This is a genomic window from Streptomyces sp. T39 (genome assembly GCF_008042045.1).
Classification (GTDB): Bacteria; Actinomycetota; Actinomycetes; order Streptomycetales; family Streptomycetaceae; genus Streptomyces.
Window position 1 is genome coordinate 1,184,525 of sequence record NZ_RDBP01000012.1, and the last position, 50,422, is coordinate 1,234,946.

At 73.3% G+C, this 50,422-nt stretch carries 37 protein-coding genes, 2 tRNA genes, 3 pseudogenes, 1 riboswitch and 1 other annotated feature; of the genes and pseudogenes, 22 read left to right on the forward strand and 20 right to left on the reverse strand.

Annotated elements, in window-relative coordinates; translation table 11 throughout:
• Positions 1 to 182 (reverse strand): FAD-binding protein (locus tag EAO77_RS06260; protein WP_410088283.1); only part of this gene is annotated, 182 nt, incomplete at its 3' end.
• 73 nt (positions 183 to 255) lie between these two features.
• Between EAO77_RS06260 and EAO77_RS06265 the strand changes: the two are divergent.
• Positions 256 to 1,659, forward strand: a pseudogene (locus EAO77_RS06265) (FAD-binding oxidoreductase); the annotation flags it as partial.
• A gap of 75 nt (positions 1,660 to 1,734) precedes the next feature.
• Here the strand turns inward: EAO77_RS06265 and EAO77_RS06270 are convergent.
• Together EAO77_RS06270 and EAO77_RS06275 are read right to left on the reverse strand one after the other, a co-directional pair.
• Positions 1,735 to 2,475 carry a phosphatase PAP2 family protein gene (locus EAO77_RS06270; protein WP_147987084.1) on the reverse strand — a complete coding sequence of 247 codons (741 nt, stop codon included), beginning with the start codon at positions 2,473 to 2,475 and terminating at the stop codon, positions 1,735 to 1,737.
• Positions 2,476 to 2,732: 257 nt separating this feature from the next.
• The gene (locus EAO77_RS06275; RefSeq protein WP_187283133.1) at positions 2,733 to 3,746 is read right to left on the reverse strand and encodes an NlpC/P60 family protein; all 1,014 of its coding nucleotides are present in this window, start codon (positions 3,744 to 3,746) and stop codon (positions 2,733 to 2,735) included.
• Between the two features lie 254 nt (positions 3,747 to 4,000).
• Here EAO77_RS06275 and EAO77_RS06280 point away from each other — a divergent pair, with 254 nt between their 5' ends.
• The 6 genes from EAO77_RS06280 (at position 4,001) to EAO77_RS06305 (ending at position 9,101) form a co-directional block, all read left to right on the forward strand.
• Entirely contained in the window at positions 4,001 to 4,273 is a 273-nt protein-coding gene (locus EAO77_RS06280) for a response regulator transcription factor (protein ID WP_147987085.1), read from the forward strand.
• A 259-nt stretch (positions 4,274 to 4,532) separates the two neighbouring features.
• Positions 4,533 to 4,883 carry a hypothetical protein gene (locus EAO77_RS06285; protein WP_147987086.1) on the forward strand — a complete coding sequence of 117 codons (351 nt, stop codon included), beginning with the start codon at positions 4,533 to 4,535 and terminating at the stop codon, positions 4,881 to 4,883.
• 7 nt (positions 4,884 to 4,890) lie between these two features.
• Positions 4,891 to 5,532 (forward strand): DUF5819 family protein, encoded by a 642-nt coding sequence (locus EAO77_RS06290; protein ID WP_147987087.1) that lies wholly within the window; start codon positions 4,891 to 4,893, stop codon positions 5,530 to 5,532.
• Entirely contained in the window at positions 5,529 to 6,563 is a 1,035-nt protein-coding gene (locus EAO77_RS06295) for an HTTM domain-containing protein (protein ID WP_147987088.1), read from the forward strand. Before EAO77_RS06290 ends, EAO77_RS06295 begins: the two co-directional genes overlap by 4 nt.
• Before the next feature lie 37 nt (positions 6,564 to 6,600).
• Positions 6,601 to 7,464: a serine hydrolase domain-containing protein gene (locus EAO77_RS06300; RefSeq protein ID WP_147987089.1), complete on the forward strand. Its 864-nt coding sequence runs from the start codon at positions 6,601 to 6,603 to the stop codon at positions 7,462 to 7,464.
• Between the two features lie 221 nt (positions 7,465 to 7,685).
• Positions 7,686 to 9,101, forward strand: a complete 1,416-nt coding sequence (locus tag EAO77_RS06305) for a phytoene desaturase family protein (RefSeq protein WP_147987090.1) — start codon at positions 7,686 to 7,688, stop codon at positions 9,099 to 9,101.
• Here the strand turns inward: EAO77_RS06305 and EAO77_RS06310 are convergent.
• Positions 9,077 to 9,366, reverse strand: a pseudogene (locus EAO77_RS06310) (SAM-dependent methyltransferase); the annotation flags it as partial. The gene EAO77_RS06305 and the pseudogene EAO77_RS06310 sit on opposite strands and share 25 nt — an antisense overlap.
• Before the next feature lie 313 nt (positions 9,367 to 9,679).
• On the opposite strand from EAO77_RS06310, the gene EAO77_RS06315 reads away from it, so the two are divergent.
• Both EAO77_RS06315 and EAO77_RS06320 read left to right on the forward strand, forming a co-directional pair.
• Positions 9,680 to 9,886 (forward strand): hypothetical protein, encoded by a 207-nt coding sequence (locus tag EAO77_RS06315; protein WP_147987091.1) that lies wholly within the window; start codon positions 9,680 to 9,682, stop codon positions 9,884 to 9,886.
• Positions 9,887 to 10,028: 142 nt separating this feature from the next.
• Positions 10,029 to 10,832, forward strand: a complete 804-nt coding sequence (locus tag EAO77_RS06320; protein ID WP_147987092.1) for a thioesterase family protein — start codon at positions 10,029 to 10,031, stop codon at positions 10,830 to 10,832.
• A 271-nt stretch (positions 10,833 to 11,103) separates the two neighbouring features.
• Here the strand turns inward: EAO77_RS06320 and EAO77_RS06325 are convergent, their stop codons facing one another.
• Positions 11,104 to 13,194 carry a pectinesterase family protein gene (locus tag EAO77_RS06325; protein ID WP_410088285.1) on the reverse strand — a complete coding sequence of 697 codons (2,091 nt, stop codon included), beginning with the start codon at positions 13,192 to 13,194 and terminating at the stop codon, positions 11,104 to 11,106.
• Between the two features lie 400 nt (positions 13,195 to 13,594).
• Between EAO77_RS06325 and EAO77_RS06330 the strand changes: the two genes are divergently transcribed.
• The 5 genes from EAO77_RS06330 (at position 13,595) to EAO77_RS06350 (ending at position 19,147) form a co-directional block, all read left to right on the forward strand.
• Positions 13,595 to 13,903, forward strand: a complete 309-nt coding sequence (locus EAO77_RS06330; RefSeq protein WP_147987093.1) for a hypothetical protein — start codon at positions 13,595 to 13,597, stop codon at positions 13,901 to 13,903.
• 129 nt (positions 13,904 to 14,032) lie between these two features.
• The gene (locus EAO77_RS06335; protein ID WP_147987094.1) at positions 14,033 to 14,872 is read left to right on the forward strand and encodes a hypothetical protein; all 840 of its coding nucleotides are present in this window, start codon (positions 14,033 to 14,035) and stop codon (positions 14,870 to 14,872) included.
• Positions 14,862 to 16,166, forward strand: a complete 1,305-nt coding sequence (locus tag EAO77_RS06340; RefSeq protein ID WP_147987095.1) for a hypothetical protein — start codon at positions 14,862 to 14,864, stop codon at positions 16,164 to 16,166. Before EAO77_RS06335 ends, EAO77_RS06340 begins: the two co-directional genes overlap by 11 nt.
• A complete protein-coding gene (locus EAO77_RS06345; RefSeq protein ID WP_147987096.1) occupies positions 16,163 to 17,716 on the forward strand; it encodes an SCO6880 family protein in 1,554 nt (517 codons plus the stop codon). Before EAO77_RS06340 ends, EAO77_RS06345 begins: the two co-directional genes overlap by 4 nt.
• Before the next feature lie 12 nt (positions 17,717 to 17,728).
• The gene (locus EAO77_RS06350) at positions 17,729 to 19,147 is read left to right on the forward strand and encodes an ATP-binding protein (protein ID WP_147987097.1); all 1,419 of its coding nucleotides are present in this window, start codon (positions 17,729 to 17,731) and stop codon (positions 19,145 to 19,147) included.
• Positions 19,148 to 19,865: 718 nt separating this feature from the next.
• Positions 19,866 to 20,141, reverse strand: a sequence feature (16S ribosomal RNA rRNA prediction is too short).
• A 739-nt stretch (positions 20,142 to 20,880) separates the two neighbouring features.
• Here the strand turns inward: EAO77_RS06350 and EAO77_RS06365 are convergent.
• Positions 20,881 to 21,447: a MarR family winged helix-turn-helix transcriptional regulator gene (locus tag EAO77_RS06365; RefSeq protein WP_147987099.1), complete on the reverse strand. Its 567-nt coding sequence runs from the start codon at positions 21,445 to 21,447 to the stop codon at positions 20,881 to 20,883.
• Between the two features lie 153 nt (positions 21,448 to 21,600).
• On the opposite strand from EAO77_RS06365, the gene EAO77_RS06370 reads away from it, so the two are divergent.
• On the forward strand, positions 21,601 to 22,902 hold the full coding sequence (locus EAO77_RS06370) for an MFS transporter (RefSeq protein WP_147987100.1): 1,302 nt from the start codon (positions 21,601 to 21,603) through the stop codon (positions 22,900 to 22,902).
• A gap of 43 nt (positions 22,903 to 22,945) precedes the next feature.
• Here EAO77_RS06370 and EAO77_RS06375 read toward each other — a convergent pair whose 3' ends face one another.
• Together EAO77_RS06375 and EAO77_RS06380 are read right to left on the reverse strand one after the other, a co-directional pair.
• A complete protein-coding gene (locus tag EAO77_RS06375; RefSeq protein ID WP_147987101.1) occupies positions 22,946 to 24,625 on the reverse strand; it encodes a SpoIIE family protein phosphatase in 1,680 nt (559 codons plus the stop codon).
• 153 nt (positions 24,626 to 24,778) lie between these two features.
• Entirely contained in the window at positions 24,779 to 26,230 is a 1,452-nt protein-coding gene (locus tag EAO77_RS06380; RefSeq protein WP_410088519.1) for an NAD(P)/FAD-dependent oxidoreductase, read from the reverse strand.
• Between the two features lie 412 nt (positions 26,231 to 26,642).
• On the opposite strand from EAO77_RS06380, the gene EAO77_RS06385 reads away from it, so the two are divergent.
• Positions 26,643 to 27,449: a TetR/AcrR family transcriptional regulator gene (locus EAO77_RS06385; protein ID WP_147987103.1), complete on the forward strand. Its 807-nt coding sequence runs from the start codon at positions 26,643 to 26,645 to the stop codon at positions 27,447 to 27,449.
• Positions 27,450 to 27,913: 464 nt separating this feature from the next.
• Positions 27,914 to 29,775, forward strand: a pseudogene (locus tag EAO77_RS06390) (sigma-70 family RNA polymerase sigma factor).
• Positions 29,776 to 29,903: 128 nt separating this feature from the next.
• On the opposite strand, the gene EAO77_RS06395 reads toward EAO77_RS06390, so the two are convergent.
• The gene (locus EAO77_RS06395) at positions 29,904 to 32,069 is read right to left on the reverse strand and encodes an asparagine synthase-related protein (protein ID WP_147988986.1); all 2,166 of its coding nucleotides are present in this window, start codon (positions 32,067 to 32,069) and stop codon (positions 29,904 to 29,906) included.
• Positions 32,070 to 32,741: 672 nt separating this feature from the next.
• On the opposite strand from EAO77_RS06395, the gene EAO77_RS06400 reads away from it, so the two are divergent.
• From EAO77_RS06400 to EAO77_RS06415, 4 genes are all read left to right on the forward strand, one after another.
• Positions 32,742 to 34,211, forward strand: coding sequence for an MFS transporter (locus tag EAO77_RS06400; RefSeq protein WP_147987104.1), 1,470 nt, complete (start codon positions 32,742 to 32,744; stop codon positions 34,209 to 34,211).
• A gap of 71 nt (positions 34,212 to 34,282) precedes the next feature.
• Complete coding sequence (gene lhgO, locus EAO77_RS06405) at positions 34,283 to 35,512, forward strand: L-2-hydroxyglutarate oxidase (protein WP_147987105.1); 1,230 nt, start codon at positions 34,283 to 34,285, stop codon at positions 35,510 to 35,512.
• 92 nt (positions 35,513 to 35,604) lie between these two features.
• Positions 35,605 to 36,354 carry a tRNA (guanosine(46)-N7)-methyltransferase TrmB gene (gene trmB / locus EAO77_RS06410; protein ID WP_261993965.1) on the forward strand — a complete coding sequence of 250 codons (750 nt, stop codon included), beginning with the start codon at positions 35,605 to 35,607 and terminating at the stop codon, positions 36,352 to 36,354.
• A gap of 243 nt (positions 36,355 to 36,597) precedes the next feature.
• Complete coding sequence (locus EAO77_RS06415; RefSeq protein WP_410088521.1) at positions 36,598 to 37,890, forward strand: PrsW family intramembrane metalloprotease; 1,293 nt, start codon at positions 36,598 to 36,600, stop codon at positions 37,888 to 37,890.
• A gap of 90 nt (positions 37,891 to 37,980) precedes the next feature.
• Here the strand turns inward: EAO77_RS06415 and EAO77_RS06420 are convergent, their stop codons facing one another.
• From EAO77_RS06420 to EAO77_RS06470, 11 genes are all read right to left on the reverse strand, one after another.
• Complete coding sequence (locus EAO77_RS06420) at positions 37,981 to 38,925, reverse strand: aldo/keto reductase (RefSeq protein WP_147987107.1); 945 nt, start codon at positions 38,923 to 38,925, stop codon at positions 37,981 to 37,983.
• Between the two features lie 159 nt (positions 38,926 to 39,084).
• Entirely contained in the window at positions 39,085 to 40,137 is a 1,053-nt protein-coding gene (locus EAO77_RS06425; RefSeq protein WP_147987108.1) for a M23 family metallopeptidase, read from the reverse strand.
• Between the two features lie 11 nt (positions 40,138 to 40,148).
• Positions 40,149 to 40,305, reverse strand: a riboswitch (cyclic di-AMP (ydaO/yuaA leader).
• A gap of 323 nt (positions 40,306 to 40,628) precedes the next feature.
• Complete coding sequence (locus EAO77_RS06430) at positions 40,629 to 41,792, reverse strand: PP2C family protein-serine/threonine phosphatase (protein WP_147987109.1); 1,164 nt, start codon at positions 41,790 to 41,792, stop codon at positions 40,629 to 40,631.
• A gap of 209 nt (positions 41,793 to 42,001) precedes the next feature.
• Positions 42,002 to 42,075, reverse strand: a tRNA-Met gene (locus EAO77_RS06435).
• Positions 42,076 to 42,139: 64 nt separating this feature from the next.
• Positions 42,140 to 43,444, reverse strand: coding sequence for a globin domain-containing protein (locus EAO77_RS06440; RefSeq protein WP_147988988.1), 1,305 nt, complete (start codon positions 43,442 to 43,444; stop codon positions 42,140 to 42,142).
• A 76-nt stretch (positions 43,445 to 43,520) separates the two neighbouring features.
• On the reverse strand, positions 43,521 to 43,973 hold the full coding sequence (locus EAO77_RS06445; RefSeq protein ID WP_147987110.1) for an RrF2 family transcriptional regulator: 453 nt from the start codon (positions 43,971 to 43,973) through the stop codon (positions 43,521 to 43,523).
• A gap of 123 nt (positions 43,974 to 44,096) precedes the next feature.
• A tRNA-Lys gene (locus EAO77_RS06450) sits at positions 44,097 to 44,169 on the reverse strand.
• Between the two features lie 386 nt (positions 44,170 to 44,555).
• Positions 44,556 to 46,745: a DEAD/DEAH box helicase gene (locus tag EAO77_RS06455; protein WP_147987111.1), complete on the reverse strand. Its 2,190-nt coding sequence runs from the start codon at positions 46,743 to 46,745 to the stop codon at positions 44,556 to 44,558.
• A gap of 852 nt (positions 46,746 to 47,597) precedes the next feature.
• Positions 47,598 to 47,960, reverse strand: a complete 363-nt coding sequence (locus tag EAO77_RS06460) for a fluoride efflux transporter FluC (protein WP_147987112.1) — start codon at positions 47,958 to 47,960, stop codon at positions 47,598 to 47,600.
• A gap of 37 nt (positions 47,961 to 47,997) precedes the next feature.
• A complete protein-coding gene (locus EAO77_RS06465) occupies positions 47,998 to 48,465 on the reverse strand; it encodes a fluoride efflux transporter FluC (RefSeq protein ID WP_147987113.1) in 468 nt (155 codons plus the stop codon).
• Complete coding sequence (locus tag EAO77_RS06470; protein WP_187283134.1) at positions 48,462 to 48,812, reverse strand: metallopeptidase family protein; 351 nt, start codon at positions 48,810 to 48,812, stop codon at positions 48,462 to 48,464. Before EAO77_RS06470 ends, EAO77_RS06465 begins: the two co-directional genes overlap by 4 nt.
• A 43-nt stretch (positions 48,813 to 48,855) precedes the next feature.
• On the opposite strand from EAO77_RS06470, the gene EAO77_RS06475 reads away from it, so the two are divergent.
• Positions 48,856 to 50,422 (forward strand): metallophosphoesterase (locus EAO77_RS06475; RefSeq protein ID WP_187283249.1); only part of this gene is annotated, 1,567 nt, incomplete at its 3' end.

Sequence of the window (50,422 nt, forward strand, 5' to 3'; positions counted from 1 at the left end):
CGGTACACGCCGGAGAGTTTCGCCCCCGCGCCGATCGTGCCGTCGGCGCGCACCTCGTCGAGCGAGGACACGTCGACGACGAGCCGCCCGGTCCCCGACGACCAGCCGCCGTAGGAGTGGCCGCCGTTGCGGACCGCCACGGGGACGGAGCGGGCCCGCGCGTACGCCAGGCACTCCCGCACGTCGTCCTCGCCCGCGACGTAGGCGACGGCCGCGGGCCTCAGGCCGTCGAAGCGGGTGTTGTAGAGCTGCCGGGCCCTCGCCCGGGGACTGGACGGCCTGCTGGTCCTGCCCGGCGACGCCGACTGGGCGAGCGCCCGGCAGCTCTACAACACCCGCTTCGACGGCCTGAGGCCCGCGGCCGTCGCCTACGTCGCGGGCGAGGACGACGTGCGGGAGTGCCTGGCGTACGCGCGGGCCCGCTCCGTCCCCGTGGCGGTCCGCAACGGCGGCCACTCCTACGGCGGCTGGTCGTCGGGGACCGGGCGGCTCGTCGTCGACGTGTCCTCGCTCGACGAGGTGCGCGCCGACGGCACGATCGGCGCGGGGGCGAAACTCTCCGGCGTGTACCGCGGGCTGGCCCGCACCGGACGCACGGTGCCCGGCGGTTCCTGTCCGACGGTCGGCATCTCCGGGCTCGCCCTCGGCGGCGGCCACGGGGTGGTCTCCCGTGCCTACGGCCTGACCTGCGACAGCATGACGGAGGCCACGGTCGTCACCGCCGACGGCGCGATCAGGACCGCGGGCGCCGACGGCGACCGGGACCTGCACTGGGCCCTGCGCGGCGGCGGCACCGCCGGCTTCGGGGTGGTCACCCGCTTCCGGTTCCGCACCCACCCGGCGCCGCCCACCGTGGCCGCCTACCTGAACTGGCCCTGGTCGAAGGCCGAGGCGGTCCTGACGGCCTGGCAGCGGTGGGGGCCCGCGCAGCCGGACGAGATCTGGTCGTCGGCGACGGTGAACGCGGGACCCGGCGGCGTCCCCCCGACGCTCTCGGTCATGGCCCTCACGCTCGGCGACGAGGCCGGTCTGCGCAACGCGGTCGACCGGCTCGCGGACGCGGCGGGCTCCTCGGCGGCGTCCGTCGCCCTGCGACCCCGTCCGTACCTCGACGCCATGCTCGCCGCCGCCGGGTGCCTCGGGCTCGACGAGGAGCAGTGCCGGCTGCCCGGTGGCACACCGGGGCGCGGGCCCGAGGGCACGCTCCCGCGCGAGACCTACGCGTCCGCCTCCGACTTCTTCGACCGGGACCTGACGGGTGGTGGGGTGCGGGCCCTGATCGCGGCGGCCGAGGCGTTCACCCGCATCCCGGCCGCCCGGGGCGCGGCCGACGGCAGCGTGCTGCTGACCGCGCTCGGCGGCGCGGTGAACCGGGTCGACCGGCTGGCGACGTCGTTCGTCCACCGCCGCTCACGGATCCTGGCCCAGTACATCGGCGCGTGGCGGCCCGGCACCCGGGGGACCGACGCCCTGTCATGGCTCGCGGACACCCGCGCCGCGATGCGGCGCCACGCCTCGGGCGCCGCGTACCAGAACTACGCCGACCCGCAGCTGACGAACTGGCGCGAGGCGTACTACGGCCCGGCGGCCGACCGTCTCACCCGCCTCAGGCACCGCTACGACCCCGACGGGCTCTTCGACCACCCCCAGGCCCTCTGACCGTCCCCGCGGAGGGCTGCGGGCCGGGGCCGGAGGTCCTCGGCGCCGGTGGGCGCGCCGCCGCCCTCCGGGCGGCTACGCCGCCAATCCGTTGGCGCCCGGGCCGGTGTCCTCGGTGCGGGGCTCGGGGATGTCCAGCGGCTCGACCAGGCGGGCGCTGCCCGCGCGGCGCGAGCGCACCAGCCGCCCCAGCACCCGGGACCCGGCGACGGCGGACACCAGCGGAGTGAGCAGCGCCAGCGCGACCGGGGCGAGCAGCAGGGCCACGGCGGTGCCGAGGGCGAACCCGCCGATGACGTCGGTCGGATAGTGGACGCCCATGTAGACGCGGCAGAAGCCCTCGGCGAAGGCGAGCCCGAGCGCGGCCGTCCCGAAGCGGCGGTGGGCGACGAAGAGCGCGGCGGCGACCGCCATGGCCATCGTCGAGTGGTCGCTGACGAAGGAGAAGTCGGTCTTCCCCTCGACCAGGACCTCCAGGCCCTCGTGGTCGTTGAAGGGCCGGGGCCGTTCCACGAAGCCGCGGATGGGGATGTTGATCAGCAGGGCGATCCCCGCGGCCAGCGGCGCCCAGACGAGCCCGGCCACCGCGACCACCGAATCCTCCGCGGTGCCGCGACGGCGGACGCTCCACCAGCACCAGAGCGCCACCAGGACCAGCCCCAGCATGATCCCGTACTCGCCGACGAACTCCATGGTCCGGTCGAACCAGCCGGGGGCGTCCTTCGCCAGACCGTTGATGTCGTAGAGCAGGCTGACGTCGGGATTCATCGAATCCCTCGACTCCGTCAGGGGGAACCCGATTGCGAGTCCAGCCATCTGCCGCGGCCCCTTGCCTTGTTGCCTGCCGGCGCGCGTCCTGCGCGCCGTTCTCCCAACCCCCGTGGTCGGTCGGGTGTGTGCTGCATGGTCAGTGCGGCGGCCTCCCTGACCAGGGAACGACATGGACCCCGGCCTCGTTCCACCCTCCACCGAACGATCACCATGACGTTATCGAAGAGTGACACGTCATCGCAGCTCAGAGCCCTGCGGTAAAGGGCACTTTCCAGCCACCCGGCCGGTGGACCGGGGTGCGGTCAGGCCGCCGGGAGCGCCGTCGGCAGGGCCGCGGCGCCGTCCTTGGTGACCCTGGTGGCGCCGAAGTAGTCGGGGGTGTCGATCTTGTCGAAGCGGATCACCGCGCCGGTGTACGGGGCGTTGATCATGTATCCGCCGCCGACGTAGAGACCGACATGGCGGATCGCCCGCGAGTTGGTCAGATCGTCGGAGAAGAACACCAGGTCCCCCGGCATCAGTTCGTCGCGCGAGGGGTGCGGACCGGCGTTGTACTGGTCGTTGGCGACCCGCGGCAGTTCGATGCCCACCGTGCGGTACGCGGCCTGGGTGAGGCCGGAGCAGTCGAACCGCCCGCCCTGCTCGGGCGTCCCGTTGCCGCCCCACAGGTACTTGGTGCCGAGCTTCTGCTGCGCGAAGTAGATGGCGCCGGCCGCCTGCCGCGAGGGCTCGACGCGTCCGACCGGCCGCGCGAAGCTCTTCTCCAGCGTGCGGATGACCTTCACGTAGTTCTGCGTCTCGCGGTACGGCGGGACGCCGCCGTACTTGATGACGGCATAGGCGCCGGCGTTGTACGCGGCGAGCATGTTGTCGGTCGGGTCCCCCGGCGCCTTGCGAACATATCCGGCCAGTTCGCAGTCGTACGAAGCCGCCGAGGGAATCGCGTCGGCCGGGTCCCAGACGTCACGGTCGCCGTCCTTGTCGCCGTCGATGCCGTGCGTCGCCCAGGTGCCAGGGATGAACTGGGCGATGCCCTGCGCGGCGGCGGGACTCTGCGCCCGCGGGTTCCAGCCGCTCTCCTGGTAGAGCTGGGCGGCGAGCAGGGCGGGGTTGATCGCGGGGCAGAGGTTGCCCCACGTCTGCACCAGCGACTGGTAGCGCGCCGGGACGGCCCCCTTCGCCAGGCCCACCGCCCCGCCCTTGGCGTCGCCGCCGAAGATGCCGGCCGCGGCCGAGTAGGTGCCGACGACGAGCAGGGCGACGAAGAGCAGGGCACCGCCGAGTGACACCCCGGCGACCAGCCACGCCTTACGCACCGTCAACCACCCTTCGCCGCACGGTAGTAGCCCGACCCGGAAGTCAGTGTAGGAGGCGAAGGGCCCCGCGAGGAGGACGACGGCCCCCCGAGTTCGGACCCGTACCGAAGGGTAAGCTCCAGGCCAAGTCGGGCCGGGCGGGCCGCGATGCCGGCATCTGACCACTGCCGGCCGCAGAGCGGCCCCACCCCCGTCCCGCCCTGCCGTACCGCCACGTCGGTCCGAGGCAGGCAGAGATACAGGGGGAGTACACGATGACAGCGGCGCACGACGCCCATCCGTTTCCCGTGTCGGTGGACGCCGGGAAACTCGACCTGCTGACCGGCCGGGAGCGCGAAGTACTGCGCCATCTGGCCCGGGGCAGGACCAATCGCGTGCTCGCCGGGCAGCTCGGGATCGCCGAGCGGACCCTGCGGGCGCACATCACCAGCATCGTCAGAAAGCTGGACGTCGGGTCCAGATTCGAGGCGAGCCTGGTCGCGGTCCAGCATCACGACACCTTGGCCGAGGACGCCATCGCCTCCTGAGGCGATGCCGCATCAGGCGTCGCCGCATGAGGCGACGCCTCATCGGGTCATGCCTCATCAGGTCATGCCTCATCGGGCGACGCCGCATCAGGCGATGCCTCTAGAGGCAATGGAGAGCCCCGCCCGCGGAAGGCAGGCTCGAAGCCGCAGCCCGCACCAGGCACCACCCCACGCGGTACGGCGTGGGGTGGCGGGCAGGGCTGTGCCCGTAACCGGGCGGTCCGTCCACGGACCACCCGATCCAAGGTGAGGAATACCTGTGAACATCAAGAAGATCGCCACCGCCGCCGGCGTCGCCACCGCCGGGGTCGCCCTCTTCGTCGCCACCCAGGGCAGCGCCCAGGCCGCGCCGGCGCAGCCGGCCGCCCCGGTCGCCGCCGTCGAGGGCGCGCAGCCCGCGCCGCAGGCCCTGGGCTCGCTGCTGGGCAAGGCGGCCAAGTCGGTCGGCAAGGCCGCCACCAAGGGCGCGCACAAGGCGACGGCCGTCGGCAAGGGCATGGCCGTCGTCGCCAAGAGCAACGCCGACAACATGCTGAGCCACGGCAGCATCTTCGCCTCGCCGGCCGAGCTGCCGGCGGGCGTCCCGGCCGACACGGTCTTCGACCGCTGATCACCACGTGACGACGACACATCGCACCACCAGGAGGGCGGCGCTGCTCATCGGCGGCGCCCTCCTGGGCGTTCACATGACCCTGGCCGCCCTGTCCCAGGCACCGCTCAGCCCGGCGAAGCTGGTGTACGGGGACCGGGTGGCGGCGTACCTGGACCCGTACTTCTCGCAGAACTGGCAGCTCTTCGCCCCCACCCCCATGTCGGACGACCGCGGCATCCTGGCCCGCGCGACGTGCCGCGACGGCTCCGTGTCCGCGTACTACGACGTGTCGGCCGCCGCGCTGGAGAAGGTGCAGAGCTCCCGCTTCTTCCCCTCGCGCGACGTGCGGATCGTCTCCGCCGCCCTCCAGAACGTCACCAGCAGCGAGGAGCTGCTCAGGAGGCTGCGCCAGCAGCAGACCAACGACAAGAAGCCCGTGCTGCCCCCGCTGCCGTACGAGAAGGTCACGGAGAAGGAGGCGGTGAAGACCCTCGCCCGCTACGCCTGGGACCGGATGCCGGCGGCCTGCGACGGGAGGCCCGAGAGGATCCAGGTCCGTATGTACGTGCGTGAACTCCCGCCGTGGTCCCGGCGGAACGACCCGTCCGCCGAGGACGAGGTCATGGTCAAGGACTTCGACTGGGTGAAGCGGGAGGAGCTGCGATGAAGGGCTTCCCCGCCCGCCTGGACGCCTGGACCCTCCATCCGGCCGCCGTCACCGGCGTCTCGGGCACCCGCGCACTCCTCGGCTTCGTCGGCCTCATGTACTACGTGAGCCAGTACCGGGAACGGAACTACCTCTTCGGTCCCGACGGGATCCTGCCCCACGACGAGTTCCTGGACCAGCTGACCGGATTCAGCCTCTACGCGCTCTCCGCCTCCCCCGCCTGGTCCGAGATCCTCTTCCACGCGGGGATCGCGGCAGGGCTCGCCGTCGTGCTCGGCGTCGGCGGACGCCCGGGTCTGGCCCTGCACTGGGTCCTGCTGTGGTCGGTGTACCAGCGGCAGCCGGGCCTGCTCGACGGTGGCGACAACCTCGCCTACGTCGTCATCCCGTTCCTGCTGCTGACCCGCTGCTACGACCGGTTCTCCCTGCCCACCGGCCTGGCCGGGCGCCTGCCGGGCCTGCTGCCGGGCGCGGTGCGCGCGGTCGGTGTGCCGTTCCACAACCTCGGCGTCCTCATGGTCGCCGTCCAGATCTGCCTGGTCTACGTCGTCTCCGGCCTCTACAAGGTCATGGGGCAGGAGTGGCAGGACGGCACCGCCCTCTTCTACGTGATGCGGGTGCCCGAGTTCGAACTGCCCGGCTGGTCGCACCTGGTGTACGAGAACGACGCCCTGGTCGTCCTCGGCACCTACGGGACCGTGGCCTTCCTGGTGTACTTCCCGCTCGGCGTCCTCGTCCCGGCGCTGCGCCCGTGGGCGGCCGCGACGTCCATCGCCTTCCATGTGTCCATCGCGTTCTTCATGGGCCTCACCGGCTTCGCGCTGACCATGATCGCCTGCGACCTCGTGTTCCTGTCCGGCGCGCTCGAACGCGCCGAGGCGGCCGTCCGTATCCGCATACGGGCCCGCACCGGACGGGCGCCGGACACCGGCACCCCGCCAGGCGACGGGGACCCGCAGCCCGGGTCCGGCACGCCGGCACCCGACCCGGAGTCCGCGCGGCCGGCTGCCGCGGCCGCCGGGCCCGCCTGACCTGCCCGGCCCCACCCCTCTGACAGGAGCAACCGACGTGCGGACACCGACCTGCCTTCTCGGCGGACCCGGCATCGAGGACCGTGTCGCCCACGGGCACGACCCCGACCGGTTCGTGGAGATCGGCTCGCTCAGCAAGGTCTTCACCGGCACCGTCCTGGCCGCACTGGCCGGACAGGGCGCGCTCGACCCGGACGCGCCGCTGCACGAGATCCTCCCGGAGGTGCCCCGCACGAGCGCGATCACCCCGCGCCGGCTCGCCGAGCACACCTCGGGCCTGCCCCGGCTGCTCCCGGTGCCCACCGGCCCGCCCGACGACCCGTACGCGGACTTCACCGAGACCGCCCTGCGGGACGCGCTGCGGGACCTCGAGGCGCTGCGCCGCTCACCGGCCGGCGAGGAGGAGGAGTACTCGAACCTCGGCTACGCCGTCCTGGGTCTCGCCCTCACCACCGCCACGGGACGCACCTACCAGGAGCTGGTGGACGCACACGTCCTGCGGCCCCTGGATCTGGCGGCCGGCGCGGTCACCGCACGGCCGCCCGGGGACCTGCGCCTCGTCCCCCGGACGCTGCTGGGGCGGCCCCGCCCTCTGTGGAACCTGACGGGAGCGATCCTGCCGTCCGGCGGCCTGTGGGCGACGCCCAGGACCATGGCCCGGGTGCTCGTCGGCCTCCTCGTCGAGCGCCGGCTGGGCGCCCCGGCACCCACCTGGCGCCGCGCCGGCCCGACGCTCTGGCACAACGGCGCCACCCGTGACGCCTCCGTGGTGGCGGCCGCGCACGACGACGGCAGGTGGCTGCTGCTGCACCGTTTCGGCGACCCGGCGAAGACCGACCGCCTCGCCGTCGCGACGCTCACCGCCGCGCCCGCTCCCGCGCCGCGCCCCGACATCCGCTGACCCGGTCACGGCGCGGCGCGGGCCGGGCGAGGCGGGGGCCGGGCAAGGCGGGGGTACGGCGCGGCAGAGCAGGAGCGCGACCGGGCAGGGGCGCGCCCCGGCGGGCTGGACGGGCCGGCGCGGCAGAACAGGCCGGCCGGCTGAACGCGCCGGGACGCCAGAACCCCCGATACGGCCGAACGGCACCGCCCGACAAGGGCACGATCTCCCGGAGGAGTGGCATGACGGACGCCGTCGTCGTCGGCTCGGGGCCGAACGGCCTCGCCGCCGCGCTCACGCTCGCGCGCGCGGGCCTCGCCGTCGAGGTGTTCGAGGCGCACGGGAGCATCGGCGGAGGGCTGCGTACGGAGCCGCTCTTCGACTCGGACGTGGTGCACGACATCTGCGCGGCCGTCCACCCGATGGCGCCCGTCTCCCCCTTCCTGCGCTCGCTCGCGCTGGAGGAGCACGGCGTCCGCCTGCTGCACTCCCCCGCCGCGTACGCCCACCCCCTGAAGGGGAGACCGGCCGCCGTGGCCTGGCGGGACCTCGACGCCACCTGCGCGGACCTCGGCTCCGACGGGCCGCGCTGGCGGCGGCTGATGGAACCGCTGATCGCCCGCTCCCGGCCGGTGGTCGAGCTGATGCTGTCCGACCAGCGCGGCGTGCCGCCGCTCGGCGCCCTCACCGCACTGGCGCCCCGCGTCCCCGTCCACGCCCTGCGCCTGGGCGGCACCCTGCGCACCGAGCCCGCCCGGGCACTGCTGGCCGGGGTCGCCGCGCACGGCGTCGGCCGGCTCCCCTCCCCCACCACGGCCGCGGTCGCCCTGCTGCTGGGACACCTCGCCCACAGCACGGGCTGGCCGGTCCCGCAGGGCGGTTCGGGTACGCTCGCGGCGGCCATGGCCGCGCAGCTGGAGCGCCTGGGGGGCCGGATCCACACCGGCGTCCGCGTGAACAGCCTGCACGAGCTGCCGGCCGGACGGCGCATCACCATGCTGGACGTCTCACCGCGGGAACTGGCCCGGATCGCCCCGCTGCCCGCCGGCTACCGCCGCCGGCTGGCCCGCTACCGCTACGGCCCGGGGGCGGCCAAGGCCGACTTCCTCGTCGAGGGGACCATCCCCTGGACGGACCCCCGCCTCGCGCAGGCCGCGACCGTGCACCTGGGGGGCGCGCACGGCCTGCCGGAGGAACTGCGGCACGCCGAGACCGCCACCGCGCGGGGACGCCGGGTCGCGCGGCCGTACATCATCCTGGTCGACCCGGCTGCCGCCGATCCGTCCCGGGCCGTGGGCGGCAGACGCCCCGTCTGGGCCTACGCGCACGTCCCGCACGGCGATCCGCGCAATCCGCTCACGATGATCCGGTCCGCCGTCGAGGCCCACGCGCCCGGCTTCACCGACACGATCGTCGCCGAACGCGGCCTCTCGGCCGCCGAGCTGGGCGTGTACAACCCCAACTACGTGGGCGGGGACATCGGTTGCGGGGCGCTGAGCCTTCGCCAGGTCCTCGCCCGGCCGGTGGCCGGGTGGAACCCGTACCGGACACCGCTGCCGGGCACCTGGCTGTGCTCGTCGGCCACCCCGCCGGGTCCGTCGGTCCACGGCATGTGCGGCCACCACGCGGCGACGGCGGCCCTGCGGGCCGCCGGGTGACGCGGGCGGGACGGCCGCAGGCCCGTGCCGACGCCGAGGAACCGCCGGATCCCGGCGTCGGCGGCGAGGTGGCGGGCCGCCCGGCCGAGGAAGCGCCGGCCGGCAAGGGCGTGGTCGCCGATTCCCGGGTGCAGCGCACGGATCCGGTCACCTGCCTCCTGGTCGACGGCGTAGTCGTCCTTGCCGCCGGTCCAGTAGATCCGGATGCGCGCGGTGGGGGCCGGGTGGTGTCGACGCGGGCCTGTGTCGCCGCGTCGTCGGTCACAGCGGTGACTCTGGCCGACCGGCCCCACTGCGCAGGGTGGTTGTCGGGGACCCCGCGGCGGCGCCCCGCTCACCCCCGGCCGCGGACCGGTGACGTTGAGCGACCGTGAGGATGACGCGAAACAGCCCCTCCCTCACCTTTGACGCCTTACAGTTCCCGTGAGTACGGCAAAGCTGCCGGTACAGGGCTCGTTGGCCACCCACCCGGTGGTCGTGGTCTGGACCAGTTGCCACTACTCTGTGTCACGCAGCCACAAGGCTGAGGCCAAAACCCCTCCGTCGACCACGGAGAGGCAAGCACCACAGGAGCACCAGTGAAGAACTCTGCGATCGTGACCGTCACCCCGGACACGACAGGCGCAGCGGACACGGCGGACGCGAGCAACGCGCGGACCGGGGGCACCGGCGCCGGCCGTCAGGGCCGCCGCGGCGACGCGGGCGGCACCGTCGCCACGGTGACGTTCATCGCCCTGCTGGCCGTCGCCCTCGGCCTCCTCGGCTACATGGTGTTCGGCCGCTGACATCGGCACGGCACCGCCGCGGAAGGGGTGCGGGATCCCGAACGGGACCCCGCACCCCTTCTCCGTGCCGTCCCGCCCCCTGGATCCCTCCGTTACCCGCAGGTAGCGTGCGTCCTGCACCTATCGCGGGAGGCGGACGGCCATGACGGCAGCGACACCGGAGTCCGAGGCGTTCTTCGAGCGCCTCAGCGAGCACCGCTTCGCCGCCACGGAGCACACCCGCGGCCCCTGGGACGCGGCGTCCCAGCACGCCGGCCCGCCCGCCGCCCTGCTCGGCCGCGCCCTGGAGGAACGCCCCGGCGGCCGCACCGACATGCGCGTCGCCCGCGTCACGTACGAGATCCTGCGCCCCGTCCCGATCGCGCCGCTGGAGATCACCACCTCCGTCCTGCGCTCCGGCAGGAGCACCGAGGTCGTCGAGGCCGTCCTCACCCCGGAAGGCGGCACGCCCGTCATGCACGCCCGGGCCCTGCGCATCCGCGCCACCGAGGAGCCCGGCCCCGCGGTCGCCCAGGGACCGCTGCTCCCCGCCCCGTCCGAGACCTCCGCAACCCCCTTCTTCGGCGTCCCGTGGGACATCGGCTACCACACGTCGATGGAGACCCGGTTCGCCGCGGGCGCCTGGCGGGAGCAGGGCCCGGGCACCTGCTGGATGCGGATGCGGATCCCGCTGATCGCGGGGGACGTGCCCCGTGCCCTCGACCGTGTCCTGGTCGCCGCCGACTCCGGCAACGGCATCAGCAACGTCCTCGACTTCCGCAGCCACGTCTTCATCAACCCGGACCTGACCGTCCACCTTCACCGCCACCCGCTCGGCGAATGGGTGTGCGTGGACGCGCGGACGAGCGTCGACGAGGCCGGCATCGGCCTCGCGGACGCCCGGCTCCACGACGAGAAGGGGCCCATCGGCCGCAGCGCCCAGAGTCTCTTCATCGCCCCGCGCTGAGTCCGGCGGCGGGTACCGCGCCGGACGAGGCGGCGCGCACGGTCCGACACGCAGGGACGGGCATGGACGGGACGAGCACCCCTGCCCGGGGCCCGTCCCGTCCCTGCCTGCTCGCGGGGCCCTTGCCCGGCCTGCCCCGACGCGGAGGCCAGAGTCCTCCGCGCCCGCGCCGGCGGTCTCCCGCCGGGGGGCACACCCGTCTGTCGCCACCGCACGGGAAAAGGTTGCCGCGCTTCCTCCGCCGGTCTCCCCGGGGCCGGCCGGCCGCCGTTCAGCCCGCGGCCGGGTCCCAGCCGCCCAGCCAGTCGGCGATCTCCTGCCCCGCCGCCTGCGCGTCGCTCAGGTGCGGCCGTTCCGGACCTGCCGCACCGGCGCCGGCGCCGGAGTTGCGGTACTCGGCGAACCGGTCGTCCTTCCACGAGAAACCACTCATGTCCGTCCACGGCGCGGCCTTCACCGCCGCCCCCAGGCTGGAGTCGCGCACGGTCGTCTGCGGATCCAGCGACGCGTCGCCGCCCGCGTGCCACGGCCGCCCCAGGTGGAAGCTGCCGGCGGACACGTCACCGGTGATCGTCGACCGGCTGATCAGGAACCCCTTGCGGTGCGCCGGGGTGCTGGGCGCGGTCACGTATCCCGCCGAGGTGCCGTTCCACCGCTTCTTCAGCGTGATGACGGACCGGTCGATCACCGCCGACGCCCGGCCGAAGATGAAGTCGACGTTGCCGACCACATAGGAGTCGGTGACGTGGACGCGGCTCAGCGCGTCCTTGGACGGACTGTCCAGCAACAGGGTGTCCTGATCGCCCTCGACGATGACGCCGTCCAGCGACACCCGGTCGGCCGCCGTGCGCAGCGCCACCGCCTGGTGTCCGGAGAGGTGCTGGTTGGCCGCCTCGTCGAAGTCGTTGGCGACGGTGAGGTTCCGGGCCCTGAAGTCGCTCGCCTCCACGGCCACGGTCGCGCTGCCGCTGGTGCCGTACGTCCCCGAGCCGTCGGGCTTCGGCGTGCCCGCGGCGTTCCCGTGGACGATCACGGTGTCCTTGCGGCTGCCGCCGGTGCCCCGGATCGTCACGTACGGCTTGTTCGACGGCACCTTGACCGTCTCCCGGTACACGCCCGGCCGTACGTCGATCACCACCCGCGAGCTGTTGCCCGCGGGGACGGCGTCGACCGCCTTCTGGACGGAGGTGTACTGCCCGGTGCCGTCCTTGGCGACCGTGAGCGTGGTCGCGGCCGCCCCCTCGGTGCCGGCCGTCGCCGCCGTCCCGAGCGTGGAACGCGGCCCGGACCCGGCCTTGAGCAGGGCGGGGACGTCGGCCGTCGCGTCGAGCGTGTAGGGGTAGTACGCCCGCGCGTCGAAGGCGGTGCCCCCGCTCTCGTTGCGTCCGCTGGTGCCGGGGAACACGTTGCCGCGCTGCACCACGGAGGCCGTGGCGTCCTTGGTGACCGGGTTCCTCAGCCCCTCGAACCAGCTGTTCTCCAGCAGCATCCGGGTGGCACCGCGGGAGTAGTTGCCGTACGAGGTGGTGATCGCGGTCCCCGGCACGTCCTGGAGGTAGTTGTTGTAGAGGTGGGCGCGGGCCACGTTGTCCGTGGACGGGTTGCGCTGCTCGCTCTCCCGGATCCAGTTGTGGTGGATCGTCAGTTCGGCGGTGACGTTCTCGGTCCAGCCGATGCCGAAGGTCTTGTTGTTGTTGCCCAGCCGGTTCCAGGAGACCGTGACGTAGGTGGTGTCCTTGCGGCTGTCGATCAGGCCGTCGGCCATGTTGCGCAGGTCGTTGTGGTCGATCCACACATGGTGCGCCCCGTCCATCTGGATGGCGTCCCAGTCGTGGTCCTTGTCGTTCCAGACCCCTTCGTAGGAGTCACGGATCGTCAGATTCCGGATGATGACGTTGTGGACGCCCTGGCCGAGGAAGAACCCGCCGCCGACGATGTGGCCCGAGGTGCCCGAGCCGATGATCGTCTTGTCGGAGGCGACCCTGATCTCCTTGCCCTTGGGGTTCATCGTGATCGCGGCGGCCACCACGATGACGTAGGGCTCGGCGGCCGTCGCGTACTTCTCCAGGTCCGCCAGTGTCTTCACGGTGACGGTCGCGCCGCCGCGTCCGCCGTAGGTGCCGTTCTGTCCGAGCGCGTCCACCGACGCGAACCCGTCGGCGACGTCGTCGGCCCAGCCGGCGGCCGCCGGCCCGGCCGCCGCCTCCGCGGGCACCGGCTCCTGCGTCCCGGCGAAGGCCCCCGCACCGGTACCCCATGCCATGCCCAGCGCGGCGGCCAGCGCCAGCGGCACCCCGACCCGCCGCCCGACCCGCCGCCCGTGCCGCCGTCGCGTCCGCACCATGCCGTCCCTCTGACCCATGCGTCGCTTCCGATCTCCTCGTGGGGGGACCCCAGCTCTTGCCGGGGCCATGCCAAGGAGTCGCCACCACCCGCACCGAGGTTGCCGCGCGACGGGCCCCGGGCGCGGCGCCGGCAGGCGCGGCCGCCCCGGACGGGCCGTCAAATCCCCCCAAAGGTGGCACAACGACAGTCATTGCCCGGAGTCACGCTCCGTGATACACAGAGTGACGATGCTCGCACGACGACGGAATCACGCCACACCGGCCCAGGTCAGGGCCACTGGTTCGGTCATACGTGCGGAGATCGGGTAAAGAGACCCTCGAAGACGGCTTACGTGCGCGGTTTCATCAGCGAAGATAGACGGTGACCCGTGCCGTGCGGCGTGGGCGGCCAACGAACCAACAGGGGCGGTGAGTTACATGATCCTGGCAGCCGAGAAGGGCGACATCACCACCATCATCGGGGGTATCGCCCCCAATTGGGGCCCGTTCGGAAGCCTGGGCAACGAAGCTCGGGTGATGATCGAGGTCGTCATGGCGATTGCCATCCTGCTCTGCCTCGGCATCGCGATCTGGGGAGCGGCGAAGCAGCGCATCGGAGCGACGGCCCTCCGCGACACGTTCAGCGCGGAACAGGGCAAGGGCCTGATCGTCGCCGGCCTCACCGGCGTCTTCATCATCGGCTCACTGGGGACCGTGTTCACCATCGTGTACGGAATGGCCGTCTGACCACCCGTTCCGTCACCTCCGGGCCCGCCCGGGCCCACCGGCAGAGGTCCTTTCCCTGATGTCACGTCACCACCCCGCCCCCGCGCGGCAAGCAGCACCTACACGACCGGTTGAGGGAGCCAGCGCGACATGAGCCTCGGCGACGAACACGGCGGCGGCCGTACGAGCGAAGGCTTCGGCGGCTCGGGCCAGACGCGCACGCGTCTGCCCGGCGCGGGCGACGGCGACGGCTACGGCGGCTCCCGCCGCCCGGCCCGCCCCTCCCGCTCCCTCATCGGGGTGGTGGGCGTCGTCGTGCTCCTCATCGCGGCGATCGCCTTCGCCAACCAGGGCGGCGGGGACGACGGGAACACCACCGACGGCGCGAAGCCCCCGGGCGCGGCCCCGACGGCGGCCACCGGCACCCGCCCGGTCGAGGGCAAGTCCGGCGACATCCCGACGGGCTACGCCCAGGACGAGCAGGGGGCGCAGAGCGCGGCGGCGAATTACACCGCCGTGCTGGGTTCCGACGGCATGTTCAACAAGGAGCGTCGCCGGGAGATCGTTTCCGCGATTGCCGACCCGTCCAACCGGTCAGAGCTCCAGTCCGGTTTCGATGCCGACTATTCCGCCGACTTCCTTGCCCAGATCGGCCTCAATCCTGACGGCACCGCACCCGCGGGCTCGACGTTCGTCAATCGAACGATGCCTGCCGGCACCAAGGTACTGAAGTACACGGCCAACACCGCGGAGATCGACGTGTGGTGTGTGGGGCTCTTCGGCCTGACCGGCGAGAAGTCCACCAAGCCCGTCACGAACGGGTGGTTCACGGTCACGGTGAAGCTCAAGTGGACGGATTCCGACTGGAAGGTCCTGGAGACCAGTCAGCGGAACGGGCCGACTCCTGTGACGGGCGACAACCAAGTTTCCGGCTCGGATGAGATCGCGGACGCAGTCAACGGATTCGGAGGGTTCACCTATGCCCGCTAGGCCTCGATCCCTGACACGCGTACTGCCACTCGTCGTCACGGTGCAGGCTGCCGTTGTCCTCTTTGCCTCGCGCGCAGTGGCTGAGCCTTCCCCGACACCGTCACCCAGCACGACCAACGATCCCTGTGAACTGATCGCAGGACCTGCCCGCGACTATTGCACCAACGGCGAACCCGGCAGCAGCGGCCGGTCCGTGTCCAACAACCCCGCCGACGCCCTCGACCCCCTCTCCTCCCTCGCGCGCGGCTGCGCCGACGCCGCCGTCAGCGTCCTCGACTACCTGTCCAAGGCCGTCAAGGAGACCGCCGAGGTCGACTTCACCAACCCCGCGTTCCTCGCCCGCTACGCCATCGTCTTCGCGGCGGCCACCGTCCTGACGCTCGTGCTGTGGCTGCTGGCCGTCGCCAAGCGGGCCATCCGGGGCGTGCCGCTGACGACCGCGCTCTCCGAGGCCGTCGGGTTCCTCTGGCTGACGGTCCTGGCCTCCGCCTTCACGCCGCTGCTGCTCTACACGGTCGTCTCGGCCACCGACGCGCTCACCGAGGTCGTCGCCTCCGGGACCCAGGAACAGACCGACGTCTTCTTCGGGAGCTTCAAGGAGGCCCTGCAGAAGGGCGACAGCATCAGCGGCGGCCCGATCATGCTGATCATCGTCTCGCTGGTCACCGTCGTCGCCGCCGGAGTCCTCTTCCTCGAGCTCTTCATCCGCGCGGTGCTGCTCTACGTCGGCGCCCTGCTGGGTGTCGTGGTCTACGCGGGCCTCGTCGACAAGAACATGTGGGGCCACGTCCGCCGCTGGGCCGGCATCATGATCGCGATCATCCTGGTCAAACCGATCATCGTGATCGTCCTCGGCCTCGCCGGGGCGCTCTCGGCCGGCGAGGGACCGGACTCCTTCTCCGCGGTCGTCTCCGGCCTGTCGATCATCCTGCTGGCCATCTTCGCCTCCGCGATGATCTACCGCTTCGTCCCCGGCTTCGGCGACGAGATCGCGAACTCCCGCAACAACCGCATCCAGAACGCGGCCGAGGGCAAGGCCGCCGCCGTCATCAGCTCGCCCGCCGCACTGGTGTCCCAGGGCATCAAGACCCACAGCTCCCGCGGCGACCAGGGCGGCGGCGACAGCGGCGCGAGCGCACCCCGGCCCTCCAACCCGGTCAGCGGCGGCATGGCCGCCCACGGCAGCCGCGGCGGCGGACAGGCCGCCACCGCCGCGCCCCCGCCGCGCAGCGCCGCCCCGACGAGCAACACCCCGCACAGCAACCGCAACAGCACAGGAGGTGGCCGGCGTTGACCACCCAGTCCCACCCGATCACGCCCCGCCGCACGTACCTCATCGGCCGGGCCCGGCCGAACGCGATCGTCGGCAAGAACCGCGAGACCGGCGAGATCGCGCTGATCATCGCCGGCGCGTTCCTCGGCATGATGAGCGGGCTGCTGGTCCCCGTGCTCACCCTGCGGATCGTGCTGCTGGTCGGCTTCCCGATGCTGGCGCTCGCGGCCGTCTACTTCCCGTACAAGCACCGCACCTTCTACCGGTGGTTCGAGATCAACCGGTCGTACAAGCGCACCCTGCGCCAGGGGACCACCTACCGCTCCGGCGCCGTGGAGGCCGGCACCCGGGCCGACGGGCGGGAGATCGAGATCGGCCCCCCGCCCGGCATCGGGCGGATCAGCTGGCTGGCGGCCCCCTTCGGGCCGGACGAGATCGCCGTGCTGCTGCACGCCGACCGCCGCACGGTGACCGCCGCGATCGAGATCGAGGGCCCGGGCGTCGGCCTGCGCGACAGCGAGGACCAGGAGGCCCTGGTCGACCGCTTCGGCACGCTGCTCAAGCACGTCGCCAACGGGGACGGCTTCGTGACGCGCCTGCAGATGCTCGCCCGCACCCTCCCCGCCGACCCCGACGCCCACGCCAAGGACGTCGCCCAGCGCGGCGACCACGGCGCCCCCGGCTGGCTCCAGGAGTCCTACGACCAGCTCCAGTCGATGGTCTCCACCTCCAGCGAGCAGCACCGCGCCTACCTGGTCGCCTGCATGCACTACTCCCGCGAACTGGCCGCCGAGGCGCACGCCATGGCCCGCGCCGCCAAGGCGTCCGCCGGGACCCGGCGCCTCGACAGGGACGCCGGCCTCGCCGTCGTCATGGCCCGTGAGCTCACCGACATCTGCGCCCGCCTCGCCGAGGCGGACATCCGCGTCCGGCAACCGCTCGGGCAGTCCCGGCTGGCGTCCCTCGTGCACTCGATGTACGACCCGGACCACCCCATCGACCACATCCAGGCGATGACCAAGCGCAACGCCTGGCCGGCCGAACTGGACGCCGTCGAGCCCACCTACCTCCAGGCCAAGACCCGCGAGTCGTCCACCCGCGCCCCCTGGTGCCACTCCACGGCATGGGTCAAGGAGTGGCCGATGACCCCGGTCGGCGTCAACTTCCTCGCCCCGCTGCTGGTCCACACCCCCGACGTCATCCGCACGGTCGCCGTCACGATGGACCTGGAGCCGACCGAGGTGGCCATCGAGCGGATGCTGACCGAGAAGACCAACGACGAGGCCGACGCCAGCCGCGCCGCCAAGATGAACCGGACCGTCGACCCGCGCGACATCGCCGCGCACGGCAGGCTCGACCAGCGGGGTGAAGATCTCGCGAGCGGTGCGGCCGGGGTCAACCTCGTCGGGTACATCACTGTGTCGTCGCGTTCGCCCGAAGCACTCGCCAGGGACAAGCGCACGATCAGGGCCTCCGCAGGCAAGTCGTATCTCAAGCTGGAGTGGTGCGACCGCGAACACCACCGGGCCTTTGTGAACACCCTGCCGTTCGCGACCGGCATCCGCCGATAGGGGCCCCGACTGATGCGTGATCCGCTGTCCGTCCTCACCGATGCGTTCACCTCCTTCGTGTTCGGGAAGGTGGAGACGACCCGCCTGCCCGTCCGCACCTCGACCGGGCAGGCGCAGGCCGTCTATCTGCCGACCGCCGCGCCCGGCCTCGGCGACTCCGGCGTGATCATCGGCCGCGAGGTCTACAGCGGCAAGGGCTACATCTACGACCCCTTCCAGCTCTACGGGCAGCAGCTCCCCGCCCCGCACTGGCTCGTCCTCGGCGAGTCGGGCAACGGCAAGTCCGCGCTGGAGAAGACGTACGTCCTGCGGCAACTGCGCTTCCGCGACCGCCAGGTCGTCGTCCTCGACGCACAGGGCGAGGACGGCGTCGGCGAGTGGAACCTCATCGCCCAGGAGCTGGGGATCACCCCCATCCGGCTCGACCCGATGACGGCGCTCGACGGCGGCATCCGCCTCAACCCGCTCGACCCGGCGATCACCACCACCGGCCAGCTGGCCCTGCTGCGCACCATCATCGAGGTCGCGATGGGCCACGGCCTCGACGAGCGCAGCGGCTTCGCGCTGAAGGTCGCGCACGCCTACGTCAACGAGACCATCACCGACCGCCAGCCCGTCCTCACCGACATCGTCGAGCAACTGCGCCACCCGGAGCCCGAGTCGGCGGCGGCGATGAACGTCGACATAGACGATGTCCGCGCCTGGGGCCTGGACGTCGCCCTGGTGCTCGACCGGCTCGTGGACGGCGACCTGCGCGGCATGTTCGACGGACCGACCACCGTCGGCATCGACCTCGACGCGCCGCTCATCGTCTTCGACCTCTCCCACATCGACCGCAACTCGATCGCCATGCCGATCCTGATGGCGATCGTCGGCGTGTGGCTGGAGCACACCTGGATCCGCCCCGACCGCAAGAAGCGCATCTTCCTGGTGGAGGAGGCGTGGCACATCATCAACAGCCCCTTCGTCGCACAGCTCTTCCAGCGGCTGCTCAAGTTCGGCCGGCGGCTCGGCCTGTCGTTCGTGGCGGTGGTGCACCATCTGTCCGACGTCGTCGACGGGGCGGCGGCGCGGGAGGCGGCGGCCATCCTGAAGATGGCCTCCACCCGTACGGTGTACGCCCAGAAGGCCGACGAGGCACGGGCGACGGGCCTGGTCCTGGGGCTGCCACGCTGGGCGGTGGAGATCATCCCCACCCTCACACCGGGCATCGCCGTCTGGGACGTCAACGGCAACGTGCAGGTGGTCAAGCACCTCATCACCGAGGCCGAACGGCCGCTCGTCTTCACCGACCGCGCCATGACGGAGGCGTCCAGGCCCCCGGTGCCGGAGCACGTCCAGGCCGCCGAATGGGAGGCGGAGCAACGGGCGGCACTCATCGAGCAGCACCAGAGCTACGACGACGAGTCCTCCCAGTCGACGGTGGCGTGAGATGGACAGGGGGCGCGACGGGCGTCAGGGGTCCCAGGGGCCGGCGCGGGGCGGGGAGCACCAGGGCGGCGGCCTCCCGGACGGGCTGATCCTCGCCCTGCTCGGCTTCCTCCTCGGGCTGAGCGTCGTCGTCTGGACGGGCGCCGGGCTCGCGGGCCTGTTCGCCCACGGTGCCTGGCCGACGGGCGTGACCTACGGCAACTCCCCGGCGGCGGTACGGGCCCTGGTGTCCGACCCGGGCGACCTGGCGGGCGCCTACCCGGCCACCCCGCCCGGCGAGCTCTCCGGGTACGGCCTCTTCTGGGGCCTGGTCATCGGCCAGGTGATGGTGCTCGCCGTCCTGACGGTGTTCGTCCTCGGCACCGTCGCCCGCTGGCGCGCCCTGCGCGCCACCGCCCGCGCCGAACGCACAGCGCGGGCCGCCTCGGCCGGACCCACGGAACACCTGCCGAAGGCCGACCCGGCGCCCGCCCCGCGGCCGGGCGAACCGGCCGCGACAGCGCCGCCGCCCGGACCGTTCGACACCGGACGGCACGCCGGAACGCACGAGCCCGGACCGTACGCCGGAACGCACGAGCCCGGACCGTACGGCGGGCCGACCGTCGGCGGGCCGTACGGCCTCCCGGCCGAACCCGTCGGCACCGGAGGGACCGACCCCGCCCAGGGAGCATCCGGCCCGGCCGGGCCGAGCTTGGCGCGTGCGTCCTTGGTCGCGGCCCACACCGAGGGGTCGGAGGTGACGACGAGCGCCGGACCCTCGGCGTCGAGGAGTGCCTGGACGGCGGCGGGGCGCCGGGTGGCCGCGTCGCCGTACACGACACGACCGGCGACACGACCGGTTAACCCACCGAGATGCCTCGGCGGGTGTTATCCGGTATTAGACCCCGTTTCCAGGGCTTGTCCCAGAGTGCAGGGCAGATTGCCCACGTGTTACTCACCCGTTCGCCACTAATCCACCCCGAAGGGCTTCATCGTTCGACTTGCATGTGTTAAGCACGCCGCCAGCGTTCGTCCTGAGCCAGGATCAAACTCTCCATGAATGTCTACCGGTAATCCGGTTGAACACCACTTAGAGCGGAACGGTCGGGCGGAATAAGCCCCACCGTTCACAGCGTCCTCGCTGTGTCGCCTGCCCGCAMCYTCACAAGGAGGACCGGACAGGTCTTTTTCAAAGGAACCTCGACCATCCGAACCGGATGGACGGGGTATCAACATATCTGGCGTTGATTTTTGGCACGCTGTTGAGTTCTCAAGGAACGGACGCTTCCTTTGTACTCACCCTTTCGGGCTTTCCTCCGGGCGCTTCCCTTCGGTCTTGCGTCTCCGACTCTATCAGATCTTTCCGACCCGATTTCCTCGGTGCTTTCCGGGCTTTTCGGCCCTTCCGGCGGTTCCGACTCTATCAGACTCTTTCGGGCCTGATTCCCAGTCAGGGGGCTCTGTCTTCCCGGCTGTTGGGCCGTTCCGACGTCCAAACTCTAGCGGATTCTCCGGGCGACTCATAATCGAGTCATTCGAAATGGATTTCGGCATGCCGAAATAAATCCCGACCGGGAGTCCGTGCTGAGGTTGGTGCCGCATCAGCGGCTGGATGGCCGTCGAGGAACCGTTACGGCTCCGCGACAACTCGAAGAACCTTACGGATCCGTTTCGCCTGTGTCAAGCCCCCTTGGCAGTCGGGTGAACGCGTCCGTCCCGGGTGGCCCGGACGCCCCGATCCAAACGTCGGGCCCTCAGTCGAGGTCGGTGAGCCGCCCGCCGGCGTCCGGCTGGTCGTGCTCCACCCGGCGCAGGACGCGGATGAGCAGTTCCCCGAGCAGGGCGCGCTCCTCGGCGGCCAGGTCCTGGAGGAGGTCCTCCTCGAAGGTGGTCGCCATCCGCATCGCCTCGAGCCACTTGGTGCGGCCCTCGTCGGTGACCTCCACGATCACGCGCACCCGGTTGTTCTCGTCGCGGTCGCGGGTGACCAGACCGTCTCCGGCCATGCGGTCGATCCGGTGGGTCATCGCGGCCGGGGTGAGGCCGAGCCGCTTCGCCAGCTCCCCGGGGCCCAGCCGGTAGGGGGCGCCGGAGAGGACGAGGGTCTTGAGGACCTCCCACTCGGCGTTGCTGATGCCGAGATCCGCCAGCTGCCGCCCGTAGGCCACGTTCATACGGCGGTTCAGGCGTCCCAGTGCGGAGACCACCTTCTCGACCTGCGGGTCGAGGTCGCCGAACTCGCGCTGATAGGCGGCGATCTGTTCGTCGAGGGTCGGCTCCTGGGGCCCGGACGCGGAGGCCTCGGGGGTCTCGGTAGGCATGCGCCGAAGTATCGCACGGTTCACGTTGGCATTGAAGTCCTTGAGTGTGTACTGTTGACCTTCGAACTTTACTGTTGAAGTCTTGATGCTTCAGTACTCCGGGTCCGGCCCGCCCCAGGCGCGCCGGACCCCAGATCTGCGAAGTGGGTGAGTGTGACCAGGGCGAAGGGCGCGGCGATGCGCCGGATCCAGGCGGGGAACGCGCTGAGCGCGTTCGGGCTCGGCTTCACGGTTCCGTACCTCTATGTCTATGTGGCACAGGTGCGGGACCTCGGCGCGGGCACTGCGGGCGTGGTGCTCGCGGTGTTCGCGATGGCCGCGCTCGTCGTCCTGCCGTTCACCGGGCGGGTGATCGACCGGCGGGGGCCGCTGCCCGTGTTGGTGGGGGCCGCAGTGCTGGCGTCGGCCGGTGCCGCCGGCATGGGGCTGGCCGGGAGCGTCCCCGCCGTCGTGGCCTCCGCCGCCGTCCTCGGCGCCGGCACGGCCGTCATGCAGCCCGCGCTGGCGACCATGATCGTCTGGAGCTCGGAGGCCACCACCCGTACCCGCGCCTTCGCCACGCAGTTCTTCCTCCAGAACCTGGGCCTGGGCATCGGCGGTCTCATCGGCGGTCACATCGTCGACGAGAGCCGGCCCGGCAGCTTCACCCTGCTCTTCACCATCGAGTCGGTGATGTTCCTGGTCCTCGCCGCCGTCGCGCTCACCGTCCGGCTCCCCGCACCGTCCGGCGTGCACGGCACCCCCGCGGAGGCCGGGGCGAAGGGCGGCATGCGTGCACTGCTCGGCCACCGGGCCATGGTGCAGCTGCTCGTCCTCGGCTTCGTCCTCTTCTTCGCCTGCTACGGACAGTTCGAGTCCGGGCTGGCCGCGTACGGCACCGAGGCCGCCGGGATCGAGCCGTCCACCCTGGGCACCGCGCTGGCCGCGAACACCGCGGTGATCGTGGCGGCGCAGTTCCTCGTGCTGCGGTTCGTGGAGCGCCGCAGCCGCACCAGGGTGATCGCCGCGGTCGGCCTCATCTGGGCGGTCGCCTGGATCGCCGCCGGATACGCCGGCCTCGGCCACGGCAGCCAGGCGATGGCGACGGCCGCGTTCATCTCCACGTACGCCCTCTTCGGGCTCGGTGAGGCGATGCTGTCACCGACCGTCGCACCGCTGGTGGCCGACCTGGCCCCCGAGTCGATGGTCGGGCAGTACAACTCGGCGTTCGCCCTGGTCAAGCAGCTGGCGCTGGCCGTCGGGCCGGCCGTGGGCGGCCCCATGGGCGCCGCACTGCACGGGCCCTACATCATCACCTTCGTGCTGTTCTCGCTCGCCGTCACCGTGCTGGCGCTGCGGCTCGGCAAGCGGCTCACCCCGGTGCAGGACCGTCCGTCGCTCGCGGCGAGGACCCGGGTCGTCACCGTCCACATGCCGCAGCCCGCGGACGCCGAGACGGTGGCCGCCGCCCGCTGACCGCTCGCCGGACCGGGTGCGCCCGGTCCGGCGGTGCGCGATCTCAGTCGGGCAGGGCGAACTCGCACCACACCGCTTTCCCGCCGCCCGGAGTGCGGCGGGACCCCCAGGACGAGGCGATCGTCGCGATGATCGAGATCCCGCGGCCCGCCTCGTCCTCCGTCTCGGCCCTGCGGCGGCGCGGCAGATGCTCGTCGCCGTCCGTCACCTCGACGATCAGCCGCCGGTCGGTGCGGCGCAGCCGCAGGCGCATCGGCGGGGTGCCGTGCTGGAGGGAGTTGGCGACCAGTTCGCTGACGGCCAGCACCCCGAGGTCGTGCAGCTCGGGCGAGAACCGCCACGACGCGAGCACCCCCGAGGCGAACGCCCGGGCGCGCGGCGCCGCCTCCGTCCCGCCGAGCAGATCCAGCGCGGCATTGTGGAACAGCTCCGCGGCCGCGCCCGTGCGCGTCGGATGCTGGAGCACCAGGACGGCCACGTCGTCGTCGTGCTCCGCCGTCACGCCCAGGGAGCGGATCAGCCGGTCGCACACCACCTGGGGCGTCCCGGTGGCGCCGGCCAGCGCGCGCTCCAGAGCCGCCAGCCCTTCGTCGATGTCCTCCCGCCGTCGCTCCACCAGTCCGTCGGTGTAGAGGACGGCAGTCGAACCGGGCGGCAGGTCGATGCTGCCCGAGGTGTGCAGCCAGCCGCCGGTGCCGAGCGGGGGTCCGGTCGGCTCCTCGGCCCGGCGGACCGTGCCGTCCTCGTCGCGCACCAGGATCGGCAGATGGCCGGCCGACGCGTACACCAGTCGGCCGTCCGTCGGGTCGTGGACGGCGTACACACAGGTCGCGATCTGGCTGGCGTCGATCTCGGAGGCGAGCCCGTCGAGCAGCTGCAGCACCTCGTGGGGCGGCAGGTCGAGCCGGGCGTACGCGCGCACGGCCGTGCGCAGCTGGCCCATGACCGCGGCGGCGCGCACACCGCGGCCCATCACGTCCCCGATGACGACAGCGGTGCGGCCTCCGCCGAGGGTGATCACGTCGTACCAGTCGCCGCCGACGGCGGCGTCCGTGCCGCCCGGCTGGTAGGTCGCGGCGAACCGCAGGTCGTCGGGCTGCTCCAGCTCCTGGGGCAGCAGGGAGCGCTGGAGGGTGACCGCCGTCTCGCGGTGCCGGCGTTCGCTGGCGCGCAGCCGCTCGGCGGCGTCGGCGTGGTCGGTGACGTCGGCGGCGAAGACGAGGACGCCCTCCGTCTCCTCGCCGCCGTCGCCGCGGCCGGCCGGCAGGCACGTCACCGTGTAGGAGCCGTCCCCGCGCCCGCCGGGCCCGCTCTGGATGCGGCGGGACTTGACCGTGCGCGGCTTGCCGCTGCGCAGCACCTGCTCCATGAGCGGGAGCAGGCCGAGCTCGGCGAGTTCGGGGCAGGTCTCGGCGGCGGGTGTGCCGGGCGGGCGGTGACCGAAGGCGGCGGCGTAGGCGTCGTTGACGTACACGACGCGGTGCTCGGGGCCGTGCACGAGGGCGACCAGGGCGGGGAGGCTGCCGAGGATCTCCGGGAGGGCGAAGTCCTCCAGGGCGGGGAGGCCGGCCGGCGCGGTGTCCGGGTGCCGCCCGGACCCGCCGCGGGCCGCAGGCACGGAGCTCTCGCCCCGCTGCACCGGTGTGAGGCCGCGGTCCGTCCCTCGCGCTGCGGCGCGGCGCTGCGTACCGGGGAGCCTTGCGCTCCAACGCGTGAAGTTCACTGACTTTCTAGCCTCAATGGGATGGTTGCCAAGGGTCACTCTGTGCAGGTGTGAGCCCACCTATGGTCACACGTCCAGTGTGGCCGTCCGGACTGACAGTCGTCTTTGCGCCCGTGGCCCCGGCGTTGCGCCGTCGGTGCCTGGCCGCCGCCGTCAGCTGTCCGGTGAGCTGTCGGCGGACTCGTCGCGGCCGGTGCGCGGGGGCTCCTCACCGGGACCCGCCTCCGGGGCGTCGAGGGCTCCCGGCGTGCCGGCCGGGGGTGTTCCCGTGGCCGCTCCGGGCCGGGCGCGTGCGGTGGAGCCGCCGTGGCCCGGCGGTCCGCCGCCCGCGGCGACCTCGAACTCGGCCCGGGGGTGTTCGAGGGAGCCGAGGGAGACGATCTCACGCTTGAACAGTCCGGACAGGGTCCACTCGGCGAGCACGCGCGCCTTGCGGTTGAAGGTGGGGACCCGGCTGAGGTGGTACGCGCGGTGCATCAGCCAGGCCGGGTAGCCCTTGAGCTTGCGGCCGTAGACGTGGGCGACGCCCTTGTGCAGACCGAGCGAGGCGACCGAGCCCGCGTAGCTGTGCGCGTACTCGGTGAGCGGCCGGCCGTGCAGGGCCGCGACGATGTTCTCCGCGAGCACCTTGGTCTGGCGCACGGCGTGCTGGGCGTTGGGGGCGCACAGGGCGCCCGGCACGTCGGAGGTGACGTCGGGGACGGCGGCGGCGTCACCCGCGGCCCATGCGTGGTCGGCACCCTCGACGGACAGCCGCGCGGTGCACACCAGGCGGCCGCGGTCGTCGAGGGGGAGGTCGGAGGCCGCCAGCACGGGGGCCGGTTTGACGCCCGCCGTCCACACCAGGGTCCTGGTCGGGAAGCGTGAGCCGTCGCTGAGGACGGCGACGCGGTCCTCGCACGACTCCAGGCGGGTCTCCAGCCGTACGTCGATGTTGCGTGCGCGCAGCTCGCGGACGGCGTACCGGCCCATGTCCTCGCCGACCTCGGGGAGGATGCGGCCGGCGGCCTCGACGAGGATCCATTTCAGGTCCTCGGGCTGCACGTTGTGGTAGTACCGCGAGGTGTAGCGGGCCATGTCCTCCAGTTCGGCGAGCGCCTCGACGCCCGCGTATCCGCCGCCGACGAAGACGAAGGTCAGGGCCGCGTCGCGGATCGCGGGGTCGCGGGTGGAGGAGGCGATGTCCATCTGCTCGATGACGTGGTTGCGCAGCCCGATGGCCTCTTCGACTGTCTTGAAACCGATGCCGAAGTCGGCGAGGCCGGGGACGGGAAGGGTGCGGGAGACCGAGCCGGGGGCGAGGACCAGCTCGTCGTAGACGATCTCGACGGCTCCGGCGCCCTCCTCCTCGGTGGCGAGGGTGACGACGGTCGCGGTGCGCTTGGCGTGGTCGACGGACCTCGCCTCGCCGATGAGGATCGTGCACCGGTCCAGGACACGCCTCAGGGGGACCACCACATGGCGCGGGGAGATCGAACCGGCCGCGGCCTCGGGGAGGAAGGGCTGGTAGGTCATGTAGGGGTCGGGGGTGACGACGACGATCTCGGCGTCGCCTCTGTCGAGCTCGGGCTTCAGCTTCCGCTGGAGGCGCAGCGCGGTGTACATCCCGACGTAGCCGCCGCCGACGACCAGAATGCGGGTGCGCGGCGGGGTGCCTGAGGTCGTGTCCCGGGTGTTTGCAGCCTTCACCGTCCCATGAGGCAACGGCCTCAGTCGTTTGTCCACAGGCCCGGCCGATTGTGTGACCGGAAGAAATGGAGCGGCGGGGCGCGGAACGCCTCGGGTCATTTCGGAAGCCGTGCAGGTCAGGGCGGGCGCGGGCAGGGCGCGGCAACGGCGGAAGGGGGGACGATCCGGTCCTTGCTCCGATCGGGGGGCGCTCCGTGCGAAGTACCCCCTTCTGAATTGACTCCGGCTCAACTATGTTCTTAGCCGGTCGGGGTGCCGGATGCGGCATGCCCGACGGACCAGGGCGGGGATGTCTCCGGGGGGAGACGACATGACCGGGGGAACGCTTATGCACATTCAGGATTCGCATTGGCAGACCGCTGTCGCGCCGGCGCCGGCCGTCGACGGCAATGGACACGGACCGGCCGCGGGACAGGGCGGGACCAGCCGCTCCGCACCGCTGCGGGTGGATGCCCAGCGCAATCTGGAGCACGTCCTGCGTGCCGCGCGCGAGGTGTTCGGCGAGCTGGGGTACGGGGCTCCGATGGAGGACGTGGCACGCCGCGCCCGCGTCGGCGTCGGAACGGTGTACCGCCGCTTCCCCAGCAAGGACGTGCTGGTCCGCCGGATAGCCGCGGAGGAGACCGCCCGGCTCACCGAGCAGGCGCGCACGGCCCTGGGGCAGGAGGAGGAGCCGTGGTCCGCGCTCTCCCGCTTCCTGCGCACGTCCGTGGCGTCGGGCGCCGGGCGGCTGCTGCCGCCCCAGGTGCTGCGCGTCGGCGTGGAGGGCGAGGAGACGGCGGAGGCCCCGGTGCGGGCGGCCGCCGACGAACCGGCGGAGGAGCCCCAGGGCGAGGTACGGGTCCCGCACCAGCGGGCCTTCGGCACGGGCGGGCTGCGGGTGGTCGGCCCGCGTCCGGTGCCGGCGGAGGAGCAGGACGACGACACCGGTGTGGCGGAACTGCTGGACGTGGTCGGGCGGCTGGTCGCCCGGGCGCGGGCGGCGGGCGAGCTGCGCGGGGACGTGACAGTGGCCGATGTGCTGCTGGTGATAGCCACGGCCGCGCCGTCGCTGCCCGACCCGGCGCAGCAGGAGGCGGCGTCCTCCCGGCTGCTGGACATCCTGCTGGAGGGCCTGCGTCCGCGCTCGGGCTGACCGGCGGCGGACGGCGGTGACCACTGCCTGCGGACGGTGGTGCGCGGCGGCGGTCCACGGCGGGCGATCGGTGCCGACCGGAGGCGGTCGGCGGCTGCCGACGGCGGTGAGCGATGCCGGCCGGTGGCGGTGACCGGCGGGAGTGCGCGGCGTGATCGCCGGCCCACCGGGCCGGCCGGAGGCGGCCGGCCGCCGGCAGCGACGGCGTCACGGCGCCGGGGGCCTCCCGCTGCCGGGAGGCTCGGGGACGCCGAGCCTCTGCGGGTGCCCGGGCGCCCCGGCGCGTCAACCGAACCCTTTCGTACGGGTGGACGAACTCTGCCCTGCCGGGTGACGCCGCGCGACCCGTTTCCCGGAAGTCTCCCCGGACGAGTGGTTGACGTTCACGGGGGTTCGACGCACAGCCGCTCTGTGGCACGCTGGCTCGGTTGATCGGGTCAGAGGTGCTGACGGGGGCTTCCGCGATGAGCGGTGACGGGCGGGACGGGTCACACGGGGGCGCGGGCGTCCCCGATGCGTCGGGAGGGCCTCGGGAGCAGGTGCCGAGCCAGGGCGGGCGGGGCGGCGCGCCCGGAGCGCGGCGGCCGTCCGGCGGCCCGCAGGGCCCCGGGCCCACCGGGCCCGGTGCAGCGCCGCCGGCCCTCGGGGGCGGCGCGCACGCCGTCCCCCAGCAGCGGGAGGGCGGCACCGGGGCGGGGTCACTGCTGCCGCCGCCCAGGGAACTTCCGCTCTCCGACGCCGACTTGATCCAGCACATGCGGCACGGCGACGACAGCGCCTACGAGGAGCTGTTCCGCCGCCACTCGGAGCCGGTGCGCAAGTACGCCCGCACCTGCTGCCGCGACGCCCACACCGCGGACGACCTCACCGCGGAGGTGTTCGCCAGGACGCTCCAGGCGGTGCGCGGAGGCGCCGGCCCGGAACAGGCGGTGCGCGCGTATCTGCTCACCACCGTCCGCAGGGTGGCCGCCTCCTGGGCGAAGACGGCCCGGCGCGAACAACTCGTCGAGGACTTCGCGGTGTTCGCCGCGGAGGCAGCCCGCAGTACCGATGTCGCCACCGACGACACGCTCGATCTCGGGGCGGACGTCAGGGCGATGCACGAAGCGGAGCAGTCACTCGCCCTGCAGGCATTCCGGTCCCTGCCGGAGCGCTGGCAGGCCGTGCTGTGGCACACGACGGTGGAGGAGGAGTCGCCCAGTGAGGTGGCCCCGCTCTTCGGGCTGACCGCCAACGCCACCGCGGTCCTCGCCAGCCGGGCGCGCGAAGGGCTCAAGCAGGCCTATCTCCAGGCGCATGTGAGCACGGCGCTCACGTCCGGCGGCGACTGCGCCCGGTACGCCGACCGGCTGGGCGCCTATGCGCGCGGCGGGCTGCGCATGCGGGCGGAGCGGGGGCTGCGCAAGCACCTCGACGAGTGCGTCAAGTGCCGCCTCGCCGCGGGTGAACTCGCCCAGGTGAACGCGGGCATCCCCGCGCTGCTGCCGGTCGCCGTCATCGGCTGGTTCGCCGCCGGGTACTCGCTCAAGGCCGCGGGCGTCGTCGCCGGCGGTGCCGTGGGCGCCGCCGGCGCGGGGGCCGCGGCGGCCGCCGCAGGAGCGGGGGCGTCCGGCGGGGCATCCTCCGGGGCCGCCGGCGGGGCGGCGGCGGAAGGCGTCGGCGCGCCCCTGAAGGCAGGGGTCGCGGCAGCCGTCGGCCTGGCGGCGGCCGCGGGCCTGGTGTGGGCGCTCACCGGCGACCCGGTCCCCGAGCCGGCGCCGCAGGCGCGGCCCCCGGCCGCCGTGCCCGCGGCCGCCGCCAGGCCGACGGCTGCCGCGACCCCTGCCTTCAGGGGCGCGCCGACGCCTTCCGCCGCCGCCCCGCCGGCGGCCCCGGAGGATGCCCCGCCGGACGGGAGGTCTACCAGGTCGGCAGCCTGGCCTACTCGTTCCTCGGCGACGGGACCGGTCCCGAGGTGCGGGTCGGCGAGAGTGGCTGGGTCTGGCAGCGCCAGGGCCTCACCATCGCCGGCACCCGCCACCCACAGGGCATCACGGTGCACGGCAGGTCGTCCGTCACCATCGACCTCAACCGCGCATGCACCCGCTACGACGCGCTCGTCGGCGTGGACGACCTGACGCTGGGCCGCCGGGCGGTGCGGTTCTCCGTCTACGCGGACGGGGTGCGCCTGTGGCGGTCCGCCGCGATGGCCCGGGGGGACGCCGCCGTCCCCGTCCAGGTACCGCTCGCGGGCCGCACGACGCTGCGCCTGGTCGTGGAGCCGGAGGACGTCCTCGGCACGGCGGTCCTCGCCGACTGGGCCCGGTCGCAGATCACCTGCCGGTAGGGCCGGGTCGCGAAGCGGCGCGGGGCGGGCGGGGCTCTCCCCACCCGGGCGGCACGCTGGCGGCGGGCCCGGCGCCCCGCGGCCGCCGCCGGACAGGCTCCGGCCGCGCCGACCCGGCCGGCCGCGCTTCAGGCCTGGAGGGTCGGCCGCTTGGGTACGCCGCCGGCCACCGCACGGCGGCGGGGCGCCGCCGTGCCGGTCCAGCAGGTGCCGCGGCGGGACAGCAGCCTGCGCAGCCACAGTTCGGTGGAGACGAGATCGGCCAGCCCGTCCAGCGGCACGGGCTCGCCCTCGGACGCCGCCCGCAGCGCCTTGCGGACGACGCGCGCCTCCACCAGACCCGCGTCGGCCAGCAGCGGGGCGTCGAAGAGGGCCATCAGATGGTCCAGCGCCACCCTCAGCCCGGTGCGTGCCGCGGTCTCCGCCGCCTGGGAGGCGTGGGTCGTGGCCCCCCAGCCCGGCGGGAGTTCATGGATGCCGGCTCCCGCCAGCACGGTCCGCAGCACGTCCGCCCGCGCGCCCGGCTGCACCCGCAGCGACTGGGGCAGCGCCCGGCTGGCCCGGACGACCTGGTTGTCGAGGAACGGGGCGTGGATGCGCTGGCTGCGGATCTCGGCCGCCTGCTCCAGGATCCGGTGGTCGGCCGCGTACCGGGCGAGCGCGGCACGGGCGCGGGCCTCGCCGGGGCGCAGGACCGTGGCGGGCCGGTGCGCGGCCTCCGTCAGACGAACCGATACTTCGGCGAGCGCCTCCCCCGTCAGCCAGCGGGCCGCCGGGCCCGGACGCGCCCAGGTCAACGCGGCGAGCGAGGCGCCCACCGCGCCGTTCAGGCCGATGACCCCCGTGCGGTTGGCGGTCAGCAGCCGGTCGGCGGCGGCCTCCAGGCCGGTGCGGTACGGGGTCCGGGCGAGGCGGCGGGCCGCCCGGTACACGGTCAGCGGAACGAACAGCGACTGCGGCGACGTCCCGTCCGCCCGGGCGATCGCGCTCACCGGGCGCAGCAGATGACGCCGTCCCCGGTCCATCAGCAGATCCGCGAGCCGGGCCGGATGGGCGTCCAGCACCTGCCGGGCGCCCGCGCCGGTGAGGTGGTCGGCGCTGCCCGCCGTGAGCCGGGTGCGGTGCCGTTCGGCGGTGACCAGGGACGGCGCGGGCTCGTCGGTCAGCGGCCCGGTGTCCAGTCCCGCGTACGGGAGCGCCTCCTCGCCGGCCGCGACCACGACATGGTGCAGCCGGGGGTTGGCGGCGATCACGCGGGCGCGTTCCAGTTCCGGTTCGCGGGTCTCCCGGCCGGTGGTCGCGAGGTCGTTGAAGGTGACGGCGACCAGGCGCTCCCCGGCGCCGGTGCCGTGGCCCAGCACGGTGCCCGGCACCCCGGGCAGGCCGGCGGCGAGCAGTGCGAGGGTGCTGGACGCGCTGCCGCCGGAGAGGTCGGCGCCGATGCCGGGGGCGGGCGCGCCCCGTGCGGCCCGGCGTTCCGCGGGCCCCATGCCCGGCACGGGCCCCGGGTCGGGCGGCAGGGTCTCGGGTGCGTGGCGGGGGGCGGTCAGCCGGGCGCGTACGGCCTCGACGAGGGCGTCGCGTACGCCGTCGACCGCCTGCGCCGGGTCGATCTGCGGCCCGGCCACCGCGAGGGAGGCCACCTGCTCGTACCCGGTGATCTCCCGGGAGCCCTCGCGCAGGATCAGCGCGTGCCCCGGGGGGATGCGTCTGACCCCGGCGTAGGGGGTGGAGTCCCGCAGCGCCTCCGGCGTCTCGGGGCAGGCGAGCAGTGCGGCGAGGTGTCCGATGTCGAGCTGGGCCTCGATCAGGTCGGCGAGGGGCAGGGCGGCGGTCGCGTACGCGGTGCCCTGGGCCCACGGGGTGTAGAACACGGGCCGGGCGCCCGCGAGATCGCCGACAACAGTGATCCGGCGCCCGATCTGGACGACGACGGTGTAACTGCCCGCCCATGCGGTGAGATGCCGCAGTGCGCCGCCGCGCGCCGCGAACAGCCCGACGCGCAGCTGCTCGTCGCTTGCGGCGCAGCAGCCGAGCACGGCGAGCCGGGCGACCGCCGGAGGATTCACGCCACCGCCGGGCACGGGGCGGGTGACGGGTTCGGCGGTGACGACGCGCACCTCGTCGGGGCGCCAGTCACCCACCGCCCACAGCGGATCGGGGTCACCCCACAGGAGTTGGGCGCCCACGGGGTGGACGGTGAGGTTCTCGCCGTCGGGATCCGGAAGCCCGGACACGGCACCGGCGGTGCCGAAGTGCGCGGCGATACTGCTCCACCCCACCAGCCACCGCATCCCCGCCTCCACCGTGTTCCCGAAGCCGTTCGGGAACATGCTGCCACGAAGGAGGCGCACAGGCTCGGGCCTCGGTAGCACCCGCAAAAAGTGAACGTGCCACCGGCAGTGGCCGTTCAGCGGCTCCGCCCGGTCGCCGGGACACCGCGCCCGCCGTCGCGGACACCGTCCGCGGGCCGTTCGGGACAGTCGGCATTCAGCCATTCTTGAACGGCGTACGAAGGTCAACACCCAGCCCGGGAGGCGCAGTTCGCCTCCCGGACCGGTCCGCCGCCCGCGGGGAAATGAGGCGGCAGTGTCCCCCAGCCCACTGGTTCCAGTACGCAGTGGGCCGACCCACGCAGCACCCATGGAAGCGCTCCCGGTCACGGACCGGCCAGAGCGCACGGACAGGCGCACGGCCACACGGCGGGAGCACGGCCACGGCATCCGGCCCACGGTGCCGCACCACAATCCCGCCATAGGGAACGCCGCCTCTTAACGGTCGGGATGTGGCGAACTACGCTGTGTTCACTGCTGTCCTCTGCGGGCGCGCATATTCCGGGTGGTCCGGCCACATGCTTTTGCAGCCGGGACCGGCCGGGACGGGGGGTGTGCGAACCGGGAGGACACAGCACGAATGCCGTGCGCCCCGTGTGTCACGGCAGCCGTCTGCGTGTCGAGGGGTGGCGCATGTCCAGGGAGCAACGCGGGCCGAACGAAAAGCTCGGCACCGTTCTCGCCCTCGCGGGAATCAGCAACGCCGGGCTCGCCCGGCGGGTGAACGACCTCGGGGCGCAGCGCGGTCTGACCCTCCGGTACGACAAGACGTCGGTCGCCCGGTGGGTGTCCAAGGGCATGGTGCCGCAGGGCGCCGCACCCCATCTCATCGCGGCCGCGATCGGCGCCAAGCTGGGCCGGCCGGTGCCTCTCCACGAGATCGGTCTGGCCGACGCCGACCCGGCGCCGGAGGTCGGTCTCGCCTTTCCGCGCGACGTCGGCGAAGCGGTGAAATCGGCCACCGATCTGTACCGCCTGGATCTCGCGGGACGACGCACGGGCGGCGGCGGTATATGGCAGTCGCTGGCGGGTTCGTTCGCCGTGAGCGCGTACGCGACGCCCGCCTCCCGCTGGCTGATAACCCCGGCGGACCCGACCGTCGCCCGGCTGGTCGCTCCCCCGCCGGCGGAACCGGCCGACCGCGCCGCCGGGCCCGCGCCCGAGGCGCCGGGTGACGACGCCGCGGTGCGCGTCGGCCACAGCGACGTCACCAAGCTGCGCGAGGCCGCCGAGGACGCACGCCGCTGGGACTCCAAGTACGGCGGTGGCGACTGGCGTTCGTCGATGGTGCCCGAGTGCCTGCGGGTGGACGCCGCGCCGCTGCTGCTCGGCTCCTACTCGGACGAGGTGGGACGCGCCCTGTTCGGCGCGACCGCCGAACTCACCAGACTGGCCGGCTGGATGGCGTTCGACACCGGTCAGCAGGAGGCCGCCCAGCGCTACTACATCCAGGCGCTGCGCCTGGCGCGCGCCGCGGCCGACGTCCCGCTCGGCGGATACGTGCTCGCCTCCATGTCGCTCCAGGCGACGTACCGGGGCTTCGCCGACGAGGGCGTGGACCTCGCCCAGGCGGCGCTGGAGCGCAACCGCGGCCTCGCCACCGCCCGCACCATGAGCTTCTTCCGGCTGGTGGAGGCCCGAGCCCACGCCAAGGCGAACGACGCGGCGGCCGCCGGGCAGGCGCTGAAGGCCGCTGAGGGCTGGCTGGAGCGTTCCCGCGAGGGCGACGCGGACCCGTCGTGGCTCGGCTTCTACTCGTACGACCGCTTCGCCGCCGACGCCGCCGAGTGCTACCGCGACCTCAAGGCCCCGCGGCAGGTGCGCCGCTTCACCGAGCAGGCGCTGTCGCGGCCGACGGAGGAGTTCGTCCGTTCGCACGGGCTGCGGCTGATCGTCAGCGCGGTGGCCGAGCTGGAGTCGGGCAACCTGGACGCGGCGTGCGCCGCCGGCACCCGCGCCGTCGAGGTCGCCGGACGCATCTCGTCGGCGCGCACCACCGAGTACGTGCGCGATCTCCTGCACCGCCTGGAGCCGTACGGCGACGAGCCGCGGGTGATGGAGCTGCGCGAGCGGGCACGCCCGCTCCTGGCCGCCCCGGCATGACACGGTGCACACCTGGTTTGAGGGCGCGGTCCGCGGGCCAGTGCACTATCGGGGTGGGAGGTGACGCGGTGATGGCATCCGTGCGGAGCTTCGACTGCGACGTGCTGGTGATCGGCGGGGGGATCGTCGGCCTGTCCACGGCGTATGCGCTGACGCGCTCGGCGCCCGGGACCCGGGTGACGGTGCTGGAGAAGGAGGCGGGGCCCGCCCGTCACCAGACCGGGCGCAACAGCGGGGTGATCCACAGCGGGATCTACTACCGTCCCGGCTCCCTCAAGGCGCGGTTCGCGGTCCGCGGCGCGGCCGAGATGGTCAAGTTCTGCGCCGAGTACGGCATCGACCACCGGGTCACCGGCAAGCTCATCGTGGCGACCGGCCGGGACGAGCTGCCGCGGCTGCACGCCCTGGTCCAGCGGGGCCGTGAGAACGGGATCCCGGTGCGCGAGCTCGGTGCGGCCCAGATCGGCGAGTACGAACCCGAGGTGCGCGGACTGGCCGCGATCCACGTGGGGACGACCGGGATCTGCGACTACCGGGCGGTGGCGGCACAGCTCGCCCGGGCCGCGGACGCCGATGTGCGCTACGGCGAGGAGGTCGCCGCGATCGACCGCCGGCCGTGGGGTGTGGCCGTGCGCACGGTGGCCGGGACCGTGGTGCGGGCGCGGGCCCTCGTGAACTGCGCCGGGCTGCACTGCGACCGGGTGGCGCGTCTGGCGGGCGACGACCCGAAGATGCGGATCGTCCCCTTCCGGGGCGAGTACTACGACCTGGCCAGGCCGGACCTCGTCCGCGGCCTGGTCTACCCGGTGCCGGACCCGGCCTTCCCCTTCCTCGGCGTCCACCTGACCCGGGGTGTCGACGGTGGCGTCCACGTCGGACCGAACGCGGTCCCGGCCCTCGCCCGCGAGGGCTACAGCTGGTCGGTGGTCCGCCCCGCCGAGCTGGCCGCCACCCTGCGCTGGCCCGGCTCCTGGCGGATCGCCCGCAGGCACTGGCGGTACGGGGCGGGCGAGCTGCACCGCTCGCTGTCCCGGCGCGCCTTCACCGAGGCGGTGCGCCGGCTGCTGCCGCAGGTCACCGAGGACGATCTGCGCCCGGCGCCCGCCGGTGTCCGTGCCCAGGCGGTCCTGCGGGACGGGACGCTGGTCGACGACTTCCTGATCCGCGAGGCCCCGCGGACGGTGCACGTGCTGAACGCGCCCTCCCCCGCGGCGACCGCCTCCCTGCCGATCGGCCGTGAGGTGGCCCGGCGGGTGCTGGCGTCACTGGCCGGGGAGACCACGGCCCGCGCACGGCCCTGAGCCGGCGCCCCGGGCCACCCGGTGCGGCCTCGTAGAATCGAGGCACTGTGTCTGAGTCCCGAAACACCACCCCCGACGCCCTCCCGCAGCCGATGATCCGCGCCAAGGGCGAGCCCCGATTCCCCGGCGGACCCGCCGCCGACCCCGCCGGATCGCACCACGAGCGGCGGATCCGCAGCTTCCAGCCGCGGCGGAGCCGGGTGACCACCGGGCAGGAGGACGCCCTCCAGCGTCTGTGGCCCGTGTGGGGGCTCGACATCGACGGGCGCCGGGTCCTCGATCTCGACGAGATGTTCGGCGGGCTGCCGGTCGTCCTGGAGATCGGTTTCGGCATGGGCGAGGCGACCGCGCAGATGGCCGCCGACGACCCGGCGACCGGCATCCTCGCCGTCGATGTGCACACCCCCGGCCAGGGCAACCTTCTCGGCCTCGCCGAGCGGAACGGCCTGGACAACGTCCGGGTGGCCAACGGCGACGCGATCATCCTGCTGCGCGAGATGCTGGCGCCGCACTCCCTGCACGGGATGCGGGTCTACTTCCCCGACCCCTGGCCGAAGAAGCGGCACCACAAGCGGCGGCTGATCCAGCCGGAGTTCCTGACCCTGGCCGCCCGGCGCCTGGCACCCGGCGCCGTCCTGCACTGCGCGACGGACTGGGAGCCGTACGCGGAGCAGATGCTGGAGGTGCTCGGCGCGCACCCCGACTTCGAGAACACCGTCGCCGGCGGCGGTTACGCGCCGCGTCCCGCCTTCCGGCCGCTGACCCGCTTCGAGGGCCAGGGCCTGGACAAGGGGCACACCGTGCACGACCTGCTCTTCCGCCGGGTGGACCGGGAGCACTGAGCCCACTGGGCCGGGAGGGCCGGGAGCACGGAGCCGACTGCGGCGGGTGGACCGGGAGCACGGAGCCGGGAGGGCCGGGAGCACGGACGAGCGGTGCTCCGGGAGCGCTGAACCGGCCCGCCCGCGGCCGTCCGGCGCGGGGGCGCACCGTCGCGCCGTGTCGGTGGCTGTCGTTAGGGTCGTCGGGTGTCCGAACCATCGCAGCAGCCGCCGACGGCGTCCGGCCCGCCGTACCCCATACCGGTGCGCGAGCCGGAGCACACCGGTGAGCCGGACGCGCCGTCGGCGCCCGCCCGCTCCCGCCGCACGTACGCCGCACGGCTGTGGCGCAGCAGGATGGTCCGCGCGGGAGCGGTGTGCCTGCTGCTCGCCCTGTGCGCCCTGGTGATCCTGGCCCTGGTCCGTGAGCAGACCGGCACGCCCGGCTTCCTGGTGGGTCTCGGGCTCGCCACGCTGCCGGTGCCGCTGCTGCTCGCCGCCTTCCGCTGGCTGGACCGGGTCGAGCCGGGCCCCTGGCGGAATCTGCTGTTCGCCTTCGGCTGGGGCGCCTTCGCCGCCGCGCTCGTCGCGATCCTCGCCAACTCCTTCGCGACGCGCTGGATCGCCACCGCGACCGCCGACCCGGCGTCGGCCGACACCCTCGGCGCGACCGTGATAGCCCCGGTCGTGGAGGAGACCGCCAAGGCCGTCGCGATCCTGCTGATCTTCCTGTTCCGCAGACGTGACTTCCACGGCATCGTCGACGGGGTGGTCGTCGCCGGCTTCACCGCCACCGGTTTCGCCTTCACCGAGAACATCCTCTACCTGGGCAACGCCTTCGGTGAGGACCAGGCGTTCGGAAGCTCGGGCCTCGGTTCGGTGACCGCGGCGACGTTCTTCGTCCGCGTCGTGATGTCGCCGTTCGCGCACCCGCTCTTCACCGTGCTCACCGGCATCGGCTTCGGCATCGCCGCCCTCTGGCCGCGGCGCCGGCGGATACGGCGCGTCCTGCTGCCGCTGCTGGGGCTGCTGCTCGCCATGGGCATGCACGCCCTGTGGAACGGATCGACGACGCTCTTCGGGCCGTGGGGCTTCTACGCGGTGTACGCGGCCTTCATGGTGCCCGCGTTCGGGCTGCTGACCTGGTGGACGATATGGACGCGCCAGCGGGAGCTGCGCACGATCTCCGCCCAGCTGCCGGCGTACGCGGTGGCCGGCTGGCTGACGACGCCCGAGCCGCAGGCGCTGTCGTCGATGCGCGCCCGCACCCTGGCCCGGGACTTCGCCCGGCGCACGTACGGGCGTCCGGCGGCGCACGCGGTCTCCGAGTACGAGACGTACGCGACCTCGCTCGCCTTCCTGCGGCACCGGGCCCACCGCGGCACGGCGGGCCCGGACTTCGTGGAGCGCGAGCGGGAACTCCTGCACCACCTGTGGCTCCGCAGGGAGGTGGCCGCACCGTCGCTGACGTACGCGGCCCGGGCGACGGGCCGGGTCGCGGTGCCGCCGCCGCACCGCGACTACGACGTGTTCAACCCCTACCGCGCGACTCCCTGACGACGGCGCCGGCCGCGGCCCCCGGGACGACGGCGCCCGCGGGACGGCGGCACCGGCCGGGACCTGCGGGACGGCGGCGGACCACGCGGGCTACGCGGACGCGGCCGTCAGCTCGTCCAGCTCCGCGGCCGTCAGCTCCAGACCGGCCACCGCGACCAGCGCCGGCACCTGCTCCACGGTGCGCGCCGAGGCGATCGGCGCCACGACGGTCGGCTGTGCGGCCAGCCACGCGAGGGCGACCGTGGCGACCTCGGCCCCGCGGGCCCCGGCGATCCGGTCGAGCGCGGCGAGGACGCCGCGGCCCCGCCCGGTCTCCAGGTGCTTGCCGGCGCCCTGCGCCCGGGCGCTGTCGACGGTGGTGCCCGGACGGTACTTGCCGGTGAGGAAGCCGGAGGCGAGGGCGTAGTAGGGCACGGCGGCGAGGCCGGCACGGCCCGCCTCGTCCGCGAGGGCGCCCTCGTAGGTGTCCCGCGACACCAGGTTGTAGTGGGGCTGGAGGACGGTGTAGCCGGTGAGGCCCTCGCTCTCGGCGAAGTCGAGGGACGCCCGCAGGCGCTCGGCGCTCAGGTTGGAGGCGCCCAGGGCACGGACCTTGCCGTCCTTCACCAGTTGGTCGAGCGCGACGACGATCTCCTCGACGGGGACGGCCGGGTCGTCGAAGTGGGTGTAGTACAGGTCGATGTGATCGGTGCCCAGACGCCGGAGGGACTCCTCCGCCCCCGCCTTGATCGTGGTGGCGCTCAGGCCCTTGAACCGCGGGTGCGCACCGACCTTGGTCGCGACGACGACGTCGGCCCGGTTGCCGCGCGCGGCGAGCCACTCGCCGATGACGGTCTCGGACTCGCCGCCCTCGTTGCCCGGCGCCCAGGAGGAGTAGGTGTCGGCCGTGTCGACGAAGTTGCCGCCCGCGGCGGCGTACGCGTCCAGGACGGCGAAGGACTGGTCCCGGTCGGCGGTCCATCCGAAGACGTTGCCGCCGAGGGCGAGGGGGAAGACGTCGAGACCGGACCGGCCGAGTGTGCGTAGAGAGGTCATGAGCGGTCAACCGCCCGGTCCCTCCCCGCTATTCCGGCGGCGGACGACGCCCATCGGCTTCCCCGGCACCGCACGCGGGTCCGCCGGCCCAGGCGTCGGGGGGTGAGCGCCGGGACCGGCGGGGTCCGTCGGGAGGTCGTGCCCGCGTGGCGGGGAGGGTCAGACGGTGAGGCCCTTGCCCCGCAGCCAGGCGAGCGGGTCGATGCCGGAGCCGCCCGGGGTGTGGACCTCCATGTGCAGGTGGGGTCCGGTGACGTTGCCCGTGGCGCCGACGCGGCCGATGGTCTCGCCGGTGGTGACCTTCTGGCCGGCGCTCGCGGTCATCGACGACAGGTGGGCGTACCAGACCTCGGTGCCGTCCTCGAGTTCCAGCACGATGCGGTAGCCGTACGAGCCGGACCAGCCCGCCGAGGTGACGGTGCCGGTGTGAACGGCCTTGACCGGGGTACCCGTCGGTGCCGCGAAGTCCAGGCCGGTGTGCTGACCGGAGGACCACATGGAACCGGACTCGCCGTAGGTGGAGGTGAGCGTGTACGAGGACGTGGGCAGCGACCAGCTCGCGGCGAGCTTGGCGAGGCGCTCCGCCTCGGCCTTCGCCCTGGCGGCCTCCTCGGCCTTGCGCTTCTCCTCGGCCGCCTGCTCCTCGGCGGCCGTCTGCTGCTTCGCGGCCTGGGCGGCCGCCTGCTCGGCGGCCGCCTTCTCCGCCGCCGCCTTGAGCTCGGCGTCGGCCTCGGCCTGCTGCTGCTCGGCCTGCTGGAGGATCCGGGCGCGCAGTGCCTCGCCCGCGCCGGCCGCCTGCTCGCCGCCGGACTGCGCGCCGCTGTCGGCGACCGCGGTCATCGCCGTGAGCGGGGCGTGGTTCGCGGTCCCGTCGCCGGAGTCCGCGTCGCCGGAGATCAGCGAGCCCACTCCCGGGAGGGAGGAGGCGTCGGGAAGGTGGTCGGTGAGGGAGTCGGGAAGCGATATGGACACCGCGGGCTTGTCCTGCGCGGTGGCCATGCCACCCGCGCCGACGGCCGCGATGACGCCGACTCCGAGAACGGTGGAGCTGCGGGCGAGTCCGCCCCGCTGCTTGGCCACGCGGTGCCGCCCGCGCACGGGCCGGATGGACTCCTCGGTCGGATTCCACTCCTCGCGCGACCGCTCCGGGGCGTCGCCGCCGAAAGAGGGAGGGGCGAACGGGGCCTCGGGGGCAGGCATGTTGGACGCCACGAAGGCGTACTCCTTTCCTTCCTTCTCGCCTACCGGGTTAGCTGACGGGTTCGGAGCAGGAAGGTCTCCTACGGGAGCCATCGGCCGCGCACAGAGCGGCAGATGATGCCCGATTCACCCCAATTGGTGGTTCCCCGGTTCCCTTGCGGAATTCGGCGCGCGCATACGGTGCCGTCATGGGCGACGACTGGGACGACCGCGTTGCGTTATCGAACGTTAATAGACGGCGGGGCCGGATTCCAAGCTGTTCCGACTGATCGTTAACGACTGTGGCCAGGACTTATCAGGACAGAAGCAGCCGGAATCGGGCGACTTGATCACCCTTCAGATGGATCACCGTTCCTGACGGTGCGTCACATGTTATGCGCAGTGGCATTTCCCGATTACGCACGGTGCCCGCCCGCTCCCGGGCCCGCCCTCGCCCTCGCCCTCGTACGGGCGAGGACCGGCCAGGAGCACGGCACCGCCCGTGCGGACGGGCCGGACCAGCCTCAGCCGGCGGGGACGACCGGGACCGTACGGCGCCGGTGCGGCTGCCCGGCGACGGGGCGGGCCACCGCCATCAGCGCCATGTCGTCGGACGGCCCGCCTCCCGAGTAGCGCCGCACGTCGTCCACCAGGGCGTCCAGCAATTCCTCGGGCCCCGGGAACACACGGCCGCGCAGCCGCTCGCGCGGGTCGTAGAAGACCCCGTGCGCGTCACGCGCCTCGGAGAGGCCGTCGGTGTAGAGCAGCAGCGTGGAACCGGCCGGCAGCGCGTACTCGTCCGCCCGGTCCGGCCCGCCGCCCAGGTCTCCCATCCCGAGCGGCAGCGCCGGCTCCGTCGGGGTCAGCGACGCCAGCGCGCCGTCCGCGTGGAGCAGCAGGGGGTCGGGGTGGCCCCGGTTCACCAGCCTGACCGACTGCCCGTCCCCGTCCGGCCCGCCCTCCCGGACAGTCGGGATCTCGCCGATGACGGCCGTGGTGAAGCCCTCGAAGGCGTCCAGCCCCGGCCGCCGTACGCCCTCGCGTTTCAGCGCCCGCTCCAGCCGCTGGGCCACCGCCTCCAGGGTGCTCTCCTGCTCGGCCGCCTCCCGGAAGGATCCGAGCAGCACGGCCACGGCCGAGACCGCCTCCATGCCCTTGCCCCGGACGTCCCCCACGATCAGCCGCACCCCGTAGGGGGTGTCCTGCACGGCGAAGAGGTCACCGCCGATGAACGCGTCCGCCTGGGCGGCCTCGTACCGCGCGGCGACATGGAGCCCGGCGATACGGTCCTGCGGCTCGGGCAGCACGGCCCGCTGGGCGGCCTCGGCGATCACCCGGGCCGAGGCCAGGCGCTCGCTGCCCAGTCGTACGACACGGTTGATCAGCAGCGCGACGGCCGACACGGTGGCCACCGTGGTCACCTCGGTGAAGGAGGTGATCTCGGTGGCGTCCTCGTTGTAGACGTGCAGTCCGGCGGTGGCCACCACCGCGGCGATGCCGGTGAGCAGGGTCACCACCCAGGAGGTGAGAGCTCCCGCCACCAGGGGCGCCGCCGCGAAGAGCGGCACGGCGGTGAAGCGGGGCGGGCTGAGTGCGTCGAAGAACACGCCGCCGACGATCATCACCGCAGGGAGCAGCCGCAGGTACCACGGAGTCCGGAAGGTGCTGTGCCGCTGTCGCCCCGCCATGGCTCTCCCGCCGCTTCCGCCGTACGGCCACGGCCACCACCGGTGCCGTGCACTTCCATGCTGCGGGCGGACGGCCGACGCGGCGACTTGCCGCGGCCCCGCCGGGCGAAACCGCAGGCCGCGGGCGGTTCCGGCGGCGGAATCACGCCCGGAAAACGACGGTGGCCCGTCATTCGATGCGATCTCGAATGACGGGCCACCGTCTTCAGTAGCGGGGACAGGATTTGAACCTGCGACCTCTGGGTTATGAGCCCAGCGAGCTACCGAGCTGCTCCACCCCGCGTCGGTGAACACAACCTTACGCCATCCGGAGCGTCCTTCCGACCACCTTTTCCCGCGCCCCCTTCCTACCGGCCGCCCGGCCCGCTCTCCGAGGCGGACGGCGCCGGGGTCCGGGCGCCTCCGGGGGCCACGGCGGTGCCGGCCGCGGCGGCCGGCGCGTCCTGTCCGAGGGCGGCCGGCGCGTCCTGTCCGAGCCAGAGGTCCGGCCCGAAGACCTCGTAGTGGATCCGCTGCGCCGGGACGCCCCGGCGCAGCAGGTCCCCCCGCACCGCCTTCATGAACGGCAGCGGACCGCAGAGGTAGGCGGTCAGGCCCTCGGGCAGGTCGAGGGAGCCGATGTCCATCCGCCCGGTGGCGGCGCCGTCGCCCTCCTGCTCGTACCAGACGCCCAGCCGGGCGTGCGGATTCCGGTCGGCCAGCTCTCGCAGTTCCTCGCGGTGCGCGTGGTCGGCGGCGCTGCGGTCGGCGTGCGCCACCACGACCTGCCGGGTCTGCCCGGTCGCGGTCAGATGACCGAGCACGGAGAGCATGGGCGTCCCGCCGATCCCCGCGGAGGCCAGGAGCAGCGGGCCGTCACCCGTCCCGTCGAGCACCAGGTCGCCGAAGGGGAGGGAGACGCGCAGCGTGTCGCCGGGGTGCGCGTGCTCGTGCAGCCACGCCGAGACCTCGCCCTCGGGGCCGGCTCCGTCGCGCAGCCGCTTGACGCTGATGCGCCAGGTGTCGGCGCCCGGGGCGGCGGACAGGCTGTACTGCCGTATCTGACGTGCCCCGTCGGGCAGTCGCACCTGGACGCCGATGTACTGGCCGGGCCGGAACGGGCCGGCCGGGCGGCCGTCGGCGCGGCGCAGGACGTAGGAGACGACGTCGGCCGTCTCCTGTCGCCGTGCGGCGACCTCCATCTGCTGCCAGACCTCGCCGTCGGCGACGCCCGCCTCCTGGTAGAGGCGGCTCTCACGGGCGATCAGGGCGCCGGCCATCAGCCAGTAGACCTCGTCCCACGCCTCGGCCACCTCGGGGGTCACGGCGTCGCCGAGCACCTCCGCGATGGCCGCGAAGAGATGGCGGTGGACGAGCTCGTACTGATCGGAGGTGACGCCGAGGGAGGCGTGCTTGCCGGCGATCCGGGCGAGCATCGCGTCGGGCCGCTCGTCCGGCCGCTCCAGCAGCATTCCCGCGAAGGCGGCGATGGAGCCGGCCAAAGCCTGCCGCTGCTGCCCGTTGGCCTGGTTGCCGCGGTTGAAGAGGTCGCGCAGCAGTTCGGGGCGGTCGGCGAACAGCTTGGCGTAGAACAGGTCGGCGATCTCGCCGATCGCGGCGCCCACGGCGGGGAGGGTGGCCCGGACGACGGGCACGGACTGGTCGGACAGCACGACGACTCCTAATAGGTGAATGATCTTCAGGTTTAACACCAGGAAGCGAGGACACCCAGGCCCCGGAGGCCGGGCTTCACTCCGTGCCGGGCCTCCGGCCGACCAGCCCGACGAGCACCGGGCCCGTCGGTGACGCCACCAGATCCCCCACGGTCAGCGGGTCGAGCGTGGCGTAGAAGGCCTCCTGCGCCTCCCGCAGCGCCCGCCGCAGCCGGCACGCCCCGCGCAGCGGGCAGGGGGCGTCGCCCTCACAGGTCACGACCTCCCCCTCGCCCTCCAACTCGCGCACCAGCCAGCCGAGCGAGGCTCCTCGCCCGAGCCCGGTCAGCGTCAGCCCGCCACCCCGGCCGCGCCGCGCCTCGACGACCCCGAGGTGCTGCAGCCGGGCGACGACCTTCGCCATGTGCGCAGCGGGCACGTTCATCACCTCGGCAACCTCACGGGTGGTCGAGGCGGGCACGTCGCCCTCGGCGACGGCGAGCCGCATGACGGCACGGAGGGCGAGATCGGTGAACCTGGTCAGCCGCATGCGGCGACCCTAGCAAACACGTATTTCATACTCCGATTTGGGGCCTCGTGGGTCGGGCCCGGAGGCCCGGGGACGACGACAGCCCCTGTCCGGGACCACGGTCCCGGACAGGGGCTGAAGAGGTAGGCCGTGTGGGACTCGAACCCACAACCAACGGATTAAAAGTCCGCTGCTCTGCCAATTGAGCTAACGGCCCTCGGCACAACACCCCTGAGCATAGCCAAAGAGATCCCCCGCGCCGATCGGGTATCCCGACACCGGCCTGTCCGGCCGCGGTCCGGAGGCCCGGACCGCGGCCGTAAGCCGGTCGGTACCGGTCCTTGACGGCCTGCCGGCCGCTCGTCCCGATCTGCGCCCGCGCCGCGAGCGTCGCCACCGGCCACCTTGTTCCGCACGCTGTGACGCCGGGAAGCCCGCGGCTTCGAGAACCACCCCCGTCCGTTCCCGGATGCGTCGGCCGCCTGATGTCCCCTCCGAAGGTCCTGCGGGCCGGCCAGGGAGCGGTCGGCCGGGCCCACGCATCAGGGCCCGTACGACACCGGGGTGTCGTACGGGCCCTGATCAGGCGTTCAGCAGTCCGCGTCAGCCGTTGCGCTTCCAGCGCGGCTTGTCGTCGCGGCGGCCGCCGAAGGAACCGGAGCCGGAGCCGGCGCCGCGGTGGTCGTCACGGCGGCCGTGCGGGCGGTCGTGGCGGTCGCCGCCGGAGCGGAAGCCGCCCGCGGGGCGGTCGTCGCGGCGGTCGCGGTTGAACGGGCGGTCGCTGCCCCGGTGGCCGGACGGACGCTCGTCGCGGCGGAAGCCGCCCGAGGAACGGTCGTCACGGCGCTCGAAGGAACGGCCGCCCCGGTCGTCACGGTTGAACCCACCACGGTCGTCACGACGCTCGTCACGGCGGAACCCGCCACGGTCGTTGTCACGGCGCTCGTCACGGCGGAAACCGCCCGAGGAACGGTCGTCACGACGCTCGAAGGAACGGCCGCCCCGGTCGTCACGGTTGAACCCACCACGGTCGTCACGACGCTCGTCACGGCGGAACCCGCCACGGTCGTTGTCACGGCGCTCGTCACGGCGGAAACCGCCCGAGGAACGGTCGTCACGACGCTCGAAGGAACGGCCGCCCCGGTCGTCACGGTTGAACCCACCACGGTCACGGTTGAAGCCACCGCGGTCGTCACGGCGCTCGCGGCGCTCGAAGTTGCCCCGGTCGTCGCGGCGTTCGAACGACGGGCGCTCCTCGCGGACCGGCTCGGGAGCCGGCTCCGGGGTGGCCGCGGCGACCTCGGCCTCGGCGGCCTCGGTCACCTCGGCGACCGCTGCCTCGGGGTCGTCACCGCGCTCACGGGCGGCACGCGCCACCAGGCGGTCGGCCTCTTCGCGCAGCTCGCCGGCACGGCGCTGGACGCGCTCCAGCTGACGGGTGAGCTCCACGACCTCGCGCTCGGCCTGCTTGGCCGCGTTGTTGGCGGAGTCGGCCTGGACCTCGGTCAGCGACCGGGCGCCCGTGATCTCGGCGACCTCGGGGTCGAAGGCGCCGGCACCGCCGACGATGTGGCGCGAGGCGTCGACGCCCGCGTCCTCCATCAGCCGGAAGATCTGGCGGCGCTGGTGCGGCAGCGACAGCGAGACCACGACACCGGACTTGCCGGCGCGGGCGGTGCGGCCCGAGCGGTGCAGGTAGTCCTTGTGGTCGCCGGCCGGGTCCACGTTGAGCACCAGGTCGATGCCGTCGACGTGGATGCCGCGGGCGGCGACGTCGGTCGCGACGAGCGCGTTGACGTAGCCGTCCTTGAAGTCGGCCAGCGTCCGCGTACGGGCACCCTGCGTCATGCCGCCGTGCAGCGCGTCGGCCTTCACACCGGCGTCGCGCAGCTGCTCGGCGATGCGGTCGGCGCCCAGCTGGGTGCGGACGAAGATGATGGTGCGGCCCTTGCGGGCGGCGATGGCGGCCGTGACCGGCGCCTTGTCCTTGGGCTTCACGACGAGCACGTGGTGCGTCATGGTCGTGACGTTGCCCTGGGCGCTGTCGACCTCGTGGCTGACCGGGTCGGTCAGGTAGCGCTTGACCAGGGTGGAGATCTCGTTCTCCATGGTGGCGGAGAACAGCATGCGCTGGCCGCCGGCCGGGACCTGGTCGAGGAGCTCGGTGACCTCGGGCAGGAAGCCCAGGTCGGACATCTGGTCGGCCTCGTCGAGGACGGCGACCTGGACGTTCTCCAGGGAGCAGGCGCCGCGGTTGATGATGTCGCGCAGACGGCCCGGAGTGGCGACGAGGACGTCGACGCCGCGCTCCAGGGCGTAGATCTGGTTGCCCATCGAGGTGCCGCCGCAGACGACCTTCATCTTGAGGCCGAGCACGTCGCCGTAGGGCTGGAGGGCGTCCGCGACCTGCATCGCGAGCTCGCGGGTCGGGGTGAGGATGACCGCGCGGGGCTTCTTCTTCTCGGTGTGGCCGCCGGCCAGCGTGGCCAGGGTGGGCAGACCGAAGGAGAGGGTCTTGCCGGAGCCGGTGCGGCCGCGGCCGAGGATGTCCTTGCCGGCCAGGGCGTCCGGGATGGTCGCCGCCTGGATCGGGAAGGGGGAGGTCACGCCGTTCTGGGCGAGCTTGCGCACGACGCCCTCGGGCAGACCGAGGTCGGCGAAGGTGGTCTCGGGGGCCTCGGTGACCTCGGCGGCCTCGATGACCTCTGCGGCCTCGGCCTCGACGGCTTCGATGACCTCGACGGCCTCGGCGCTCTCGGGCATGACGGCGTGATCAGTACTGAAAGTGGACATGCGAAATGCGAAACCTTCCGGAGTCTCGGCACGCGCCCAAACTCCGTGAATTCGCAATTCGACCGCCTCAATGCGGTCAGCCACGGCTAGGGAGAGTACGCGCCACGCGGCGCTCTTCTTTTTCGGCGCCGGGCAATGGGATCAAACGATCTACCACCATACGCACCCTCCACCGGCTGAGGCAAACCGGCTCGTGGTGAGCCGCGTCACGCCGGCCCCGCCTGGGGTGTCGCCACCGGTTCGGTGCCCGTCAGGTACTCCGGGTGCTGCTCCAGCGCCCGGAGTACCTGACGGGCACCGAACCGGTGGCGACACCCCAGGCGGGGCCGGCGTGACGCGGCTCACCACGAGCCGGTTTGCCTCAGCCGGTGGAGGGTGCGTATGGTGGTAGATCGTTTGATCCCATTGCCCGGCGCCGAAAAAGCCCGTGCGTCGTGCCCGCCCCCGGCCGGCCGGGGGCGGGCACGACGCACGGGACGGCGGAGCGGACGGGAAGGACGCCGGAGCCTCGCAGGACCCCGGCGCGGACCCGGGGACGTCCGCGGGCCCGAGCACGTCCGCGAGCCCCGGCGCGCGCCCCGGACCCGGGCAGGGCACAGGCGATCCGGGCACCCGGCCCACCGCGCCGCCACCCGACCGGCCGAGGCCATCACCGCCAGAGCGGTGGCGAGCCAGGCGGCGGCCGTTCGGCCGGGACGGGTCAACGGGCGCACGGGGCACCTCCGGGACGGGAAGGGGCGGGCGGGTCCCCCTGCCCAACTACCGTGCCCCCGCCGGGGACACGCCCTGTGCGCCGCCGTCCCGGCCGCCCGGGGCCCCTTGGGACCGTGGCTCCGCAGGGGCGCCGCCCTCTCAGCCGGTCAGGCCGCGGGCCGCCACCGTGCCCAGGTACAGCGCCCCGAGCCCGGCCGCCACCGACAGCCCCACGTTCACCGCGGCCGCGGCCGGACGCCCGCGCTCGGCGAGCCGCAGGGTCTCGTACGAGAACGTGGAGTACGTGGTGAGCGCCCCGCACAGCCCCGTGCCCAGCAGCGCGTGCGCCGCCGAGGAGACCGAAGCCCCGGCGAGAAGTCCGAGCACCAGGCTGCCCGCCGTGTTCACCGCGAAGGTGCCCCACGGGAAGCCGGAGGAGTGACGCGCCTGCACCGCACGGTCCGTCAGGAACCGCAGCGGGGCGCCCACCGCCGCGCCCGCCACCACCAGCAGCCAGGTCACCGTGCCACCGCCGCGCCCGCCGTCGCCGGCGGCCGGCTCACCCGGCCACCGCCCGGCCGAGGACGGCCCGGGTGGCCCGGGCGGCCGTCCCCACCGCGAGCAGGGCGCCGGCGGCCGTTCCCGCCGCGTAGAGCAGGGCCGGACCGGGCCTGCCGTGCTCCAGCAGGCCGACCGTGCCGGAGGCGTACGCCGAGAAGGTGGTGAACCCGCCGAGCACACCGACGCCCAGGCAGGGCCGCACCAGCGGATGCGCGGACCGGCCGCCCTCGGCGACCAGCGGCATCAGCACACCGATCAGCGCGCAGCCGAGGAGGTTGACCCCCAGAACGGCCCACGGGAAGCCGCCCGGCGGGGCGGGCCACAGCACCTCGGCGCCGTGCCGGGCCGTCGCGCCCGCCGCCCCGCCGGCCGCGATCACGCCGAGCACCGCCCAGCGGCCGTGCCCGCCGAACTCGGCCCGCGGGGTCGGGGCGGGCGGTTCCGGGTCCAGGGGCTCGTGGCTCACCCGTAACCCAGTTCGTGCAGCCGGGCGTCGTCGATCCCGAAGTGGTGGGCGATCTCGTGCACGACGGTGATCTCGGTCTCCACGACCACGTCCTCGCGCGTCTCGCACATGCGCAGCGTGGGGCCCCGGTAGATCGTGATGCGGTCCGGCAGCACCCCCGCGTACCACTCGCCGCGGTCCGTGAGCGGCGTCCCCTCGTAGAGCCCGAGCAGGTCGGGGTCGTCCTGGGCGGGTTCGTCCTCGACGAACACGGCGACGTTGTCCATCAGCCGCGTCAGTTCGGGCGGGATCCTGTCCAGGGCCTCGGCGACCAGTTCCTCGAACTCCTCGCGCGTCATCTCCAGCACCCGGCCATTGTCCCGCACAGGGTGGACCGGGCGCCGCCCCGGCATGGTCGGCCGCCGCTCGGGGCATACGGGACCAATGGCCCGCCGAGCCCCGTCCCCGCACCGCCCCCGCCGATCCGTCCGCACCGCGTTCCGCGCCCTGCTGCGCCCCGGCTCCGTCCCGGCCGGTCTCGAGCGCGCCCCGCACCCGTGGGCCCGCGCGCTCGGGATGACCGCCGTCGTCCTGGTCGGCGCCTGGCTGGGCCTGCTGATCGTGGGCAACGTGCGCACGCCGGTCGGTCCCATGGACACCACGATGACGCTGCGTCCCTCCCTCACCGGCGGCACCAAGATCAACGTCTCCCCGCTGGGCGCGCTGGAACTCGACTCCCATGTGGCACCCCTCCGTCTCGACGTCGACGTGGACCGGCTCGACCCGGCCCGTTCCCAGGCCCTGGTCGACAACCCCGAGCGGTTCTCCGGCCTCCAGGACGAGGTGGCCTCCGACGTCCTCGACGGCACCTCCGGGCTCGCGCTGCGCTCCTGCGTCGCCGTCGTGACCGGCGCGACCGCGCTCGGCCTCGCCGTCTACCGGCGTCCCCGCCGCGCACTCGCCGCCGGCGGGCTCGCGCTCGCGCTGCTCGCGGCGTCCGCCACCTCGGCGGCCGCGACCTGGAACCCGAAGTCCGTGCTGGAGCCGAAGTTCTCCGGGCTGCTGACCTCCGCCCCCTCCGTCGTCGGCAACGCCCGCTCGATCGTCACCGAGTTCGACGTCTACCAGAAGGAGTTGGCGCGCCTGGTCACCAATGTCACCAAGCTCTACGACGCCACCTCCACGCTTCCCGCCTACGCCCCCGACCCGGACACCCTGCGGGTGCTCCACGTCTCCGACATCCACCTCAACCCGGCCGCCTGGCACATCATCCGCTCGCTGGTGAAGCAGTACCGGATCGACGTGATCATCGACTCCGGCGACACGATGGACCACGGCAGCGCCGCCGAGAACGGCTTCCTCGACGCGATCCCCGGCCTCGGGGCGCCCTACGTCTGGGTGCGCGGCAACCACGACTCCCGCACCACGCAGGAGTACCTGTCCCGGATGAAGAACGTGCACGTCCTCGACGACGGGCGGGCGGTCACCGTCGCCGGCGTCCGCATCGCGGGCAGCGGCGATCCCCAGTTCACCCCCGACCGCACCGTCGTGGCCCAGGGCGACCCCGCCGAGCGCATGACGGGCATCCGCCTCGCCTCCGCCCTGCGCGACCAGGAGCGCGCCGGGACGCCGGTGGACATCGCGGTCGCCCACAATCCGGCGGCCGCGGCGGAGACCGACGGCACCGTGCCGCTCGTGCTCGCCGGCCACATCCACAAGCGCAAGAACGAGGTGATGGAGCTCGGCACCCGGCTGAAGATCGAGGGGTCGACCGGCGGCGGCGGACTGCGCGCCGTGCAGAACGAGAAGCCCGAGAAGGTGCGCGCCTCGGTGCTCTATCTGGACCGGGGCAACCGCCGTCTGCAGGCCTGGGACGAAGTCACCCTGGGCGGTCTCGGTCTGACGACGGCCGAGGTCAGCCGGCATGTGGTGGCGCCCCCGGCCCCCGCTCCCGCACCCCCGGCGACCTCGCCCAGCC

What these genes read in the sequence shown, in the direction of transcription:
- EAO77_RS06270 (WP_147987084.1), bottom strand. Translation starts at nt 2,475, where the DNA reads ATGGCTGGACTCGCAATCGGGTTCCCCCTGACGGAGTCGAGGGATTCG.
- EAO77_RS06280 (WP_147987085.1), top strand. Translation starts at nt 4,001, where the DNA reads ATGACAGCGGCGCACGACGCCCATCCGTTTCCCGTGTCGGTGGACGCC.
- EAO77_RS06295 (WP_147987088.1), top strand. Translation starts at nt 5,529, where the DNA reads ATGAAGGGCTTCCCCGCCCGCCTGGACGCCTGGACCCTCCATCCGGCC.
- EAO77_RS06305 (WP_147987090.1), top strand. Translation starts at nt 7,686, where the DNA reads ATGACGGACGCCGTCGTCGTCGGCTCGGGGCCGAACGGCCTCGCCGCC.
- EAO77_RS06320 (WP_147987092.1), top strand. Translation starts at nt 10,029, where the DNA reads ATGACGGCAGCGACACCGGAGTCCGAGGCGTTCTTCGAGCGCCTCAGC.
- EAO77_RS06325 (WP_410088285.1), bottom strand. Translation starts at nt 13,194, where the DNA reads ATGGGTCAGAGGGACGGCATGGTGCGGACGCGACGGCGGCACGGGCGG.
- EAO77_RS06330 (WP_147987093.1), top strand. Translation starts at nt 13,595, where the DNA reads ATGATCCTGGCAGCCGAGAAGGGCGACATCACCACCATCATCGGGGGT.
- EAO77_RS06335 (WP_147987094.1), top strand. Translation starts at nt 14,033, where the DNA reads ATGAGCCTCGGCGACGAACACGGCGGCGGCCGTACGAGCGAAGGCTTC.
- EAO77_RS06340 (WP_147987095.1), top strand. Translation starts at nt 14,862, where the DNA reads ATGCCCGCTAGGCCTCGATCCCTGACACGCGTACTGCCACTCGTCGTC.
- EAO77_RS06350 (WP_147987097.1), top strand. Translation starts at nt 17,729, where the DNA reads ATGCGTGATCCGCTGTCCGTCCTCACCGATGCGTTCACCTCCTTCGTG.
- EAO77_RS06365 (WP_147987099.1), bottom strand. Translation starts at nt 21,447, where the DNA reads ATGCCTACCGAGACCCCCGAGGCCTCCGCGTCCGGGCCCCAGGAGCCG.
- EAO77_RS06380 (WP_410088519.1), bottom strand. Translation starts at nt 26,230, where the DNA reads ATGTACACCGCGCTGCGCCTCCAGCGGAAGCTGAAGCCCGAGCTCGAC.
- EAO77_RS06385 (WP_147987103.1), top strand. Translation starts at nt 26,643, where the DNA reads ATGCACATTCAGGATTCGCATTGGCAGACCGCTGTCGCGCCGGCGCCG.
- EAO77_RS06395 (WP_147988986.1), bottom strand. Translation starts at nt 32,069, where the DNA reads ATGCGGTGGCTGGTGGGGTGGAGCAGTATCGCCGCGCACTTCGGCACC.
- EAO77_RS06400 (WP_147987104.1), top strand. Translation starts at nt 32,742, where the DNA reads ATGTCCAGGGAGCAACGCGGGCCGAACGAAAAGCTCGGCACCGTTCTC.
- lhgO (WP_147987105.1), top strand. Translation starts at nt 34,283, where the DNA reads ATGGCATCCGTGCGGAGCTTCGACTGCGACGTGCTGGTGATCGGCGGG.
- trmB (WP_261993965.1), top strand. Translation starts at nt 35,605, where the DNA reads ATGATCCGCGCCAAGGGCGAGCCCCGATTCCCCGGCGGACCCGCCGCC.
- EAO77_RS06420 (WP_147987107.1), bottom strand. Translation starts at nt 38,925, where the DNA reads ATGACCTCTCTACGCACACTCGGCCGGTCCGGTCTCGACGTCTTCCCC.
- EAO77_RS06430 (WP_147987109.1), bottom strand. Translation starts at nt 41,792, where the DNA reads ATGGCGGGGCGACAGCGGCACAGCACCTTCCGGACTCCGTGGTACCTG.
- EAO77_RS06445 (WP_147987110.1), bottom strand. Translation starts at nt 43,973, where the DNA reads ATGCGGCTGACCAGGTTCACCGATCTCGCCCTCCGTGCCGTCATGCGG.
- EAO77_RS06455 (WP_147987111.1), bottom strand. Translation starts at nt 46,745, where the DNA reads ATGTCCACTTTCAGTACTGATCACGCCGTCATGCCCGAGAGCGCCGAG.